Genomic DNA, 56,728 nt, shown 5'->3' with positions numbered 1-56,728 from the left:
TTTCTGGCTACCTGCAATCAGTTCGTCCTGCGCCTTCAACCTGCCCTGCAGATCCTCGACGGTCTTCTGCAACTGCTGGTTCTCCAGCGCGGACTTGGCCAGCTCCTCGGCGTTTTGCAGCGTCTCGGCCGCCAGCGCGGCCGGGTTCTGCGCGACCGCGGCGGGAGTGCCAGTGGCGGCGCCAGGAGCCAGCGCAGACGCCGCCGGCGCAACCACTGCAACGTCCGGCAGCAACAGGCTCTGGCCAACCCGCAAACGGTCGCTTCCCGGATTGAGCGCGCGGATGCCCTGGGACAGTTCATTGACCGAAGCCTGGCTGCCGGCTTCATGCAGTCGTTTGGCGATACTCCAGAGATGATCGCCCTTGACCACGGTGTAGTGCTTGCCCTGCACGGCCGGCGGCGGCGGAATATTCGCCAGCGTAGCCGGTTGCTCCAGGGCGGCGCTGCGGGCCGGCAGGCTATAGCCCGCCGGCAAGTTACCCGGCGGATCGAGCAGCACGGTGTATTCGCGCAGCAAGCGCCCATTGGGTCGGTTGACCTGCACCAGGAAATTCAGGAAAGGTTCGCTGACCGGTTTGCTGGTCTGTACCTGGATAACACTGCTGTTGCCCCGCAACACTGGGGTAAAGCGCAGGTTATTGAGGAAGAACACCCGCTCGACGCCCGCCCGGGAGAATTCCTCCGGGGTCGCCAGGCTCACCGAGAGTTCGCCTTCGGCCAGGTCGCCCGGTTCGATCAAGGCGATTTCCGCATTCAGCGGCTGGTTGAGCGCCGAATGCAGGGTGATATCCCCCAGCCCCATCGCCGGTGCCAGCGCCGAATACAACAACCCGCCGGCCAGCACGGCCAACAGGCGAGCCCGGTTCAAGGTGGATTTTCCAATGGAGCACCGCAACGCGGACTGCAAACTCTCGAGCATGAGCATCCCTTAGCTGGCGTGACGGCCCGCGCGCGGGCCGGACACCGACACAATACACAGAACCTGTAACTCTTATAGTCTGCCGAGTGAAGACTATCCAAATTCGTTGAAAGCTTTCCACACTCGTCGAGGGTTCTCCAGGCTCGTTGAGGATTCTCCAAGCCCGGTAGCCCGGGAATGCCTCAGGATTTTTCCAGATTGGCCAGAATCCGGCTATGGACCCGCATGCAGATCCGCAGCTCTTCATCGTCGACACCGACGAACAGCTCATGACGCAAGGCCGTGGCGATGGTCTCGATCTGTTCGATCAGGGGCCGTGCCGAGTCACTCAGGACGATTTTCTTCGCTCGCCGATCTTCCAGCACCGCCTGGCGCTGGACCAGCCCCTGGGTTTCCAGGCTGTCGAGCAGACGCGCCAGGGTCGGCCCTTCAACGCCGACACTCTGGGCCAGCTCACGCTGGGTCGGGGCCTCGGTAAAACGTGCCAGGTGCAGCAAGACCAGCCAGCGCGCCTGGGACAAGCCCAGGCCGGCCAGGCGGCGATCCAGCTCCGCGCGCCAGCCTCGGGACATGTGCGCCAACTGCATGCCAAAACGGTGTTCATCGGTCAACGGCATAAAACACTCAGGGTCAGACTTAAAATAGACAAAACTAATTATTAGTCAGCTAAGCATAGCCCTTGCCCGGAGGCAAGCCTTGCCCAGCGCTGAAACGTTACTTGTCGTGAATGAAACAATGACCCGGGACAATCCGACCTCACATTTCAAATTCCGCCTGCAGGGCGGCTCGCACGCAGTACAGAACGCCCTCCGGCACACGGCCGGCAAACAACTCGGCAATGGCGGTCACCGCCGGCAATTCGCCTTCACCGTCGAGGAAAGCGTCCTGGATTTCCCCCAGCAGGTCCTCTGGCAGGTCCAGAGCCTGCTCCAGCGACAGTTGCTGGCGACCGATGGCTTCGGCCAGCAAGGTATAGACATTCTTTTCCGAACACTGCAACTGTCCGGCAATCTGCAACGGTGTCATGCCGGCCCGGGCCAGGCTGATCAATTCGTGACGGATATCGGCCACCGTCTTCGGGGTCTCGGCCTCCCCACCCAGCACTTCGAGAAACGCCTCGCCGTAACGCTCCAGCTTGCGTGCGCCGATACCGCTGACCTTGGCCATTTCCGCCAGGGAAGTCGGTTGGCTGCGGAGCATTTCCAGCAAGGTGGAGTCGGGAAAAATGACATACGGCGGCACGCCATGTTCCTGCGCCAGCTTGCGGCGCAGGGCGCGCAGGGCTTCCCACTGTTCGCGCTCCTCGCCACGCACCAGTTGGCTGGCGGGGCTGGCGGAAACGCTTTTGGCCGTGGTCTGCGGCTTGAGATCGCGGCGCAGCTCCAGGCTCACTTCGCCCTTGAGCAGGGGCCGGCAGCTATCGCTCAGGCGCAGGCCGCCGTAGCCCTCCAGGTCGATATCGGCCAGCCCGCGGGCCACCAGTTGGCGGAACAGGGTGCGCCATTCGCCTTCGGCCAGCGCCTTGCCGACGCCGAACACGGTCAGGTGCTGATGACCGAAACTGCGCACCTTGTCGTTTTCCTTGCCCAGCAGCACATCCACCAGGTGCCCGACGCCATAACGCTGGCCGGTGCGGAAGATTGCCGACAGCGCCTGGCGCGCCGGTTCGGTGGCGTCCCAGGTCTGCACGCCATCGACGCAGTTGTCGCAATGTCCGCAGGGTTGCGGCATGTCTTCATCGAAATAGGCCAGCAGGGTCTGGCGCCGGCAGCGGGTTTCTTCGCACAGGGCCAGCATGGCGTCGAGCTTGTGGTGCTCCAGGCGCTTGTGCCGCTCATCGCCCTCGGAGTTCTGCAGCATCTGCTTGAGCATCACCACGTCCTGCAAGCCATAGGCCATCCAGGCATCCGCCGGCAGGCCGTCACGGCCAGCCCGTCCGGTTTCCTGGTAGTAGGCCTCCAGGGACTTGGGCAGGTCGAGGTGGGCGACGAAACGCACGTTGGACTTGTCGATGCCCATGCCGAAGGCGATGGTCGCGACCATGATCAGGCCTTCCTCGTTGAGGAAACGCTTCTGGTTGGCGGCGCGCACATCGCTGGCCAGCCCGGCGTGGTAAGGCAACGCCGGATAGCCCTGCTCGCAAAGCATCGCGGCGACTTCATCGACCTTCTTGCGCGAGAGGCAATAGACAATCCCGGCGTCGCTGCGCCGTTGCGAAAGGAACGCCAGCAACTGCTTGCGCGGCTGCTCCTTGGGCACGATGCGATAGAAGATGTTCGGCCGGTCGAAACTCGAGAGGAAGCGCTCGGCATTCTGCAAGTGCAGGCGATTGACGATTTCTTCGCGGGTCCGCTTGTCGGCGGTTGCGGTCAGGGCGATGCGCGGTACATGCGGGAACAGCTCGGCCAACTGACCGAGTTGCAAGTACTCGGGACGGAAATCGTGACCCCATTGCGACACGCAGTGGGCCTCGTCGATGGCGAACAGGGCGATCTCAAGGTTCTGCAGGAACGACAGCATGCGCGGCTGCACCAGGCGCTCGGGGGCCAGGTAGAGCATCTTGACCTCGCCGCGACGAATCCGCGCGGCCAGCTCGCGTTGCTGCTCGGCGCTCAGGGTCGAGTTCAGCGCGGCGGCGGCAACCCCCAGTTCCTCGAGGGTCGCCACCTGATCGTCCATCAGCGCGATCAGCGGCGAGACCACCACCGTCAGGCCCTCGCGCAGCAGCGCCGGAACCTGGAAGCACAGGGACTTGCCGCCGCCGGTCGGCATCAGCACCAGAGCATCGCCGCCATTGGCCACGCGCTCAATAATGGCACCCTGGCGACCACGGAAGCTGTCGTAACCGAAGATGTCCTTGAGGACGCGTTGAGCCTGTTCGAGCATAACCACTCCAAAAATCACCGAAACGCCCTGCGGAAACTGCCTGAGCGACGATCATGCTGCGTTGAAAACAGGCTCGGATGCTCATTCAGTAAACCGAACTCCGCTTCCTCGCCCGTTTTTGCCTTGCCTGATCGCCGCTCGGCGAGTTCCCATGCAGCCCTTGAAGGGTGGTCGAAGATTGGCCAATTTCACGAAAAAATCCGTAAGTAGGCATTTCCTCAACCGCCATAGGGTCAGCAGCGCATCACAAAACGCGGCAGTATACCCGAGCGTCCGACGGCAATGGGCGATGCCGGTCGGTTAAGGGAATTCAGTGCTTGCTGGCCTGGGGGCGCAAGAACGCCTAGAATTGCCTATCGTTTATTCCCAAGGTAGCCTTCAATGTCCTTCGCTGAGCAACTCACCCGCCTGCAAGCCTTCCTCGACGCCGACGAGCTGCACGAAGAAGCGCTGGACTATGTGGCCGCCCACGGCTACCTGACCGCGTTGTCGATCTGTGCCGAAATCGTCCCCGAGCGTGAATGGATCGACGCCCTGTTCGCCGAGGAGCCGCACTACAGCGACGCCGCCCAGCGCGAAGAGATCGAAGCCACGCTGATCCAGCTCAAGGCCCATATCGCCCGCCAACTGGCGTCCGATGAAGAATTCGAGCTGCCGTGCGACCTGGACCTGGGCGACGACCCGGACGACTCCGAGCTGCGCGGCTGGTGCATCGGCTTCATGGAAGGTGTGTTCCTGCGCGAAGAGGCCTGGTTCGAAACCGCCGAGGACGAAGTCAGCGAGATGCTCCTGCCAATCATGGTCGGTTCCGGCCTGTTCGACGAACAACCCGAGTTCGCCGATATCGCCGCCGATGCCAACCTGATGGACGACATGATCGTGCAGATCCCGGAAGCCCTGACCGCGCTGTACCTGCTGTGCAACGCCCCGGACGAAAAACCGGCGATCCTCAAGCCACGTCATCACTGAGTCGGCTGAGTGGAGTGGGTGCAGGATTTATCCGCGAAGGGGCCCTACCTAAAGGCCGCCAAAAGCTTCGCGGGCAAGCTCCGCTCCCACAAGCTATCTAGTGCCTTCCAGATTTAAGTATCCTGAATTGTCGGGTGGCCTTGTCCGTGGTTACGCAGGAAAGTCTCGTCGCCCATCGCCCGGATCTGCCCCTCGATCAGCGCTTCGAACGGCCGCAGCAACGCCGCGAAGGACTCCGGTGCTTCAAGGGTTTCCAGCGCCTGGACAATCGCCTCGATCGTCGACAACGCGCCCGGCTCCGGCGCCTTGCGCAATCGGTAGCGCGAAACCGCCCCCTCCGCCAGCGTCACCCGTGGCAATGCCGCCAGCAATGGATTGAGGTAGAGCATCTTGCGCGCCTTGCGCCAGGTGCCATCGGGTACCACCAGTAACAGCGGCGAATCGTCCGGGGCATCCGCATAAGCCTGCAGGGGTTGCGCATCTTCCGCCGGGAAGAGCAATTTCGCCTGGTAACCGGGCTGTTGCAGCAGTTGTGGCAGATCCTCGAAAACCTCCCCCACCCGCAACTCGGCATGGGTCAAGCCCAGCGCCGCCAACCGGGCGGTGTTCAAGGCATGATTGACCTCACTGGGGTGCTGCAACAGCAACACCCGGGTGCGGCTGCCCAACTGCGGGATCAGTGCGCACAGGCAGTGGCTTTCGGGACGCAGGCAGCGTTCACAGCGGGATCTGGACATGAAATGACTACCGATCAGGACTGGTTGAGCTGCGCTTTGAGCAGGTCGCGGAAGGTCTGGATCAAGGGTTCGCGGCTGCGGCCCCGGCGCAGGATCATGGAAAACGGCGCCTGGTAGCCGAAGGTCGCCGGCAGCAGCACCCGCAGGTCGCCCTTGTCCGCCCAGGGCTGGGCATAGTGCTCCGGCAGGTAGCCGATATAGGCGCCGGACAGCACCAGGATCAGTTGCGCCTCCATACTTTCCACGGTCGCCGCGCTGTGCTTGAAGCCATGGCGCGCCAGCTCGGCCTGGCTCCAGTAACCGCGCCCGACCATGCGTTGCTGGGTAATCACTTGTTCCGGAATGCGCCGTTCGTTGTACAGCGGATGCCGGTTGCTGCAGTACAACCAGTGCTGCTCGCGGTACAGCGGCTGATAGACCAGCCCGCTCATGCGCGTGGAGAAAGCCCCGATGGCCAGGTCCAGGCGATTGTCCTGTACACCAAGTTGCAGTTCGTAGGGACTCATCACCGACAGGTGCAGGTGCACCGCCGGGTGCTCCTGGCTGTAGGCGCCGATGGCCTCGGCCAGCGGCAATGCCGGCTCGCTGACCGTGGAATCGATCACACCGAGGTTCAAGGTGCCGCGCAATTCGCCCTTGAGGGCTGCGGCGTATTGCTCGAAACCTTCGAGTTCGCCCAGCAGGCGCAGGGTTTCCTGGTGGAACAGCTCGCCCTTGCTGGTCAGGCTGAAACCACCACGCCCGCGATGACATAGCACCAGGCCCAGGGACGCTTCCAGCTGGCTCATGTAGGTGCTGATGGCCGACGTAGAGAGATTGAGCTCCTGCTGGGCATTGGCAAAGCCCTGGTGCCGGACCACGCTGACGAAGATGCGCAATAGTTTCAGGTCGGGTAAAGCGTTGGCCATGGGCACTCCGGCTGTGGGGCGTCAGTTGGGACCTCATCGCGAGCAATCGAACGTCGACCGGCTGCTCCTACAAAAATCAGCGCCAACCACTGTAGGCGCGAGCTTGCTCGCGATAGGTCGCGTGGCGACCGGCAAAAGTCTACCGCCACCTCGGCCATTAGTTTAGAAAAATCTGAACTAACTATTTGCCGTCAGCGATTCTTCCCGGTCGGTGCCTTTCGCAGAATCGCCCCCTGATAACCAAAATAAATGATGAGGCTTACCCGTGGACAAGATTCTTCACCAACCACTGGGCGGTAACGAAATGCCGCGCTTCGGCGGTATCGCCACCATGATGCGCCTCCCGCACCTGCAATCGGCCGCCGGCCTCGATGCCGCGTTCATCGGGATCCCGCTGGACATCGGCACCTCGCTGCGCGCCGGGACCCGTTTCGGCCCGCGGGAAATCCGCGCCGAATCGGTGATGATCCGCCCGTACAACATGGCCACCGGTGCCGCGCCCTTCGACTCGCTGTCGGTCGCCGACATCGGTGATGTGGCGATCAACACCTTCAACCTGCTGGATGCCGTGCGCATCATCGAAGAAGCCTACGACGCCATCCTCGAACACCAGGTCATCCCGCTGACCCTGGGCGGCGACCACACCATCACCCTGCCGATCCTGCGTGCCATCCATAAGAAGCACGGCAAGGTCGGCCTGGTGCACATCGACGCCCACGCCGATGTCAACGATCACATGTTCGGCGAGAAGATCGCCCACGGCACCACCTTCCGCCGTGCTGTCGAAGAAGGCCTGCTGGACTGCGACCGGGTGGTACAGATCGGCCTGCGCGCCCAGGGCTACACCGCCGAAGACTTCAACTGGAGCCGCAAACAGGGCTTCCGCGTGGTCCAGGCCGAAGAGTGCTGGCACAAATCCCTCGCCCCGCTGATGGCCGAAGTCCGCGAAAAAGTCGGCGGCGGCCCGGTCTACCTGAGCTTTGACATCGACGGCATCGACCCGGCCTGGGCCCCCGGTACTGGCACCCCGGAAATCGGCGGCCTGACCACCATCCAGGCGATCGAGATCGTCCGCGGTTGCCAGGGCCTCGACCTGATCGGCTGCGACCTGGTGGAAGTCTCGCCCCCCTACGACACCACCGGCAACACCTCGCTGCTCGGCGCCAACCTGCTGTACGAGATGCTCTGCGTGCTGCCCGGCGTGGCCCACCGCTGAGGAGTCGCCATGAACGAGCATGACCAGGTACTCAAGGCCGCCGCCGAGCTGGTGGCCGCCTTCGCCACCAATGATCGCGAGGCCTACTTCGCGGCCTTCAGCGAAGATGCCAGCTTCGTCTTCTACACCCTCGAACAGCCCCTGTTGTCACGCGATGCCTACCAGGCGTTGTGGGACAGCTGGCGTGCCGAGGATGGTTTCGAAGTGCTTGCGTGCACCTCAAGCAACGCTGTTGTCAGCCTGCGGGGCGACGTGGCGATATTCATTCATGACGTCGCCACCGAGCTGCGCATGCAAGGCGAGCTTCTCTTTAGCCAGGAGCGCGAAACCATTGTGTTTCGCCGACAACAAGAACAAGGCCCATGGCTGGCCTGCCACGAGCACTTATCAGCGACACCCCAAGGACTGCCCTCCTCTTAGCCAACGCTGGTAGCCCTCACAGAAGATGAGGACACCGCAATGATCGGAGTGATCATGAATAAAAACAACAATGAAAAAAGCCTTAGCAACATCGAAACCAATGGGGTCGAACAGATCCCCGACCACGAACGCGATGCTCGACCCAGCGACCTGTTTCGCCTGATCTTCGGCGGCGCGAATACCTTTGCCACCGCCGTGCTCGGCAGTTTCCCGGTGCTCTTCGGCCTGTCCTTCCAGGCCGGCGTCTGGGCGATCGTCCTGGGCGTGCTGCTCGGCGCGCTGATCCTCGCGCCCATGGGGCTGTTCGGGCCGATCAACGGCACCAACAACGCGGTGTCCTCAGGCGCGCACTTCGGCGTGCACGGACGGATCGTCGGCTCGTTCCTGTCGTTGCTCACCGCCATCGCGTTCTTCTCGCTCTCGGTGTGGAGCTCGGGGGATGCGCTGATCGGCGGTGCCAAGCGCCTGGTCGGCATGCCGGAAACCGACCTGACCCTGGGCCTGGCCTACGGCCTGTTCGCGATCCTGGTGCTGACGGTGTGCATCTACGGCTTCCGTTTCATGCTGTGGGTCAACCGCATCGCCGTATGGGCCGCGAGCCTGTTGTTCCTGCTGGGGATCTTCGCCTTTGCGCCGGCCTTCGACAGTCACTTCGCCGGTACCGTGGCGATGGGTCAGGCCGGTTTCTGGGCGGCCTTTATCGGCGCCGCGCTGGTGGCCATGAGCAACCCGATTTCCTTCGGCGCGTTCCTCGGTGACTGGTCGCGCTATATCCCCCGTGAAACCTCGAAAGCGCGGATCATGCTGGCGGTGATCGCGGCGCAACTCGCCACCCTGATTCCGTTCCTGTTCGGCCTTGCCACCGCGACCATCGTCGCGATCAAGGCACCGGACTACATCACCGCGAACAACTACGTCGGTGGCCTGCTGGCCGTCTCGCCGACCTGGTTCTTCCTGCCGGTGTGCCTGATCGCGGTGATCGGCGGCATGTCCACCGGCACCACCTCGCTGTATGGCACCGGGCTGGACATGTCCAGCGTGTTCCCACGACTGCTGTCGCGGGTCAAGGCGACCTTGCTGATCGGCGTGTTGTCGATTGCCTTCATCTTCATCGGACGCTTCGCGGCGAACCTGGTGCAGAGCGTGTCGACCTTCGCCGTGCTGATCATTACCTGCACCACCCCATGGATGGTGATCATGATCATCGGTTTGCTGGTACGTCGCGGCTACTACTGCCCGGATGACCTGCAAGTTTTCACCCGCGGCGAAACCGGCGGGCGCTACTGGTTCAGCCACGGCTGGAACTGGCGCGGCCTGGGCGCCTGGATCCCCAGCGCACTGGTGGGCCTGTGCTTCGTCAACCTGCCGGGACAGTTCGTCGGCCCGCTGGGCAACCTGGCCGACGGCATCGACATCAGTCTGCCGATCACCCTCGGGCTGGCGTCGCTGCTGTACCTGGCGCTGCTCAGCCTGTTCCCGGAAACGGCAGAGGTTTATGGACCGCTGGATGCGCGCAGCCAGGAGGGTAAAACCTTGAAGCCTGGGGTGCGCCAGGCGGCCTGATACACCTGTGGCGAGGGGGCTTGTCGGAATGCCGCATCGCCCCGTTCGGCTGCGAAGCAGTCGCAAACCGGATACTGCAATCGGCCTGATGCAGCGCACTTGCTGACTTCAGGGCCGCTTCGCGCCCCAACGGGGGCAAGCCCCCTCGCCACAAAATGTGCCTTGAACTTTGCTTCACCATAAAAAAGATAATCGGAGACACGCCTTCATGGCTTTGGATTTATTGGTTGTACTCATTTATGCCGCCGGCATGCTCGTGCTCGGTTACTACGGCATGCGCAAGGCCAAGACCCACGAAGACTACCTGGTGGCCGGGCGCAACCTGGGCCCGACGCTGTACATGGGCACCATGGCCGCCACGGTACTCGGCGGCGCGTCCACCGTCGGTACCGTGCGCCTGGGCTATGTCCACGGGATTTCCGGGTTCTGGCTCTGCGCCGCCCTGGGCTTGGGCATCATCGCGCTGAACCTGTTCCTCGCCAAACCGCTGCTGAAGCTGAAAATCTTCACCGTGACCCAGGTCCTGGAAAAACGCTACAACCCCATGGCCCGCCAGGCCAGTGCGGTGATCATGCTGGCCTACGCGCTGATGATCGGCGTGACCTCGATCCTCGCCATCGGTACCGTACTGCAAGTACTGTTCAACCTGCCGTTCTGGCTCTCGGTGTTGCTGGGCGGCGGCGTGGTGGTGGTCTACTCGACCATCGGCGGCATGTGGTCGCTGACCCTGACCGACATCGTCCAGTTCGTGATCAAGACCGTGGGCCTGATGTTCATCCTGTTGCCGATCTGCCTCTACCGCGTCGGCGGCTGGGAGCAATTGGTGAGCAAGCTGCCAGCAAGCAGCTTCAGCTTTACCACCATCGGCTGGGACACCATCATCACCTACTTCCTGATCTACTTCTTCGGCATCCTGATCGGCCAGGACATCTGGCAACGGGTGTTCACCGCCAAGGATGAGAAAGTCGCGAAATATGCCGGCAGCGTCGCCGGGGTCTACTGCATCGCCTACGGCCTGGCCTGCGCCCTGATCGGCATGGCCGCCCATGTGCTGATTCCGGACCTGGCCAATGTCAACAACGCCTTTGCCGCCATCGTCAAGCAGTCGCTACCCGATGGCATCCGTGGCCTGGTGATCGCCGCAGCCCTGGCAGCCATGATGTCCACCGCCAGCGCCGGCCTGCTGGCCGCCTCCACCGTGCTGACCGAAGACCTGCTGCCGAAACTGCGTGGCGGCAAGCAGTCGAGCCTGGGGATCAACCGGCTGTTCACCTGCCTGACCGGGATCGTCGTGCTGGGTATCGCCCTGGTGGTCAGCGACGTGATCAGCGCCCTGACCCTGGCCTACAACCTGCTGGTGGGTGGCATGCTGATTCCACTGATCGGTGCGATCTTCTGGAAACGCGCGACCACCAGCGGCGCCATTACCAGCATGACCCTGGGCTTCGTCACCGCCCTGGCGTTCATGCTCAAGGACGGCCTGGATGCCAACACCCCGATCTACTACAGCCTGGCCATCGGCCTGATCAGCTTCGTCATGGTCAGCCTGCTGTCTCCACGCCCGGCCAGCGTAGCCGCCAGCGCCATCTGATAGTGCAGTTACTTCAGCGGGAGCGACGTCGGTTGTCGCTCCCGTTTTTTTGCCTGTTCTCCCGCACTGAGCGGCCCTGCTCCCGCCCAGGGGGATAAACGGTCAAATCCCTCGCGGAACTTGTGCTGTACTGGCCTATAGCGACTGCCTTCTTGGTTAACAAGAAAGTACAAGGATCGCTAGCGTCATACCTGACAGCTATCACCCGGCCCCAGGAAAGGGTCAAACAATAAGAAAACTTTCCCCGAGGCGTTTGTTTATGAACAGGCTCGAGATTCATCAGCAAATCTGTCATCCCATCGAAGAGCGGTTGTCGTTGAAATGGCCGCAGAATCCCTCCCAGGCCGCTGACAACGCCTACTCCCTCGATCTCGTTGAGTTGTTCCAGCACCTTGAATGCCTGTTCAACGTGCGGCTGGATCTGGACCGCGCCCTGATAGGCATCACCACCCCGGGTGATCTCGGTCGGTTTATCCATGAGAAAACCCGGCCCGGCGAATCCGTCGGATTCAGCCTGCTCGGCGCTCTCCCGCCGCCCCAGTCGGCAAGGCCGCAGGGGAGACCGCAAGCATGAAAAGAACCACTATTCGCGAGAGCGTGCATGAATTCGTCAGCCTGCGGCTGGACGCCCCGCAAGCGTTCGCCGACGACCAGACCTTGCAGGCATTGGGATTGGACAAACAGGACATCGAAGACCTGATGTTCCGTCTTGAAGATGAGTTTGATCTGACGGCGTTTACCGAAGAGGAGGACCGCCTGCTCAAGGCAGCGGTCACAGTCAACGACTTGAGTCGTTTCCTGCAGAAAATCGCCCGGCACTGAGCGGCGCAAACACCACGGGACCGGGTTGCCCGCGCAGCCATGGGCGATCTGGAGGCCCTTTCACGGCGGTGCGGCGATCCGAGCAACGGTGCACCCACACCGACCGCGTTATCCAGTCAGAAGGCTGTATCCCGCCCGCAGGTACTCAGCGACGCGGCTGGCGACGACGGCGATCATCGTCGGTACGAATAGGCACCGGCTGCAGCGGCGGTTCGATCAGGCCAAGGGCAACACCGAGGTCATGGAGCCAGGTTTGCAGTTTGTCTTTCATATAGCCCCCTTCAGGGTAATGCGAGCGACGGAGTTCTGTAGCCGCTTCACACAGATCATAGCCCTAAGTCCTACGCAATGCTGTCCCTTGCACAACGATCTTTGATTTAAATCATGGCAAAACGCTTCAAGCCGACGCACGGAGCTGTTCGGCGTTACTCGACAGCGAGGGCAAGGCGCTCTTCTGCAGCTCGATCCAGGCCGCCAGATTGGCACCGACCATACCTTTGCGCCACATCAGCCAGGTGGTGGTGCTGGCAAAAGGCTCGACCAACCGATGCACCGACACGCTTTCACGCCCGGGCAGGCTGGCCAGCATCGACTCGGACATCATCGCCACACCGGAGCCGGCGGTGACACAGGCGAGCATCCCGGGATAGGACTCGATCTCGATGGCCCGGCCCATGGTCGCATGATAGTGGCCGAACCAGGCCTCCAGGCGCAGGCGGTAGGCACAGCCCCGGCGAAAGGTGAAGACCGGTTGCCCCTGTACCTCCAGGGCACTGCGCACGGGAGGATGGTCGGCCGGGCAGATCAGCACCAGGGTTTCATCGCAGAACGCAATGCCGTCGAGCCCGGCCAGTTGCAGTGGACCATCCACCAGGGCGGCATCCAGGCGCCCGGAGACCAGCCCTTCGAGCAATTCCCCGCTCGGCGCGGACTGTACCTGCAGGTTCACTTCGGGATAAGTGCGGTGGTAACGCGCCAGCATCGGCGGCAGGTAAATCGCCGCGGTGCTGTACATGGTGCCCAGCACGAAGTCTCCCGCCGGTTGCCCGCCGCGCGTGGCGGCCTGGGCCTCGTCATGCAGCGCGAACAGCCGGTTCGAGTAATCGAGCAGGACCTTGCCGGCCGGAGACAATTGCAAGCGCTGGCGCTCACGCAGGAACAGTTCGACGCCCAGCTGCTCCTCAAGCTGCTTGATTCGCGTGGACAGGTTCGACGGCACCCGGTGCAGGCGCTCGGCGGCGCGGGTGATGGAGCCCTCCTCGGCCACGGCCTGGAAGATCCGCAATTGGCTGAACTCCATGATCCTTTCCAAAAGTGAACAAGTTACTCACTATTATTCATTTTTAAAGAAAGTCAATCAATCCTAGCCTAACGGTCATAGTCCCCTGCCAGGAAATGCCCCTATGTCACCTCTGATTCGCCTGAGCGCCTGCTTCATCGCCCTGATGATGGCCATGGGCGTCGGCCGCTTCGCCCTGACCCCGCAACTGCCGCATCTGATCAGCGAAGGCCAGATCGACCTGACTGCCGGCGGCCTGATCGCCGCCGCCAATTACCTGGGTTACCTGCTGGGCGCGCTGGATGCCATGTTCGCCCGGCGCGCGCACCATGTTCGCCGGCGCCTGCTCGCCGGTCTGTGGTTATGCGTGTTGCTGACCCTGGCCTCGTACTGGGCCCACGGGTTCTGGTCGCACTGGCTGCTGCGCTTCGGCACCGGGGTGGCGAGTGCCTGGGTGGTGGTCATGATCACCAGCCTGAGCCAGCCGCTGGCCCACGCCGCCGGCCGTCCACGCCTGGGCGCCTGGGTGTTTGCCGGCCCCGGCCTGGGCATCATGCTCACCGGCCTGCTGGCGCTGGGCTCGAACCTGCTGGGGCAGAACTCGTCGACCCTGTGGCTGGTGTACGCCGGTGTCGGCCTGCTGATGTTGCTGCTGCTCCTGCCGTTCCTGCCGCTGCCGAGTGCCACGCCCGTGGCCGCCGCCACAGCCGCTCCGGTGGCCACGGACAGCGTTCAGCAGCCCATCGGTCACCTCGGCCTGATCTATGCTCTGTATGGCTTGGGCTACATCATTCCGGCGACCTTTCTCTCGCAGATGGCCAATGCCCGCTTCCACGGTCAATGGCAGGCCGATCTGTTCTGGCCCAGCTTCGGCCTGGTCGCGGCCCTTGGCGTGGTGCTGGTGAGCCTGCGTCGCGCCAAACCCGACAGCACCCGGCGCTGGTTGATGGCAACCCTCTGGCTACAGGCCGCCGGGGTCTTCGCCTGCCTGTTGTCGAGCGGCCTGGGGCTGGTGCTGGGGGTGCTTCTCTGCGGCACGCCGTTCCTGGCCTGCATGCAACTGGTCATGCAGCGTTCGCGGGAACTGGCGCCTCACGCCACCCACCGCAATGCCGGGCTGCTGACCGCCTGCTTCGCCATCGGGCAACTCTGCGGGCCGCTGCTCGCGGCCTTGAGCAGCCACTTCAGCGGTGGCCTGCAGGCGGCCTTGATCGTGGCGGGCAGTGGCCTGGTGCTGGCGGGGATGGTGTTGTTGCGGCCAGGAATGGCCTCGGCACCGAGGGCGGCCCAGCTGCAACGCTGATCGTCGCAGGGCCGCAACTCCGGGTTGCGGCAGACAGGACAACGGCGCTGTCCATCGCCGGCAAGCCGGCGCCCACAGGGCCGGGCTTGGCCTTATCTCACATTGAAACGCGATATTGTGGGAGCCGGCTCGCCGGCGATAGCGTCAGCCGAGACAACCAAGACTCAGCTCAACTCGATGCGATCGGCATGAATCACAATCTGCCCTTGCTTGTAGAGCGCACCGATCGCCTTCTTGAAGTTGCCCTTGCTGACCCCGAACAAACCACTGATCACGCTCGGATCACTCTTGTCGCTGACCGCCAGCACACCGTTGTTTTCACGCAACTTGGCGAGGATCTTGCTGTTCAGGCTGCCGGAGGCCTCCTCGCCCACGGGTTGCAGGCTCAGGCTGATCTTGCCGTCGGCGCGAATCTCCTTGATAAAGCCTTTTTCCTCTTTGCCGGCGCGCAGGAACTTGAACACTTCGTTCTTGTGAATCAAGCCCCAATGCTTGTTGTTGATGATCGCCTTGAAGCCCATGTCGGTCGCTTCGGCCACCAGCAGGTCGACTTCCTGGCCGAGGGTGTAGCTCGCCGGGGTCTTGTCCAGGTAGCGATCCAGGCGGGCCGTGGCGGTGATGCGGCGGGTATGCTTGTCGAGGTAGACATGCACCACGCAATAATCGCCGGCGCTCAACTGGCGCTTCTCTTCGGAATACGGCAACAACAGATCCTTGGGCAATCCCCAGTCGAGGAAAACACCAATACTGTTAACTTCCTTGACTTTGAGACTGGCGAATTCACCCACCTGAACTTTGGGTTTTTCCGTGGTGGCAATCAACTTGTCAGCACTGTCCAGATAAATGAAAACATTCAGCCAGTCTTCATCTTCACTGGGAATATCCTTGGGGATATAACGGTTGGGCAGAAGAATCTCGCCGTCCGCGCCACCGTCCAGATACAATCCGAAATTAGTGTGTTTAACCACTTGCAAGCTGTTATAACGCCCGACTAAAGCCATTTCCAATACCCTCATTGCGTGGCTGGCATTCTACCCGAGTTTCAGCGCGCTGTTTCACAGCGCTTGCCAGGCGCTGGAAAGCCCTCTGCAAGGCTTGATTTTCAAGGACTTGCCGAGAAAAGCATGGCCGTTCGTCAGGCCATCGGCCGTGCCCGCGGGTGAAATCCGCCCCTTGCACGGCAAGTATCGCGGCCTGGTTGCGAGTCAAAACAGTAGCTTAGCCAATAATAACAAGCCGCCCACGAAACCTTTGCGAATACCCCACTCCCTTTGCGCCGGATATTTATCAAGCAATTGTCAAGCCTTTCAGGTAGAATGATCGATCCAGTTAATATCTACACAGGTTAATGGCCGCCATGCGCGTAAAAGCATCCAACAGCAAAGCAAAGCCCGCTCCAGCCGTTGAAACCAGCGATTCGATCAACGAGCAAATTGCAGCTTTCCTGAAATCCGGCGGCGAGATCCAGCAAATTGCCAAAGGCGTCAGCGGCCAGACTTTCGGCCCCTCGAAACAAATCACCCTCGGCAAGAAGTAATTCCCCCGCGCAACACCCAAGCCACTCTGCGCTTTGAACCCCAAGGCGCAGGGCTGAAGCGAAACCCCTCCCCGCCGTAGCCAATGCACCGATCCATCCGCGCGCGCCACCGTGGCGCCGGCATCCGCCTGTCGTCATCGCTGGTAACCATTACGCGGTTGAACCACTGCCCGCATAAGCGTTCCATGGAGAAATGTCCTCAGCAGGATTCATCCATGTCGCACCGGCTGACCACTCTCTTCTGGCTGCTGCTCCTGAGCCTGGCACTCGGCGCCTGCTCGCGGGTAGGCCTGGCGTACCGCAACCTCGATGTGATCATCCCCTGGACCCTCGGCGACTACGTGGACATGAACCGCGGACAGAAGGACTGGTTCCGCGAACGTCTCAAGGAGCACCTGCACTGGCATTGCACCACGCAATTACCGGACTACCTGGACTGGCTCGGTCGTGTCCGGCAGATGGTCGAAACCCGCCAGGTCACCGATGCCAGCGTACAGGCGCGCACCGCCGAGGCGCGCCATGCCATTGCCCAGGTGGTGCGCGTCGTCACGCCCTCGGCGGTCGAGCTGCTGCGGGGCCTGAGCGATCGGCAAGTGGCCGAGATGAGCCAGGCCTTTGCCAAGGATCAGCGTGAGCATCGGGCCAAATACCTGGTGCCCCCCCTCGACGAACAGATCCGTGATCGCGCCGAGCGCATGAGCAAACGTCTCAAGGGCTGGCTGGGGCCATTGAGCCTGGGCCAGCAACAACGCATCACGGCCTGGTCCACCAGCCTCGGGGAACAGAACCGCCTATGGGTGGCCAACCGAATGAACTGGCAGACGCAATTGAGTGAAGCCGTCGAACAGCGCCAGCGCGCGGACTTCCCGCAACGGATCGAACAGTTGCTGCAAGACCAGGACAGTCTGTGGACCGCCGAATACCGTCAGGCTCACGAGCGCACGGAGCAGGCCACCCGTAGCCTGTTGGTGGCGCTGATCGCCGAGAGCAGCGCCGACCAGCAGGCACGACTGCTCAAGAAGATTGACGACATGCGCCGGGACTTCGCAGAGCTCAAGTGCCTGAAAACGGCCCAGGCCAATTAACGCCCGGGTAATCAGGCAATTTGCGCCCTGGCGGCCAACTGATCGAAGGTGCCGGGATCCAGCGCATCGGCCTGCTCGTCGAGTACCTGCAAAGGGTGATCATTGCCGGGAATGCTGCTGTCGAGCAGGCTCAACAGGCTGGAGCCGCGTGGCGTGAGGATAAAGTTCTCGCCATTGCCGCCCTCCTCCTCGGGCCGACTCTCGATATAGCCGTACCTGAACAGCAGCCGCTCGTAGTCGGCCGCTTGCGCCTTCAGGTCATCGAGATTGCCCGTCGCCTGGCCCAGCGCGGCCTGGGCCGTGGCGTGTTCCTCGGCGTAGGCCCGTGGGGCGAAGCTGTGGCCGGCACTGTTCTGCACTTCATGGAGCAGACGTTCGATCAGTTCCCAGTTGTAAGTCGTCATCCTGATTAACCCTTCACATGCGAGAGTGAGAAGCCCTGCATAAGGATAGAGTAGTGCCGGCCATGGCGGTTCAGCCGGATCGCGCACACGGATGACCATTGGGCGAAAATCGCCCGATGCCTTGTCGATAGCCGGGGCGAAACGACACGGGGCAGCCTGCGCTGCCCCGTCCTTGTTCCGCCAGACCTCGCGATCTAGAGGCTGTCGCTGGTGGAGAAACCGCCGCCACTCCCGGAGCTGGACGAATCCGACGAGCTAGCGGAACTGGAGCCGCCCGAAGAACCGCTCCCGAAGAAGCCGCCCGAGCTACTGCTCGAGCTGCGGCCGCGACTGCTGCTCGGACGGGCACTGCGACTCGGGCTGGGGGCTACCCTGATGAACTCGCGGTTGTTATCCACTTCACTCACCACCTGGGAGAGCGACAGCGCCCCCTGCATGAACCCGACGAGCACCCCATCAAGATCCACGTTCCGATAGTCGTAGCTGGAACTGATGAGTCCTCCTGACTGCAACGCACGCTCCAGTTGCCTGGCCAGCTCATAGTTGGCCTCGGTGTCCCGGCACTGCTGCTCCAGCGACGGCACGCGCAACCGCAATACCTCCAGCTCGGCGCGCAAATCACGCACCCTGCGCACCAGTTCGTCATCCTGCGAACCCTGGGTCTGTCCGGCCAGGTGCTCCAGGCGCAGGTCAGTCATCCCGGCCAGTTGTTGGGATAACAGCTCGGATGCCTTGACGAAATCTTCGTCGCGCTTGTTGACGTAGGGCACCAGGCGCTGATGAATCGCATTGGCTTGCGCCTTACCCGCTTCCAGCGCCTGCTGTGCTTGCCGCTGACGCTCTTGCAACAGCGGTATATCGCTGGCGGACAGGGCACTTTGATGCAATCGTGCGCGCTCTACCTCCCGGGCGGCCCGATTCGCCTGATGTTCCTTGCCAACCGCTTCATTAGCCCGCTGCATGGCCAGCAACGTGCGTTCGGCGGCACTGTTCTGGGTGAAATTGCACAGTCGCGCAATCCAACGGTCCAGCCCACGCCAGGGCACTTTGTCAGCATAACCGTCGGTACCGAATCCACGATCGCGCAGGTAGACATACAGCGGATCGGCCTGGAATGCCCGGAGCTTGAGCCGACACTCGTCCCGCAGCTCCTTGTAGGAGCGCTCATCGGCCTCGCCAAGCAAACTGGCCTGCTGCAGGTCCAGAAGGTCTTGCTCGACTTGTTGATCGAGGCCCCTGGTCAGGTTCTCCAGCTCTGCGGCCAAGCTTGCAAGCACCTGCAACTGCCCGGCAATCCCCTCTTCCACCTGCGCCAGATCCTGGCGCTGCGCGGTCTCGGCCTGTCCGCGCTGGTCGAGCAGGCGCTGGACCTCGGCGGAAAGCGGCGCAGCGCCGGACAACTGGTAGTTGGCAATATGCGCAAAGGCGTTGCCGAGCCCCAACTGCAAGCGCAACTCCTGATCGTGCGCGGCGGACAACTCGAGCTGCAGTTGGCGCAGCCGGGCCTCATGGTTCCGGGAGTTGTCACGTAGGGAAGCTTCTATACGGCTCGCGTTCATCACCACTCCAGGATGTAATCAGGTTTGGTCTTGACCGGTCCTTTGCCGAACGCAAAGGACAGCGAGTTGGCCGCCTTTTTCCCTATCAGGCGATCATCGACCAGGCCATCCGCCAGCTTGTCGTTCTTGGCCGCCTGATAGGTGGCCTGATTGACCCGCACGCCAAACATCGAGGCATACCGCCGCTCCCCGGTCTCGACACTGGTAATCGGCAATGGGACCACATTGCCCGAGGCGTCGAGCGCTTCGGCCAACAGGTACCAGGACTTGCCCCCAGTCGGATCAAAATTGCGTTCAACCATCGATTTCTCGCCGGCACGGCTGACCACTTCCAGGGTCAGGGGCGCCGCCGCCACCGCCCGCAGTTGTTCGACCTCCTGCAAACCCTGCTCGGCCGCCGTTGCATTCATATCCTTGACGGCCTGCTCGGCCTTGGCAAACAAAGGCTGGAACTGCTCGGCATCCGCCTTGCTCAAGCCCATCTTGCGCACCTTGTCCCGGCTATCCTGCAGTTGCGTGAACCAGGGCCTGATCGTAGTCGCTTGCGCGCTCAGCGCATCCAGCTGCGTCGCCAGCGCGTTCAAGCCGATACTGTCCTTCTTCAGACTGTCAGTGGCCGAGTTGATCAGCTTGGAGTCCTCTGTACGGCTCTGTTCGGTGACCTGCAACGGCAACCTGACCTGCTCTACCGTACGCGCCTTCTCCAGCAGCGGCCCGGCCTCTTCGAGTAAGCGCCGTGTCGTCGGCATATTCGCTACAAGCGCGTCGGTGTACAGGGCAGAAACGCGTTTTTCCAGTTGCTCCCGCTGCGCGACATGACCCGCCAGCAGTTCCCGGGCCCCATCCACTTGGGCCTGCGCGCCGGCCACCATCGATCGAGCAAAAAAACCCGAGACCGACGGCGCAACCAGCACCAGCCATAGACCCACCCCCAGGATCCCCACCGTCGGCATCAGCCAGCGACGGCGCGTGATATAGGCCCGCGCCAGCAGCCTGGCCAATCGGCCGATCCGCACCGGAGCCTGGTAGGTCAGGCGGTTGGCAAAGAAGTTGCGGACGCCCTCCTCGACCAGGGCATCTTCCACCTCGATGCCCTTGGCCCGGTAAAACTCACGGATCTGCTCGGCCACCCGCAAGCGATGCTTGGGAAGGTCCAGCTGTTTCTGCAATTCGGCCTGGCTGAAACGCAGCTCGTCGATCAGCGCCATGGCCCCCATCTGCTCGCTGAGGGAGACAAGGTTGCTCACTTCAGATCCCCTTTTGCAGGAGCGCGCTGAAACGACGCTTGCTGTCCTCGGTGATCGACTCGATTTCCGCCGCCGCCGCCGAGGACTCCTTGCGCAGCTCCTGGATCAGGCTCAGGCTGCTGGCCTGGAAGTCCACCACGGCCTCGGCCAGGGCCTTGACCGAACCGGCCTTCAGGGTCGAGCCGTAACCGGCCTTGAGCGCCGCATTCAACTGCTCGCCGCCGACTTTGGCCTGGATCTCGAGGCTGGAGTTGATCCCCTCGTTCATCGCGTTCAGGGTGTTGGTCACCTCGGCCAGCCCGCCGGACGAAGTAAAGCCCGCCGCCAGGCCCGTCAGGACGATCTCGTTGGTGGCGAAAAAGCTCACGGCACGCTGGTACAACCGCTCTTTAACGCTGTGGTACTGGCTCAGGCGCGCGAACACCAGCTCGGCGGCGTTGTAGGCAGTCTTCAACTGATCGGCGATATCGGTAATGATCTGGTAGCGCTTGTCCTCGTCCTGCAGCTCGCGCAAGGCGACATCCCGTGCCAACTCGAGCCTGGCCCGCTCACTCGCTTCCAGCTCGGCGCCCTCCAGGGCCGCACCGGCCGCGGTCAGGCCCTGGCGGCCGCTGTCCATCTTCGCCTGGGCGATTTTCTGCACCTCGCAGGCATCCACCTCGGCCGCCTTCATCGCCAGGCGATAATCCTGATAAGCCTCGAGAATCAGGGTTTCCAGCTGGATCTGCTCATTCGCCGACTTCGCCACATCCAGGTAGTTCTTGCGAATGCTCTCGAAGCGATCCGGGATCGAGCCGCGGCGCATATTCATCCAGCCCAGCCGGACGCGTTCGGAGAACTGCAGCTTGCCGTCGGCCATCCACTCCATCATCTGCCGGGCATCGGCCTGGATCGAATCGAAGCTGGTGGCGATATCGGCGTAACGGGTGCTGACATCCATGCTCTGCAACTTGTCGCGGACCACGGCGTTGAATACCGTGGACTGTTGCAGCGTAGCGGCGATGGCGGTGACGCGGGTGGTGTCATACACCGAGACCTTGTCCAACAGCGCCAGCACCGGGGCATTCTGATCGGGGAAGGTGATACCGATGGAGCGCAAGGCAGACATGGAGCGTTCGAGGTAGTTCATGAGCATATTTCCCTATGTGAAGCCTTCCAGGGCTCCATCATCCTGCCGACGTGAGCGCGAAATAATAACAGAGCGCCGTTGTTCAAGTTCCAATCCGACTGCCGTTTTTTAGCAAAGTGCCACTACCCTCCCTGCTGTTTGAAGAAAACAGCGCAAGTGCTGCTTGCGTGACAAAAGCACCGGTGTGGGAGCGGTGCTTGCCCGCGAAGGGAGCACCCCGTTTTTTCAAGTACACCGCGTTATCGTTCTTCGCGGGCAAGCTCCGCTCCCACAGATATCGCGCCCACAAAAACGCCAATGCCCCGACAAGTCGGGGCATTGGTGGGAGAGCAAGCGCTTGAGCCGATAGCCGGTTATTCGGCAGCCGGGGCTTGCGGCTTGCGGCGCTTGAGCGGCGCCATGCCGTCCTTGCTGACCAACGACAGGGCATCGGTCTTCGGTCGGTTGGCGATCTTGCGCTTGGTCGGTGCCTTGGCGGCCGACTTCTTCTTGTCGCCCTTGGCGTCGGTCTTTTTCTTCTTCACGCCGACAGCCTTGCCCGAAGCCTTGACCTTCTTCGGTCCGCCGTAGGTGCCTTTGACTTCCTTGATGGTGCGGCGCTCGAAGCTCTGCTTGAGGTAGCGCTCGATGCTCGACATCAGGTTCCAGTCGCCGTGGCAGATCAGCGAGATCGCCAGGCCGTCGTTACCGGCACGCCCGGTCCGACCGATACGGTGCACGTATTCGTCGCCGCTGCGCGGCATATCGAAGTTGATCACCATGTCCAGGCCGTCCACGTCCAGACCGCGAGCGGCGACGTCGGTGGCCACGAGGATCTTCACCCCGCCCTGCTTCAGGCGGTCGATGGCCAGCTTGCGGTCCTTCTGGTCCTTCTCGCCGTGCAGGACGAAAGCCTTGTATTCCTGGGCGACCAGGCGACCGTAGATACGGTCGGCCATGGCCCGGGTGTTGGTGAAGACAATGGCTTTCTGGTAGGTCTCGTTGGCCAGCAACCAGTTGAGGATCTGCTCTTTATGCTGGTTGTGGTCGGCGGTGATGATCTGCTGGCGCGTGGTGTCGTTCAGCTGGCTGACCGCATTGAGCTGCAGGTGCTCGGGGTTGTTCAGGACCTTGGCGATCATCTCGCGCAGGCCGGAACCGCCGGTGGTGGCGGAGAACAGCATGGTCTGCTGGCGGTTGGTGCATTCGTCCACCAGGCGCTGGACGTCTTCGGCAAAGCCCATGTCGAGCATGCGGTCGGCTTCGTCGAGCACCAGCACTTCGACTTCTTTCAAGTCCAGGTTGCCGGCGTTCAGTTGCTCGATCATCCGCCCCGGGGTGCCGATCAGGATATCCGGCACCTTGCGCAGCATGGCGGCCTGGACCTTGAAGTCTTCACCGCCGGTGATCAGGCCGGACTTGATAAAGGTGAACTGGGAGAAACGCTCGACTTCCTTGAGGGTCTGCTGGGCCAGCTCGCGGGTCGGCAGCAGGATCAGGGTCTTGATGCTCACGCGAACCTTGGCCGGGCCGATCAGGCGATTGAGGATCGGCAGGACGAACGCGGCGGTCTTGCCGCTGCCGGTCTGCGCCGTCACCCGCAGGTCACGCCCCTGCAACGCCAATGGAATGGCCGCCGCCTGCACTGGCGTAGGCTCGACAAATTTAAGCTCGGCCACGGCTTTGAGCAGGCGTTCGTGCAGGGCGAATTCGGAAAACACGGGTGCTACCTCGAAGAAATACAAAATATCAGCGGCATAGGGTAACGGTTTCGAGCGCCGAGGCCGAGTTTCTTTGTGAAAAGCGCGACAAAGAGTGCTGTTTTTGTGAGCGGATTTGTCTGCAACGGTCATCTTTGAAGTGTTAAATGCTCTAATCCCCCGGTCATTTCCTTCAGAAGATTCGTCGTCCCCCATGGATATCAAACAGCTCTGGCTGCGCACCCAGGACTTTTTCAGCGCACTCGATCAACATCCCCTGCTGCAAACCGGGCTCGGCCTGGCATTGTTGCTGATCGTGGCGCTGGTGCTCGGCCGGGTGGCGCGTTATGTGATCCTGCATACCGCGCGATTGCTCGGGCGCCAGCCCGCGCTGCACTGGGTCAACGACCTGCTGCAGAACAAGGTGTTCCATCGCCTGGCGCAAACCACGCCCTCGCTGGTGATCCAGTTCGGCCTGCACCTGGTGCCGGAACTGAGCAAGAACGGCCTGATCTTCTTCGGCAATGTCGCGCTGGCCTTTACCTTCCTGTTCCAGGTGCTGGCCATGAGCGCCCTGCTCAACGCCCTGCTGGATATCTACGCACGCACCGAACACGCGCGCACGCGCTCGATCAAGGGCTATGTGCAGTTGGCGAAGATGGTGCTGTACGTGTTCGGCGCCATCGTCATCGTCGCCACCCTGATCGACCGTTCGCCGCTGTTGCTGCTCTCGGGCCTGGGTGCCATGTCGGCGGTGATCCTGTTGGTCTACAAGGACACCCTGCTGTCCTTCGTCGCCAGCGTGCAACTGACCAGCAATGACATGCTGCGGGTCGGCGACTGGATCGAGATGCCCCAGGTCGGCGCCGACGGCGATGTGGTGGACATCACCCTGCACACGGTCAAGGTGCAGAACTTCGACAAGACCATCGTCTCGATCCCGACCTGGCGGCTGATGTCAGAGTCGTTCCGCAACTGGCGCGGCATGCAGCAATCCGGTGGCCGGCGGATCAAGCGCAGCCTGTTCATCGACGCCGGTGCCGTGCGTTTCCTGCACGATGACGAAGAACAGCGGCTGAGCCGGGTGCGCCTGCTCACCGACTACATCGGTCGCAAGCAGGCCGAACTCAAGGCCTGGAACGAGGCCCAGGGCAATGTCGCGGCGATGGCGGCGAACCGTCGGCGCATGACCAACCTGGGGACCTTTCGCGCCTACGCCCTGGCGTATCTGAAGAGTCATCCGGAAGTACAGCCGGACATGACCTGCATGGTCCGCCAGATGCAGACCACGGCCCAGGGCGTGCCGCTGGAGATCTACTGTTTCACCTCCACCACCGCCTGGGCCGACTACGAACGTATCCAGGGGGATATTTTCGATTACCTGCTGGCGGTGCTGCCAGAGTTCGGCCTGAGCCTGTACCAGCAGCCCAGCGGCAACGACCTGCGGGCCGGGATGTTGCCGGCGCTATTGGGTGCCAGCCATATTCCCGAGCCGCGGGAGCACGCGCTCTAGACCCTGAGCGGCCGCGCGCCCAGGCGACTGACCCACACCGCCGCGAGAATCACCAGGCCACCGAAGAACAAGCGCCCCAAGGGTTCCTGCTGGTTCCAGATCAACAGGTTGATCAGCAGCCCCACCGGCACATGCAGGTTGTTCATCACCGCCAGTGTGGCGCCATTGACCAGGCACGCGCCCTTGTTCCACCAGTACATCCCCAGCGCCGTGCTGACCAGCCCGAGAAACAGCAGCACGACCCATTGCAACGGCCCCTCGGGCAGGTAGTTGGCCTTGCCGAACAACAGGAACGCCGGCAACGCCACCGCCAACGCGCCCAGGTAGAAATAGCCGAAACGCCGGTAATGCGGCAGGTCGCTGGGGTGACGCGCCACCAGGTGCTTGTAGAGCACTTGCCCGGCGGCATAGGTAAAGTTGGCCAGTTGCAGCAGCAGGAAGCCCATGAAGAAATCCGGATTGATCCGGTCGTAGCGGATCACCGCCGCGCCGGCCACCGCCACCAGGGCCGCGAGCAAGGCCCAAGGGTTGAAGCGCCGGTTCAGGGCATCTTCGATCAGGGTCACGTGCACGGGCGTGATAATGGTGAACAGCAGCACCTCCGGCACCGTCAGGACCCGGAAGCTCAGGTACAGGCAGACATAGGTGACGCCGAACTGCAAGGCACCGATCAGCAGCATGCCGCGCACGAACGCCGGTTCCACCTGGCGCCAGCGGGTCAACGGAATGAACACCAGCCCGGCCAGCAGCACCCGCACCAGCACGGCGAAGTAACTGTCGACATGGCCGGCCAGGTATTCACCGATCAGGCTGAAGGAAAACGCCTGGAGCAGCGTGACAAAAAGTAGATAACCCATGAGTACCTCGTACATGTGGCGAGCGGGCTTGCCCGCGCTCGACTGCGAAGCAGTCGTAAAACCTATGATCCCGATCTACCTGGCACACCGGGGCCAACGTTTTTTGGGGGCGCATCCCCCAGCGCGGGCAAGCCCGCTCACCACAAAAAAGTAATACCGCTCGCCGAATGGCCGCGACCTTAGCGACTTTCTGCCGCACAAGGAATCCAGGGCAAAAAAAAACCCGATCGGGCTGGGCGGCCGGATCGGGTTGCATGCACTCAGGGAGCAACCAGTGCAAAGGGAGGTTCTGCGCGTACAACTTGAAGGAGCCACTTGAAAAACTTTTGCTGGCGACACTAGAACAATCGGCGATTAGCTGAACATTAAGCCTTCAAGCCACCTGGGCAATCCGCGCCTTGGCCTGGTTCAGGCCTTTTTCCTGGAAGTCGCCGCCCATGTTCAGGCCTTCGGCGTGAATGAAGGTGACGTCGTGGATGCCGATAAACGCCAGCACCTGGCGCAGGTAGGGTTCCTGATGATCGTTGGTGCCACCGGCATACAACCCACCGCGCGCGGTCAGGACATAGGCTCGCTTGCCAACCAGCAGACCTTGCGGGCCGGTGTCGGTGTATTTGAAGGTCAGGCCGGCCCGCAGCACATGGTCGAGCCAGGCCTTGAGGGTGCTCGGGATCGCGAAGTTGTACATCGGCGCGGCCAGCACCAGCACGTCCGCCGCCAGCAGTTCGTCGGTCAGCTGGTTGGAGCGCTCCAGCGCCGCCTTCTCAACGGCCGTGCGCTGCTCGGCGGGCTTCATCCAGCCGCCCAGCAGATGGCTGTCCAGATGCGGCACCGGGTCGCTCGCCAGGTCACGGACAGTGATCGGATCGCCTGGATGGGCGGCTTGCCATTGACCGATGAATTGCTCGGTCAACTGACGGGAAACCGAGTCTTGCTGGCGGGCGCTGCTTTCGATGATCAGTACGCGGGACATGGGATGTAGGCTCCATCGCTGAGGGCTGTAAGTCGATGGCGTGGAGATTAAACAGCGATTAACCGATAAAAAAGCCGAAAAAATGACTGCAACCTATCTATAAATTTGTTGATAGGCGGAGCATGCTTGGCAGAATGCTCCTCGGGCTTCATTTCGCCGTACAGGTCAGTTCCAGGCGCAGGCGGATAATGCTGCGGGTGAATTTGACGCTGGCGTTCTTGCTCTGCCCGGCCGCCAGCTCGAGCTTGCGGGTCCGCGGGGCCTCGGGCCCATTGCGGAACACCACGCTGCACAGCGCGTCGGTTTTCCCGTAGTTGTTCACCTGGATGGAGCCGATATCCGTATCGGTATCGAAGGTCGTGTAGTCGATACCGAGGCCGTTGAGTTGTTTTTCGACTTCGATGGGATAAGCCCATGCCGTCAAGGGCAGCATGGCCAGTAACACACAACAGATTTTTCTCATTCGGCAGTCTCCAATAAGGACCGCCAGCTTAGGACAAGAGGAGCCCAACTTGAAAGCGCCCCGCGTGACCCTTGATCAATGGCGAACGCTGCAGGCCGTGGTCGATCACGGTGGCTTCGCCCAGGCCGCCGAAGCCCTGCATCGCTCGCAGTCGTCTGTCAGCTACACCGTGGCCCGCATGCAGGATCAGCTCGGCGTGCCGCTGCTACGCATCGACGGGCGCAAGGCCGTGCTCACCGAAGCCGGCGGCGTGTTGCTGCGGCGGTCGCGGCAACTGGTGAAACAGGCCAGCCAGCTGGAAGACCTGGCCCACCATATGGAACAGGGCTGGGAAGCCGAAGTACGCCTGGTGGTGGACGCCGCCTACCCCAATGCCCGCCTGGTCCGCGCGTTGACCGCGTTCATGCCGCAGAGCCGCGGCTGCCGCGTGCGCCTGCGCGAAGAAGTGCTGTCGGGGGTGGAGGAGGTCCTGCTCGAAGGTGTCGCCGACCTGGCCATCAGCAGCTTCAATATCCCCGGCTACCTGGGCACCGAGATGAGCGCGGTGGAATTCGTCGCCGTCGCCCATCCGGAACACGCCCTCCATCGCCTGCAACGCACCTTGACCTTCCAGGACCTGGAAAGCCAGTTGCAGGTGGTGATCCGTGACTCCGGGCGCCAGCAACCACGCGATGTCGGCTGGCTCGGCGCCGAGCAGCGCTGGACCGTCGGCAGCCTGGCCACCGCCGCCACTTTTATCGGCAACGGCCTGGGCTTTGCCTGGTTGCCGCGACACATGATCGAACGGGAAATCCGGGAAGGTCTGCTCAAGGTGCTACCGTTGGATCAGGGCGGCAGCCGCCACCCGACGTTCTATCTGTACTCGAACAAGGACAAACCCCTGGGGCCGGCCACGCAGATTCTCGTCGAACTGCTGCGCACCTTCGACACCGCGCCGCTGGACGCCCCCTTCGCCGCTCCCCGGCAAGCCTGACAGGATGTTGACCCATGGCCTACTTCGAACATGAAGGTTGTACGCTGCATTATGAGGAGTACGGCCAGGGCACGCCGGTGCTGCTGATCCATGGTCTCGGCTCCAGCACCGAGGACTGGGAAATGCAGGTGCCGGCACTGGCCACGCGGCACCGGGTGATCGTCATGGACATGCGTGGCCATGGACGCTCCGACAAGCCCCGGCAGCGCTACAGCATCGCCGGGTTCAGCGCGGATGTAATGGCCCTGATCGAACACCTGAAGCTGGACCATCCGCACTTGGTCGGCCTGTCCATGGGCGGGATGATCAGTTTCCAGCTGGCGGTGGATCAGCCGCACATGTTCAGGAGCTTGTGCGTGGTTAACAGCGCGCCCGAGGTCAAGGTCCGCAAGCCCGGCGACTACCTGCAGTGGGCCAGGCGCTGGAGCCTGGCCCGGCTGCTGGGCCCGAAGCGCATCGGCAAGGCCTTGAGCGTGATGCTGTTTCCCAAGCCCGAGCAGGCGCAATTGCGGCGCAAGATGACCGAGCGCTGGGCAAGAAACGACAAACGTGCTTATCTCGCCAGCTTCGATGCCATCGTCGGTTGGGGGGTCCAGGAACGACTGTCACGGATTACCTGTCCAATCCTGATCGTCAGTGCAGACCATGACTACACACCGGTCGCGCTGAAGGAAAGCTATGTCAAACTGATGCCCGATGCGCGTCTGGTGGTGATCGCCGATTCACGCCACGCCACGCCACTGGATCAACCCCAGGTCTTCAACCAAACCCTGCTTGAGTTTCTAACCGCAGTCGAAACCACCACCCAGGATCACTGAACCATGCTGAAAAAAATCGCCCTGTTCACCGGCTCCGTGCTGTTCGCCGCCAACCTGATGGCCGCCACCGATACCGCCAAGGCGCCCCATGTAGAACTGGTGACCACCAACGGCACCATTGAAATCGAGCTGGACCCGGTGCACGCGCCGATCAGCACCAAGAACTTCCTCGCCTACGTGGACAGTGGCTTCTACAACAACACGATCTTCCACCGGGTGATTCCGGGTTTCATGGTCCAGGGCGGCGGTTTCACCGCACAGATGGCGCAGAAGCCGACCCAGGCGCCGATCAAGAACGAAGCCAGCAACGGCCTGCACAACGTGCGCGGCAGCTTGTCGATGGCGCGGACCTCGGATCCGAACTCGGCCACCAGCCAATTCTTCATCAACGTGAAGGACAATGACTTCCTCGACCCGGGCCGCGATGCCGGTTATGCGGTATTCGCCAAGGTGGTCAAGGGCATGGATGTGGTCGATATCATCGTCAACTCGCCGACCACCACCAAGCAAGGCATGTCGGACGTGCCGTCGGACCCGGTGTATATCAAGTCGGCCAAGCGGATCGACTAATGGCAGGCGCAAGCTGCAGGCCGGGTGCCTGTGGCTTGCGCCGCTTCATCTTCAAGGAGAGCCCGCCTGACGGGCGTCAGAACCCATGCTCTATCGTCGTTTTGAACAACTGATCGATATTTTTCGCGACGCCCCCACTGCCGCTCCGCCGAACACCGTCCTGCCCTTCTACCTGTATTACCTGCGCCAGGTCTGGCCGAGCTTCGCCGCGCTGTTGATCGTCGGTTTGTTCGCCGCGCTGATCGAAGTGGCGCTGTTCAGCTACCTGAGCCGGATCATCGACCTGGCCCAGGGTACGCCCAATACCGAATTCTTCCAGGTGCATGGCCGCGAGCTGCTGTGGATGGCCGTGGTTGCCCTGGTGCTGCGGCCGATCTTTTTCGGTCTGCACGACCTGCTGGTGCACCAGACCATCAGCCCGGGCATGACCAGCATGATTCGCTGGCAAAACCACAGCTATGTACTCAGGCAAAGCCTGAATTTCTTCCAGAACGACTTCGCCGGGCGCATTGCCCAGCGCATCATGCAGACCGGCAACTCGCTGCGCGACTCGGCGGTCCAGGCCGTCGATGCGCTCTGGCATGTGCTGATCTACGTCATCAGCTCCCTGGTGCTGTTCGTCGAGGCGGACTGGCGCCTGATGATCCCGCTGCTGGTGTGGATCGCCGGCTACATCGGCGCGCTGTACTACTTCGTGCCGCGGGTGAAGGCACGCTCGGTGATTTCCTCCGAGGCCCGCTCGAAACTCATGGGCCGGATCGTCGACGGCTATACCAATATCACCACCCTGAAGCTGTTTGCCCACACCCGTTTCGAGCAGCAATATGCCCGTGAAGCACTGGTGGAGCAGACCGAGAAAACCCAGTTGGCCTCACGGGTGGTGACCAGCATGGACGTGACCATCACCAGCCTCAACGGCTTGCTGATCGTCACCACCACGGGACTGGCGCTGTGGCTCTGGACCCAGTCGCTGATCTCGGTCGGCGCCATCGCCCTGGCCACCGGCCTGGTGATCCGCATCGTCAACATGTCCGGCTGGATCATGTGGGTGGTCAACGGCATTTTCGAAAACATCGGCATGGTCCAGGACGGCCTGCAGACCATCGCCCAACCGGTCAGCGTCACCGACCGCGAGCAGGCTCCACGCCTGCGGGTCAGCCAGGGCGAAGTGCGCTTCGAGCATGTGGACTTCCACTACGGCAAACGCAGCGGGGTGATCAGCGACCTCAACCTGACGATTCGTCCGGGGGAGAAAATCGGCCTGATCGGCCCTTCCGGCGCCGGCAAGTCGACCCTGGTCAACCTGCTGCTGCGGCTCTATGACTTGCAAGGCGGACGGATCCTGGTCGATGGCCAGAACATCGCCGAGGTGGCCCAGGAAAGCCTGCGCGAACATATCGGCATGATCACCCAGGACACCTCGCTGCTGCACCGCTCGATCCGCGACAACCTGTTGTACGGCAAGCCCGATGCCAGCGATGAAGAACTCTGGGAAGCAGCACGCAAGGCCCGGGCCGACGAATTCATCCCACTACTGTCGGACGCCCAGGGGCGTACTGGCCTTGATGCCCATGTCGGTGAGCGCGGGGTGAAATTGTCCGGCGGCCAGCGCCAGCGTATCGCCATTGCTCGGGTGCTGCTCAAGAACGCGCCGATCCTGATCATGGACGAAGCGACCTCGGCCCTGGATTCGGAAGTGGAGGCGGCGATCCAGGAGAGCCTGGAGACACTGATGGAAGGCAAGACCGTAATCGCCATTGCCCACCGCCTGTCGACCATTGCCCGCATGGACCGCCTGGTGGTCCTGGAAAATGGCCGGATCGCCGAAACCGGCAACCATGCCGAGCTACTGGCCCATGGCGGCCTGTATGCACGCCTCTGGCAACATCAGACCGGCGGGTTCGTCGGCATCGATTGAATGCCACCAGCGCCCCCGGAAGGGGGCGGTCGAGCACTCAGGCTTGCCGGTAAGGCAGCGCCGCCTTCGCCTCTTCGGCATAGGCGAGGATCCCCACCCGCTCCTGCGCGAGGAAATCCTTCACTGCCGCGCGCAGCCCCGGATGACGCAGGTAGTGCCAGGAATGGGTGATCACCGGTTCAAAACCGCGAATCAGCTTGTGCTCGCCCTGGGCTCCGGCATCGAAACGTTGCAGGCCCCGGGCGATGGCGTAGTCCATGCCCTGGTAGAAACAGGTTTCGAAATGCAGCCGGTCGAACTCCGCCAGGCAGCCCCAGTAACGACCGTAGAAACTGTCGCCGCCGATCAGGCTGAACGCCATGGCCACCGGCCGGCCGCCCTGCTTGGCCAGGACCACGCGGATCGACCCGGGCATGCGCTCGGCCAGCAGACTGAAGAACTCCCGGGTCAGGTAGGGCGCCTGACGGCGCACGGCGTAGGTATTGGCATAACAGGCGTAGACGAAATCCCACTGCGCCTCGCTCAACTCACGGCCTTCCAGCCATTGGAAATCGAAGCCTTGCCCGGCGACCTGCTCGCGCTCCTTGCGCATCTGCTTGCGCTTGCGCGAACTCAGGGTATCGAGGAAGTCCTGGAAATCCCGGTAGCCGCGGTTCTGCCAGTGAAACTGGCAACCGTAACGCAGCAACCAGCCGGGCTGCTCGCCAAGGGCGGCATCGGCCAGGGCATCGGTGAAGTTGATATGGGCGCTGGAGAGCTCTTCGATCTCCAGGTAGCCCGGCAAGGCGGCCAGCAGTTCAAAACCGTCCTCGGCCCTGGCCGCCAGCAATCGCGCGCCGCTGACCGGGCTGAATGGCACGGCGGTCAGGAGCTTGGGGTAATACGCGATGCCCGCGCGCTCACAGGCCTCGGCCCAACCGTGGTCGAACACATACTCGCCATAGGAATGCCATTTGCGATAACTCGGCAAGGCCGCCAGCAGCCGACCATTTTCCACATGCAGCAGATGCTCCGGCTGCCACCCCGAGTGCGGTCCGAGACTGCCGCTGTCTTCCAGGGCACTCAGGAAGCCATGGCTGAGGAATGGCTGGCCGTCGGGCACCAGCGCATCCCATTGCTCGGCAGCGACCTCGGAGAGGCTTTGCAGACGTTGTAACGGCATCGATATCCCCAGGCAGGTGCAACACGCAGAGCGAGTATCGCGCAAGTGAGGCAGGAAGGGCGACAGGTAGAACGGAAAACCGATATCGGCCGCGGAGGCTGTCGGGAAAGGAATATTAAAATCTATTTCATTGGACTTGAAAGTCGCCTGGGAACACCATTCCAGAAGGTTCCAGGACAGCGGCCGGGCTGTATTGCCGGGGCCTGGAGCCATACCAGTCAGTCAAGGTCGAGCACGGTTTCCGTAGGAGCTGGCGTTTTCAACAGGTGCAGTTTCTTATCCTGGCTATCGTTGAAAAATCGGAGGACGCAGAACCGCTGGGCGTGTCCAAAAGCCAGACAAAAAAACGCCCCGCGCGACTTTACGTCGAGCGGGGCGCCAAAAGAGCGGAGCTTACAACAGTGGAATCGTGTAGCTGACGATCAGACGGTTTTCGTCCTGGTCGGTGGAAGCAACGGCGGTGCTGGTACGCCACATGGCGTTTTTCCAGGCGAAGCCGAGGTTCTTGAAGGTACCTTCAGGAATCACGTAGGCCAGGCTGATATCGCGTTCCCATTCGCTCTGGCTGCCAGAGACGTTCTGAATATTAATATTGTCGCCGCGCAGGTAGATGATGCCGGCGGTCAGGCCAGGTACGCCGACCTTGGCGAAGTCATAGGCGTAGCGAGCTTGCCAGGTACGCTCGCCGGCACGGGCGAACTTCTGGATCTGCATGTCAGTGATGGTGCTGTTCGACGAGCCGTCACCCTGGTTCAACCATGGGAAGTCGCTGTCGCCCTTGGTGTACTGGTAACCAGCACCGAAGGTATGACCGGCAACCGAGTACAGCGCCAGGTAGCTGTACAGATCATTGTCGACTTTACCCTTGGCAGGAGTCGCAGTGTTCGGGTAGTAGCCGGAGGTGTAGTAGGCCGAGTTATTACCGTTGGCACCGTTGTCGCGGCTACGGTAGTAGCGCAGGTCGCTTTTCAGCACGCCAGGACCGATGGACCAGTTGTGCACCAGGCCGAGGAAGTTCTGCGAGTAGAAATCCTTCAGCTCGCCGTAGTAGTAGGAAGCGACCAGATCCTTGGTGATCTTGTAGTCGGCGCCGCCGTACAGGAACTTGTTGCTGAACTTGCCCTTGCTGAAATCGGAAGAGCTGTTGGCGCCAGCGATCGACAAATCTTCGTCGTTGCTGGAGTTACGCGCCTTGGACTTCTCGACCTGACCGAGAGTCAGGGTCAGGTCCTTGATTTCGTTCGAAGTGATCTGGCCACCGGTGAAGGTTTGTGGCAGCAGACGACCGTCGTTGTACTTGATCACCGGGTTGTTCGGCAACAGGGTACCGACTTTCAGCTCGGTCTGCGAAACGCGGACTTTGCCGGTCAGGCCAACGCTACCGAAGTCATTGACGGACTTGGCATTGTTGCCGCCGGTGGCCTCGCTTGGGAAAACGGTACTGCTGTAGTTGGTTTTGGTTGCGCCGTTGGAACCGCCACCGGTGTCCAGGCGAATACCTTCCAGAGCAATCACATCAAGACCGAAACCCACGGTACCCTGGGTGTAACCGGAGTTGATCCGCAGATCGAAGCCTTGACCCCATTCCGAGGCCAGGCTCTGAGCGGGTTTATTGCTACGGTTATCAGTGTTGATGTAGAAGTTACGCAGACCCAGGGTCGACGTTGCACCTTCGATAAAACCTTTCGCGTCAGCTTGCCCGTCGGCATACGCCTGTTGGGACAAAACCCCTACGGCCACTGCCAGGGCCAAGGTGCACTTGTTCATTGTTTCGCTCCTCTTGGATTCAAACTCTTCGGGTCTTTCGTGGCGTCCGTTGCCATCACGCGGGTGCGCAGCCATTGCCGGGGCTTGACCTGCTTTGTTGGGAGGGAATCTTGGCGTGGGGTTATTTCAGCGCAGTTGCCAGGAGATTAAGGTTTTGTGACAGTGGAACTTTTTCCGACCGGCACGACCTCGCGCAAAGCCCCGGTCTACAGGGCTTCGGCAAAAAAATAGTGGCTTTTTGGTATTATGACTTTCCAGCATCCCGACGCTGTGCGGCCAGCTGTGCGGACAAGGCTTCGAGATTTTCGACCGGCGGTTCGGGCATCTGCTTCAGGGTGGCCTGCATCAAGCGCATCTGGCGGATAAAGCGCCGGCAATTGGGGCAGAACATCAAGTGATGGCGCACCATCAGGCGCTCACGAAAGCTCAGTTGACCATCGAGATAGTCGCTGGAGCGCGCCACTTGTTCCTTGCAGGTCAGCATTCGCCGGTCTCCTCAAAATGCTCCACGGTCGCGAAAACTTTCAAGCGTGCCCGGTGCAGCAGCACCCTGACATTGGAGAGCGAGATCCCCAGAAGATTACAGATATCCTCCAACTCCAGCCCCTGGCGTTCACGCAACAACAAGACACTGCTCTGCAACTCGGACAAGCTCAACAGCGTATGTTCCAGGCACTGGCGCAGCTCATCCTCGCTGAGCAGGGCCTCGGGGGTGTCCTCGTGCCAGGCGTGAGGCGCCAGGGCCCAGTGGCCATCCGCGGCGAAGCGTTCGTCGCCGATGGTGCCGTGGGGCGACGGCAGGTCATCCAGCAGCACTTCGCGACGGTTCTGCTTGTAGCGATTTTTCGCCGCATTGGCGGTGATGGTCAACAACCAGGTCTTGAGACTGGAGCGTCCCTGGAAGCCCGCCAGGTTACGCACCACCGCCAGCCAGGCATCCTGGACCGCTTCATCGGCCTGGCGGCTGCCGACAATGGCATAGGCAACTGCCCGCATCGCACTCTGGTAGGTACTGACCAACTCCTTGTAGGCCCGTTGTTCGCCTGCCAGCAAACGCTCAAGCAGTTGAGTATCGTCCATCGCCGCCATTCACAACCTCGTTTTCAAGATCGACGTCAACTCAGTCATGCAGCAACGCACTCCTGCAGGAGCAGAGCCTGCCGGGGCGCCGGACCGTCGCGAAGGGGCCATTGAAACCGCTAAAAGCTTCGCGGGCAAGCACCGCTCCCACAGTTAGGCGGCGTTCTCAATATTCCACGTCCAATTGGCCGGCATGGGCAAGCCCAGATCCTGCAATCAGCGCTTGCGCAGGATCACGCTACCGATCGAATAACCGGCACCGAACGAACTGAGCACCGCCAGCGAACCCGCCGCCAGATCGTCCTGGTTCTTGTGCAAGGCAATTACCGAACCGGCCGAGCTGGTGTTGGCGTAGGTATCGAGAATCACCGGCGCTTCTTCCTCCGTGGCCTCGCGTCCCAGCAGTTTCTTGACGATCAGGTGGTTCATGCTGAGATTGGCCTGGTGCAGCCAGAAGCGTTTCACATCAGCGATGTTCAGCTGGTTTTCCTGCAGGTGCGCGGCGATAAGCTCCGCCACCATCGGGCAGACGTCGCGGAACACCTTGCGGCCTTCCTGGACAAACAGCTTGTCCGGGGCGCCGATGCCCTCTTCCGCCGCGCGGTTGAGGAAACCGAAGTTGTTGCGGATGTTATTGGAGAACTTGGTCAGCAGCTTGGTGCCGACAATGTCGAATTGATAGGCCGAAGTCGCCAGCTCAGCCCGTTCCAGGATCACCGCCGTCGCCGCATCACCGAAAATGAAATGGCTGTCGCGGTCGCGGAAATTCAAGTGACCGGTGCAGACTTCCGGGTTGACCATCAGGATCGCCCGGGCCTGGCCCAGTTGAATGCTGTTGCTGGCGGCCTGGATGCCGAAGGTCGCCGAGGAACAGGCGACGTTCATGTCGAAGCCGAAACCCTGGATACCCAGGGCTTCCTGGACCTCGATGGCCACCGCCGGATAGGCCCGTTGCAGGTTCGAGCAGGCAACGATGACGCCGTCGATATCGGCGGCGGTCTTGCCCGCGCGTTGCAGGGCCTGTTCGGCGGCCCCGATGGCCATCTGGCAGAGGATCGACCACTCGTCGTTGGAGCGCTCGGGCAGGCGCGGGCGCATGCGCTGCGGATCAAGAATGCCGTCCTTGTCCATGACGAAACGGCTCTTGATACCGGACGCCTTCTCGATGAATGCGGCGCTCGATTCGGTCAGTGCCTGAACTTCACCGCGCTCGATGGCCGCGGCGTTTTCGAGGTTGAACTGCTGCACATAGCTGTTGAAAGACTGCACCAGCTCCTCGTTGGAAATGCTGTTGGCCGGGGTGTACAGGCCGGTGCCGCTGATGACGACGTTATGCACGCTCGTTCCTCTATTCTGTTCAGGCAGAAGTCATTGGCACATTCGTACCAACACATAAAAGGGCCAATCCCGTCAAAACGGCAAAGGGCCTGGAGTCGTTTTCTTCCGACCCGGTCGGGCAAGCAGCGCTCGAACCATGGAATCGGCATTTATAGCCGCCAAGTGTGCCATAAACATTGGGATTTGGCCCTAGGGCCAAGATCAATGGAATACAACCGGGCTCCCGGGAGCCCGGCTAAAAACCTTATATCAGGCTTCGACCTGGCTCCATTGCTTGCCCAGGCGCTTGTCCGAAATCGGCACCTTGGTCCCCAACTGCTGGGCAAACAGCGAGACCCGATACTCTTCCAGCCACCAGCGATACAGCTCCAGTTGCGGGTCGCGCTTGCCTTCCTGGGCATGCTTGGCCGCGCGGGCCTGGTACTGGGCCCAAAGCCCTGCCAGTTCAGTGCTCCAGACCCGGTCCTTCTGCACCTGGGACGGCAGTTTTTCCAGGCGTAGTTCAATGGCCTTGAGGTAACGCGGCAACTCCTTGAGCCAGGCGCCTGGCGTCTGCCGGACAAAGCCGGGATAGACCAACTGACTCAACTGCTGCTTGATGTCATTGAGGGCCACGGCCTGGGCCAGATCGATCTTGCCCTTGAAGCGTTTTTGCAGAGCATGCCAGAGCTTGAGCGTCTCCAGGGTCAGGCGCGCCAGGCGCTCGGCATGCTCGGTCCAGGCGCCGCGCTTGCGTTCGGCCAGGGACGCCAGGCCGACGCCATCGCGTGGCAGGCTGTCCTCGCCGTCCAGCACACAGCTGTCGAGGCTCGCCAGCAGGATATCTTCAACCAGCGCCTCGACCCGACCCAGTTCGCGATACAGCAAAGCCAGTTCGGTCAGGCCCGGCAATTTGCCGCGGAGGAACTTCGCCGGCTCGGCCAACTGCTGCAGCAACAGGCGCTGCAGGGCCCGGCGATGCTGGAACTCGGCTTCGGCCGGGGTCGAGAAACGCCCTTCCTTGACCGTACCGCTCTCCTCCACCAGCGCCGGATACACCGTCATCGACAACCCGGCGATCTTCTGCTGGGTGCTCTGGGCCACCGCGGCAAACTCCCGGGCCTGAACCGGCTGCTGGCTTTTCGCGGTCTGTGGCACGGCCAGGGCCGCCTGACTGGCTTCGGCAAAGCGCGCCGTCAGCTCGGCCAGGTCACGCCCTTCGCCGAGGAACTTGCCCTGGGCATCGACGATTTCCAGGTTCATACGCAGATGGCTTTCCACCTGCTGCGCCGCTTCGGCCCAGGCTTCATCGCTGACCCGCGCGCCGGTCATGCGCAACAGCTCACGGCCCAGCGCCAGGGGTAACGAGCCTTCGGCAAACTCGATCCGTTGCAGCGCCGCCTTGACGAAATCCGGCACCGGCACGAAGTTCTTGCGCAAGGCCTTGGGCAGGTTGCGAACCAGGGCAATGCACTTGGCTTCGATCACCCCCGGAACCAACCACTCCAGGCGCTCGCCGGGCAGCGCCGGCAGCAGCGGCGCCGGCACCCGCAGGGTCACGCCGTCACGCGGGTGGTTGGGTTCGAAGTGATAACTCAAGGCCAGGGCCAGGTCGCCCAGGTGCAGGGTGTCCGGATAGTGCGCGGCGGTGACTTCGCTGGCGTCGCGGGCGAGCACATCCTCTTCGCGCATGATCAACAGTTGCGGGTCTTTCTGGCTGTTGACCCGGTACCAGCTGTCGAAGGTCGCGGTCTGGTGGATCTCTGCCGGCAGGCGCGCGTCGTAGAAGGCGAACAGGGTTTCCTCGTCGGCCAGGATATCGCGCCGGCGGGCCTTGGCTTCCAGCTCGTCGAGTTGTTCGAGCAATTGTTGGTTGGCGCTCAGGCACTTGGCTTTCGACTGAATCTCGCCGCGCACCAAGCCCTCGCGGATAAACAGCTCGCGGGAGGCGACCGGCTCGATGGGCCCGAAGTGCACCGGCCGGCGGCCGACCACGATCAGGCCGAACAGGGTGATCTGCTCGAAGGCCACGACCTGGCCGCGCTTCTTCTCCCAATGCGGCTCGAAGTGGTTCTTCTTGATCAGGTGCCCGGCCAGGGGTTCGATCCAGTCCGGCTCGATCTTGGCGACCATCCGCGCATAGAGCTTGGTGGTTTCCACCAGTTCGGCGGCCATCAGCCATTGCGGACGCTTGCGGCCCAGGCCCGAGGACGGGTGGACCCAGAAACGCCGCTGGCGGGCGCCGAGGTAGTCGCCGTCCTCGGTCTTCTGGCCGATCTGGCTGAGCAGCCCGGACAACACCGCCTTGTGCAGCTTGGGATAGTCGGCCGGCTCCTTGTTGACGCTCAACTGCAGGTCGCGGCAGATCAGGCCCAATTGCCGGTGCGAATCACGCCACTCGCGCATCCGCAGGTAATTGAGGAAATTCTTCCGGCACCAGTTGCGCAATGCGCTGGCGCCCAGGGCCAGGCGCTGCTCCTCGAAACCACGCCAGACATTGATCAGGCCGGCGAAATCCGAATCCACGTCCTTCCACTGCGCATGGGCCTGGTCGGCGGCTTGCTGGCGCTCCGGCGGACGCTCGCGCGGGTCCTGCACCGACATGGCGCTGGCGACGATCAGCACTTCCTGCAGGCTGCCGAGGGTGGCCGCCTCCAGCAACATGCGACCCATCCGCGGGTCCACCGGCAGGCGCGCCAACTGGCGGCCCAGCGGGGTCAGCTGGTTCTCGCGATTGACTGCCGAGAGCTCCTGCAGCAGGTTGAAACCGTCGCTGATGGCCTTGCCGTCCGGCGGTTCGATAAACGGAAACGCGGTGATCTCGCCGAGCCGCAGGTGCAGCATCTGCAGGATCACCGCCGCGAGGTTGGTGCGCAGGATCTCCGGGTCGGTAAATTCCGCACGGCCGTTGAAGTCGTCCTCGCTGTACAGGCGGATGCAGATGCCCGGCTCGACCCGGCCGCAACGGCCCTTGCGCTGGTTGGCGCTGGCCTGGGACACGGCCTCGATCGGCAGGCGCTGGACCTTGGCGCGGTAGCTGTAGCGGCTGATGCGCGCCGTACCGCTGTCGATCACATAACGGATCCCCGGCACGGTCAGCGAGGTTTCCGCGACGTTGGTCGCCAGCACCACGCGCCGCCCCGGATGGGACTGGAAAATCCGCTGCTGTTCGGCCGGCGACAGCCGTGCATATAAAGGAAGGATTTCGGTGTGCTTGAGCTGGGCCTTGCGCAGCATGTCCGCGGCGTCGCGAATCTCCCGCTCGCCAGGCAGGAACACCAGCACATCGCCCGGGCTCTTGCGCTCGCTGCGCTCGAAGGCGGCGATCTCGTCGAGGGTGGCGATAATCGCCTGGTCCACGCTCAGGTCTTCCTCGACGCTGTTGCCCTCTTCATCCTGTTGCGAAGTCAGCGGGCGATACCAGGTGTCCACCGGAAAGGTCCGCCCCGACACTTCGACAATCGGCGCATCGTTGAAGTGTTTGGAAAAGCGCTCCAGGTCGATGGTCGCCGAGGTGATGATGACCTTCAGGTCCGGACGCCGAGGCAGCAGGGTTTTCAGGTAGCCCAGCAGGAAATCGATGTTCAGGCTGCGCTCGTGGGCTTCGTCGACGATGATCGTGTCGTAGCGTTCCAGGTAGCGATCGTTCTGGGTTTCCGCCAGGAGGATACCGTCGGTCATCAACTTGACCAGGGTGTTGGCCTCGCTCTGGTCTTCGAAACGCACCTGATAGCCCACCAGCGCGCCCAGGGGCGTGGCCAACTCGTCGGCGACCCGGCTCGCGACACTGCGCGCGGCAATCCGCCGCGGCTGGGTGTGGCCGATCAGGCCATGCTGGCCACGGCCGATTTCCAGGCAGATCTTCGGTAACTGGGTGGTTTTGCCTGAACCGGTCTCACCGGCGATGATCAGCACCTGGTGCTTGAGCAACGCCGCCTTGATCTCGTCGCGCTTGGCGGCAATCGGCAGGCTGTCATCATAACGAATCAGCGGCACGCTCTTGGCGCGGGCCGTGACCTGGGCACAGGATGCCTGCATCCGCTCGACCCACTGGGCCAACTTGCTTTCGTCGGGTTTCTTGCGCAACTCGAGCAACTGCCGCCGCAACCGGTGGCGGTCGGCAATCATGGCCTGGTCGAGGTTTTTCAGCAGTTGGTCGATAGCGGGCGATTCGTCAGTCATCAGGTACGCAAAGGTCGTCTATTTTAGGCAGGCGCGGATTGTCGCAGATTTGCGCCGGAAAATGATGCCAACTGCATTGCCGAAGCGCCGCGACGGATTATTCGTTATCCCGCTCCTTGCGCCGATACGGAAACACGTCGATCACCTTGCCCGCGCGAATCGCCTCTTGCAGGCCTTTCCAGTAGTCGGCGTTGTACAACTCGCCATGCAACTGCTCGAACAATCGGCGCTGCGCCATGTCGGCGAACAGGAACGGCGGGAACTCCTCCGGGAACACATCCAGCGGCCCGATGGAATACCAGGGCTCCGAGGCCATTTCATCCTCGGGCGTACGGGGCGCGGGAATGTGCCGGAAGTTGGCTTCGGTGAGGAAGCAGATCTCGTCGTAGTCATAGAACACCACGCGGCCATGGCGGGTCACGCCGAAGTTCTTCAGTAGCATGTCGCCAGGAAAGATATTCGCCGCGGCCAGTTGCTTGATCGCCAGGCCATAATCCTCCAGCGCCTCGCGAACCTGGGCGTCATTGGCGTTTTCCAGGTACAGGTTCAGCGGGGTCATGCGCCGCTCGGTCCAGCAGTGGCGGATCAGCACCGTATCGCCGTCGACCTGTACCGTCGACGGCGCCACTTCCAACAACTCCTCCAGGCACGCCGGCTCGAACTTGCTCAGGGGAAAGCGGAAGTCGGCGAATTCCTGGGTATCGGCCATGCGCCCGACCCGATCGACACTTTTCACCAGGCGATACTTCTCGATCACCGTGGCGCGGTCGACGTTCTTCGACGGCGAAAAGCGGTCCTTGATGATCTTGAACACCGTGTTGAAGCCCGGCAGGGTGAATACGCTCATGACCATGCCGCGCACCCCCGGGGCCATGATGAAACGGTCGTCGGTGTTGGCCAGGTGATTGATCAGCGCCCGGTAGAATTCGGACTTGCCGTGCTTGTAGAAACCGATGGAGGTGTACAGCTCGGCGATATGCTTGCCCGGCAGAATACGCTTGAGAAAGCCGACGAACTCCGCCGGTACTGGCACATCCACCATGAAATAGGAACGGGTGAAGGAAAAGATGATCGACACATCGGCTTCGTCGGTGATCAGCGCGTCGATCTGGATCCCACGTCCTTCGCGGTGCAACAACGGAATCACCAGCGGCCATTGTTCATCATGGGTGTAGATCCGCCCCACCAGGTAGGCGCCCTTGTTGCGATAAAGCACCGAGGAAAACAGTTCGACGCTCAGCTCGGGATCCTTGCACACCCAGTCCGGCAGGTTTTCCCGCAACTGGGCCTCCAGGCGCCGCAGGTCAGCCGGTAAATCGGCGTAGGCCTCGCTGAAGCGGTAGTCGGCGAAAATCTGCTCGAGCATGCCCGACAATTCGCCACGGGGGTGGTAGGTTCGGGTCTGCGCCGCCCGCGCCCGGCGCAGTGACGGCCGGGTGGTGTGGATAAACATGCAGCCGTCGCTGATCAGATCGTGGCTGAACAGTCCGCAGAAAGTCGAGTTGTACCAGGTCTCGGCCAGTTCATCGTCGAAACGCAGGTCGATCAGGCTGATATAAGCGCTTTTCACCAGGGGCCAGAGCGTGACATCGAGCAAGGTACTCTCATCGAAGCTGGCGCGTAGCCGGGCATTGACCTCGCCGACCTTCTCTTCGTACAGGTTGATCCGTGCCGCCGAAGCCAGCTGCGCTTCCTGCCAGCGGGCGCCTTCGAAACGGCTGCGGGCGCCATCGGTGATCTGGCGGAAGTGCTCGCGGTAATCGTCGAAGCCATCGAGGATCATGCGGGCGATATCAGCGGCCGGCCATGGCTGCGGCATAGTGGAACCCCTGCGCTGTGGTTCGAAATTGTTCTCTGGCGACGCGCTTGAGCTTAGAGGCCAACCCTCAGGCAACGCAACCATTGCCTTGCCAGTTACATGCGGCGACACTTGCTCGCCCTAGCCTGCCAAGGAAGCCACCGTGAGACCCGTCGATATTCTGCGCATGTTCATGCTGGCCGCTGTCTGGGGTGCCAGTTTCCTGTTCATGCGGATCATTGCCCCGGTGCTCGGCGCCTTTCCCACCGCCTTTTTCCGTGTCTCGATTGCCGCGATCGGACTGCTGGTGATCCTCACGCTGATGCGGGTCGGCTGGGACTTCAAAGGTAAGTTCAAGGTCTGCCTGATGCTCGGTGTGATCAACTCCGGGTTGCCGGCGACGCTGTATTCGGTGGCGGCGCAAGTGTTGCCGGCCGGCTATTCCTCGATCTTCAACGCCACCACACCGCTGATGGGCGTGCTGATCGGCGGGGTGTTCTTCCATGAGAAACTGAGCCTGAACAAACTGCTCGGGATCTTCCTCGGATTGTTCGGGGTGGCCGTGCTGACCCGCGCGGGACCTGTGACCTTCAACCTGGACTTGCTGATGGGAGCCACGGCATGCCTGCTGGCCACCACCAGTTACGGCTTCGCCGGGTTCCTTACCCGCCGCTGGCTCGACCATCAGGGGGGCCTCGATCCTCGGCTTTCGGCCATGGGCAGCATGTTCGGCGCGACCCTGGTGATCCTGCCATTCTTCGGTTACAACGCCATCGCCCACCCGCCGGTCAGTTGGGGCGGGATGAGTGTCTGGCTGTCGCTGTTGGGCCTGGGGCTGGTGTGTACGGCGTTTGCCTACATCATGTATTTCAAGTTGATCAGCGATATCGGCCCGGTCAAGTCGATGACCGTTACCTTCATGATTCCGGCGTTCGGGGTATTGTGGGGGGCGCTGTTGCTCGACGAGCCGCTGTCGATGGCCCATGTGTATGGCGGAGTGTTGATTGCGCTGGCCCTTTGGCTGGTGTTGAAACCAGGGGCGGTGTTGAAGGCGGTCAGTGTGGCTGACCGTTAATTATCTGGCGGTCTCCAGGCCCCCTTCGCGGGCAAGCTCCGCTCCCACAAGTTCTCTGTTGTACACACATCATGCGTACGACTCGGACACTGTGGGAGCGGAGCTTGCCCGCGAAGAGGCCGGAACCGGCGCAGCAGCACTCTGCTACTGCAGCAACTCTCGCCGTTTAGCCAGCCTTGCGAAACACAAACACCAACCCGACGATAATCAGCGCCATCCCCAGCACGCTCAGCGCCGCCAGCCGATTACCAAAGATCAGGTAATCCATCACAGCGGTCACCGCCGGCACCAGATAGAACAGACTGGTGACATTGACCAGGTTACCCCGGGCAATCAGCCGATACAGCAACAAGGTCGCCAGCACCGACACCACCAGCCCCATCCACAGCACCGGCACGATAAAGCCGCTGCCGGTTTCGAAGTGGAACGGCTGGAACGGCACGAACACCCCGCACAGCAACAACCCGGCCAGATACTGCAGCGGCAGCGTGCCCAACGGATTATCGGTGATGCGCTTCTGCATGATCGAGCCCAAGGTCATGCTGGCCAGGGCCAGTAAACCGAACAGCATCCCCGCCAGGGACATACCGGCCAACCCGATCCCCTGGTAAACCACCAGGATCAGCCCCGCCAACCCCAGTCCCAGGCCGAACATCCGGCTCCAGGAACGCCTGCGCTCCATCAGCACCGCTGTCAGGATCGGCTGTACCCCCATGATCGTCGCCATGACCCCGGGGGTGACCTTCAGGTCCAGGGCCAGCAGATAGAAAATCTGATAGGCCCCGAGCAAAACCAGGCCGGTCGCCGCCGCATAAAGCATCGGCTTGCCCCTGCGCGGCAACTTGAGCTTGAGCAACGGTACCAACACCACCAACCCCAACAGGGCGATGGAAAAACGGATCAACAGGAACGCGAACGGCGAGGCATGCGCCAGCCCCCATTTGGAGAAGATCGCCCCGCTACTCCAGAGCAGGACAAACAGACTCGTCGAGGCCGCCGCGGTTGCGGATTGTTTGGAAAAAGCCAACATGGATACCACCCGTGATTCAGGCAAAAGCCGATTCAGCGCAAGGCTGAACATTCAGTAGTTTTTTTCAGGCGGGCACAGGGCAACAGCGAACGCTGCTGATCAGCCCGAAAAGCCAACACCCGGCGGTGATACGACTGCGTACACCGGCGTGCTACTGACAGGTGGGGGGTAATGACTGATCTGCGCAGGCTGCAGGTTCCCGCACGGCACGAGCACAGCGTTGAGCGCTGAATCGACTACCGCATTGAGAAAGGAAACCGGCATGGGCTGATCTTTTGCTGAGGAAGGTGAATCGGTTGAAACACCGAGCGCTGACTATAACCAGCGCCCGGTCGCAATTGCAACAGGTCAGCCGAACAGCCAATAGCCGAGGGCGGCGAACACCACCACCGCCAGCACTGGGCGCATGGCACGATAAGCCTTCGGATTGGCACGCTTGAAGCGCTTGACCACGCCACTGATGCTGTCGCTGAAGCGCTTGCTCCAGGCATAAGCCTGGTTGATCCCGCCGACCCGCTCATCATCGAGGTTCTGCGGCGCGGTGGCGCGGCCGAGGAAGGCGCTGACCCGGCGGTTGACCGCGGTCATGAAGCGGCTGCTCAGAGGGCGCTCGATATCGCAGAACAGAATAACCCGGGTCTGCTCGGTTTCATTCTTGACCCAGTGCACGTAGGTCTCGTCGAACATCACGTCTTCACCGTCGCGCCAGGCATAGACCTGGCCGTCGACGAAAATCCGGCAATCGTCGGAGTTCGGCGTGGACAAACCCAAGTGATAACGCAGGGAACCGGCAAACGGGTCACGGTGCGGGTTGAGGTGACTGCCACCGGGCAACAGGGCGAACATCGCGCCCTTGACGTTGGGAATCGAGTTCACCAGCGCCACGGTTTTCGGGCAGAGCAGTTCGGCCGACGGCAGGGCCTTGTCGTACCACTTGAGGTAGAAACGCTTCCAGCCCTTCTTGAAGAACGAGCCGAAACCGGCGTCGTTGTTCTTCTCGGCGGCGCGGATATAGCCTTCGTCGAACAGGTGCATGGCCTCTTCGCGGATCACCTGCCAGTTGTCCTTGAGCACATCCAGCTCGGGAAATTTGCTGCGATCCAGGTAAGGCTTGGACGGTACGCTGGAAAACAGGTACATCAAGGCGTTGTATGGCGCAAATGCGGCGGAATGGTTGACGAACTGGCGCAGTAGCGGCAAACGCGCCTTGCCGCGCAGATGCACGTAAAGCGTACTGCCGAGGAACAGCAGCAGGACTGCGGCCTTGGCGGCAAAGGAAAAGGTCATTCAACACTCCTCGAAAATGGGCAACGCGCAGGCGGGCTGTATCGCTCGCCCCACCTGAGGTGGCAGCCGGGCATGATAAACATTACCGGCGCCGGGAAAAACCCATGGCGTCACAGATTCAGCGTTGCCGATGCGGCAATAAAGCTCCTATTTAACCGCAAACGGCTGAACGGCAGCTGACCCAGGTCAGTGGATACCGCCCAGCCCTGCTCGCCTGGCGTGCCAGCATCCCTCGCGGGGTTACTGCTGAATCTCCTGCTCGCTGAACAGATCGCTGAACAACATGCTCGACAGATAACGCTCGCCGGAGTCCGGCAACACCACCACGATGGTCTTGCCCTGCATTTCCGCAGTCTGCGCCAGTCGCACGGCAACCGCCATGGCCGCACCACAGGAAATCCCGCAGAGAATCCCTTCTTCGCGCATCAGGCGCAGGGCCATGGCCTTGGACTCTTCGTCGGTCACCAGTTCGACCCGGTCGACCATCGCCAGATCGAGGTTTTTCGGCACGAAACCGGCACCGATGCCCTGGATCTTGTGCGGGCTGGGCTTGACCTCGGCCCCGGCCAGGGTCTGGCTGATGACCGGTGAGGTGGCCGGCTCCACCGCCACCGAAAGGATCGGCTTGTGCTTGGTCAGCTTGATATAGCGCGAGACCCCGGTAATGGTCCCGCCCGTGCCGACGCCCGCCACCAGCACATCCACCGCGCCGTCGGTATCGTTCCAGATTTCCGGTCCGGTGGTCTTTTCATGAATCGCCGGGTTGGCCGGATTGTCGAACTGCGCCGGCATGAAGCAGTTGGCCGGATCGCTCTCGACAATCTCGGTAGCCTTTTCAATCGCGCCTTTCATGCCCTTGGCCGGCTCGGTCAGGACCAGCTCCGCGCCCAGGGCCTTGAGCACCTTGCGCCGTTCCAGGCTCATGGACGACGGCATGGTCAGCAGCAGCTTGTAGCCCCGGGCAGCCGCCACGAAAGCCAGGCCGATACCGGTATTGCCGGACGTCGGCTCGACGATGGTCATGCCCGGCTTGAGCTTGCCGCTGCTTTCGGCGTCCCAGATCATGTTGGCGCCAATCCGGCATTTCACCGAGTACCCAGGGTTACGCCCTTCGATCTTGGCCAGAATCGTTACGCCACGGGGCGCGATACGGTTGATCTGGACCAGCGGCGTGTTACCGATGGAGTGCGCGTTGTCTGCAAAAATATGGCTCATGACGGGGTCCTTTCATGCAGCATTGACGGGAACCTTCAAGGTTATGCCTCAGGGTTGCGGGCGTCCAGTCATGACAAATGAGCAGCCGCCGGCCCGCGACGGACCGAGTCAGGATCTGACGCCCCATTCAGAGACTGAATAAGCCGTCTGCGTTCACACTCGACCGGGCGCCGCGTTATAGTCAGGCATGATCTTTTTCCGCCCGCCCTCAAACCGGCCGGCGTTATCGTCCGAGGAATTGCAGATGAAGTTCGAAGGCACCCAGGCCTACGTTGCCACCGATGACCTGAAGCTGGCCGTGAATGCCGCCATCACCCTGGAGCGTCCGCTGCTGGTCAAGGGCGAACCCGGCACCGGCAAGACCATGCTGGCCGAGCAACTGGCCGAATCCTTCGGGGCCAAGCTGATCACCTGGCACATCAAGTCCACCACCAAGGCCCACCAGGGCCTCTACGAGTACGACGCGGTCAGCCGCCTGCGCGACTCGCAGCTGGGCAACGAGAAGGTCCACGACGTTCGCAACTACCTGAAAAAGGGCAAGCTGTGGGAAGCCTTCGAATCCGAGGAGCGGGTGATCCTGCTGATCGACGAAATCGACAAGGCCGACATCGAGTTCCCCAACGACCTGCTGCAAGAACTCGACAAGATGGAGTTCTATGTCTACGAGATCGATGAAACCATCAAGGCAAAGAAACGCCCGATCATCATCATTACCTCCAACAACGAGAAAGAGCTGCCGGATGCCTTCCTGCGCCGCTGCTTCTTCCACTACATCGCCTTCCCGGACCGCATCACCCTGCAAAAGATCGTCGACGTGCACTACCCGAACATCAAGAAAGACCTGGTCAGCGAAGCCCTCGACGTGTTCTTCGACGTGCGCAAGGTCCCGGGCCTGAAGAAAAAGCCCTCGACCTCGGAGCTGGTGGACTGGCTGAAGCTGTTGATGGCCGACAATATCGGCGAAGCAGTGCTGCGCGAGCGTGATCCGACCAAGGCCATTCCGCCCCTGGCCGGCGCCCTGGTGAAGAACGAACAGGATGTCCAACTGCTTGAACGCCTGGCGTTCATGAGCCGTCGCGGCAGCCGTTAAGTTCGCTTTTTTCAACAAAAGCGGGGGCGATCGCCATGCTGCTCAACCTGTTCAATGAAATGCGCGCCGCCAAGGTTCCGGTGTCGGTGCGCGAACTGCTCGACCTGATCAACGCTCTGAAACAACGCGTGACCTTCGCCGACATGGACGAGTTCTACTACCTCGCCCGGGCGATCCTGGTGAAGGACGAACGGCATTTCGACAAATTCGACCGGGCTTTCGGCGCCTACTTCAATGGCCTGGAAAAGCTCGACGAGCATCTCCAGGCCTTGATTCCCGAGGATTGGTTGCGCAAGGAGTTCGAGCGTTCGCTGAGTGACGAGGAGCGCGCACAGATCCAGTCCCTCGGCGGCCTGGACAAGCTGATCGAGGAGTTCAAGAAGCGCCTGGAAGAACAGAAGGAACGTCACGCCGGCGGCAACAAGTGGATCGGTACCGGCGGCACCAGCCCGTTCGGCTCCGGCGGCTTCAACCCCGAAGGCATTCGCGTCGGCGATGCCGGCAAGCGCCAGGGCAAGGCGGTCAAGGTCTGGGACCAGCGCGAGTACAAGAACCTCGACGACCAGGTCGAACTGGGCACGCGCAATATCAAGGTGGCTTTGCGTCGCCTGCGCAAGTTCGCGCGCCAGGGTGCGGCGGAAGAGCTGGATATCGACGGCACCATCGACCACACCGCCCGCGATGCCGGCCTGCTGAATATCCAGATGCGCCCGGAGCGGCGCAACACCATCAAGTTGCTGCTGCTGTTCGACATCGGCGGCTCGATGGACGCCCACGTGAAGATCTGCGAGGAGTTGTTCTCGGCCTGCAAGACCGAGTTCAAGCACCTGGAGTATTTCTACTTCCACAACTTCGTCTATGAATCGATGTGGAAGAACAACCTGCGCCGGGGTTCGGAACGCACCTCGACCCAGGATCTGTTGCACAAGTATGGGGCTGACTACAAAGTGATTTTCGTCGGCGATGCGGCCATGGCCCCGTATGAAATCACCCAGGCTGGCGGCAGTGTCGAGCACTGGAACGAAGAAGCCGGTTATGTGTGGATGCAGCGCTTCATGGCCAAGTACAAGAAGCTGATCTGGATCAACCCGTATCCGAAGGACACCTGGAACTACACCGCTTCGACTGGGATCGTTCGTGATCTGGTGGAGGACCAGATGTATCCGCTGACGTTGCGTGGGTTGGAAGAAGGGATGCGGTTTTTGTCCAAGTAAACCGGGTCCTGTGGCAAGGGGATCCCGTGGCGAGCGGGCTTGCCCGCGTTCGGCTGCGCAGCAGCCGTAAAACCCTAATCCCGGTTATTTCTGATACACCGCGATTGCAGGTTTTGGGGGTGCTTCGCACCCCAGCGCGGGCAAGCCCGCTCGCCACAATGAGATCGCTGTCAGGCGAACCGGCGCATGAACTCGACCTGCTGCCGATGCGCCGCCTCCTGCGCTACCGGCGCCAGCCTGACCCGGGCCCCCGGCAGACATTGCGCCAGGCGCGCCAGCGACAAGGGCGTCAGCGCGCCCAACCGTGGATAACCACCAATGGTCTGCCGGTCGTTGAGCAAGACGATCGGCTGTCCATCCGGCGGCACCTGGATCGCCCCCAGGGGAATGCCCTCGGAGATCATCGGCTCGCCCTGATACTTCAACTCCGGCCCCAACAACCGGATCCCCATGCGATCGGCACGACTGTCCAGGGTCCAGACACTGTTGAACGCATCGAACAGGCTTTGCCCGCTGAACTCGCCGATCTGCGCCCCGAGCACCACCTGCAACGGTGCACTGGAACTGAAATCCGGTACCTGCGCGCCTGACAATCCCCTGGGCGTCGATGCCGCCCCGCGATATTCCAGGCGCCCGCCCTTGGCCAAAGGCCGTCCCATGCCATCCAGCCCACCGAGTTCCTCACGGACCACACAGGCAGCACTGCCAAGGACCTTGGGCGCAATAAAACCGCCCGGCGCCGCCAGATAAGCCCGCGCCCCAGACAGCGGCTGCGTCAATTGCAGGCGCTGGCCTTTCCTCAAGACAAAGCTGCACCAGGGCGCCAGCGCCTGGCCATCCACCCGCGCGCCGAGATCGGCACCGGCCAGGGCCAGACAACAATCCTCCTCAGCCAGCAGCGTCAGCCCACCGAGGGTCACTTCGACCACCGCGGCATCCGGCGCATTGCCCAGCAGATGGTTGGCCCAGAACATCGATACCCAATCCAGCGCCCCGCCCTGGGTCACACCCAGATGACGCACGCCAAACCGCCCCGCATCCTGCAACAGGCACAGAGGCGTACTCGCCTCGATCGACAGATAGCTCATGCCAAGCCCTCCAGTGGCGTGTCATCACCGCCCAACGTAATGAATTCAGCATGATCGATCGCGGCAAACCGTACCGTATCGCCTGGCTGCATCAGGCTATAACCGTCGAGCTCACGGTCGAACAGCTTGCTCGGGGTACGCCCGATCAGGTTCCAGCCTCCCGGGGAAACCACCGGGTACGCCGCGGTCTGGCGCTCGGCAATGCCCACGCTGCCCGCCGCGACCCGTTTGCGCGGGGTACTGATACGCGGTGCCGCCAACCGTTCGTCGACCAATCCCATAAAGGCAAACCCCGGGGCGAAGCCCAAGGCGAACACCTGGTACTCACGCTCGCTGTGGCAGCGAATCACCTCGCTCACCGACCAGCCGCCGCGCTCGGCCAACAACCCCAGCTCCGGACCGACACTCGGGTCGTACCACACCGGCAACACATGGCATTGGCCTCCGGCACCGGTGCCCGGGGCCAGGTCGGTCAATGCCTCGGCAATCAGCTCCCGGGCCTGGGACGGGCTCAACGCCAGCAGGTCGTAATGCACCATCAAGGTGGTGTAGGACGGCACCAGGTCGATCAGGTGTCCGCCAAACCCGGCGCGCAAACGCTCGCCGGCGGCGAGCATCCACGGCATGTTTTCCTCGGCGATCACCTCGAACAAGCGCACCATCAGACAGTCGATCCCGACCACTTCGATCCGTGGTTTCATACGGCGGACTGCCGGTCCAGGGCCTCGCGGATACGCTGCACGGCCGCCACCGAACTGGCGTTGTCACCGTGCACGCACAAGGTGTGGGCCTGCAGGCGCAACGCACTGCCATCGCTGGCGGTCAGGCTGTCACCGCGGGCAATGCTCAGTGCCTGCTCGACAATCAGCGCAGACTCGTGATGCACGGCACCGGGCAACTGTCGCGACACCAGGCGCCCGGCGCTGTCATAAGCACGGTCGGCAAAAGCCTCGAACCACAACTCGACACCGTATTCATCACCCAGGGCCTGGGCCACGCTGTTGTCACGCATCGCCAGCAGCATCAACGGCAGCTCCCGGTCATAGGCAGCGATTGCCTGGATCACCGAGCGCAGTTGCTCGGGATTGGCCATCATGTCGTTGTACATCGCGCCGTGCGGCTTGACGTAGCTCACCCGGGCACCTTGCGCCCGGCAGATACCGTCCAGCGCACCGATCTGGTAATGCAGCAGGTCCTGGATTTCCTGCGGTGTGCAGGCCATCGAGCGGCGGCCGAAGCCCACCAGATCGGGATAGGCCGGGTGGGCACCGATCCGGACATCATTGGCCAGGGCCAGGGTCACCGTCTTGCGCATGATGCTCGGATCGCCCGCGTGATAACCGCAGGCCACATTGGCGCAATCGATAAACGGCATGACCTGCGCATCCAGACCCATGGTCCAGTTGCCATAGCTTTCGCCGATATCGCAATTCAATAACAAGCGGCTCACGGTGGTTGCTCCTGTGGGCTTTTAACTTTTCTTAATGTGGGACTTTTCGCAAATACCCACAGATTACTGCGCTTCGAGTTCCTTGCCACGGGTTTCCGGCAGGCTCAGGGCCGCGAGGATCACCACGCCGTAGGACACCGCGGCAAAGGCGCCGATCCCCAGGCTCAAGGACACTTTCTGGCTGAGCAGGCCGATCAGCAACGGAAAAAACGCCGCCAATGCCCGCCCGATGTTGTAGCAAAAGCCCTGGCCCGAACCGCGAATCCGCGTCGGAAACAGTTCGGTGAGAAACGCCCCCATGCCGCTGAAAATCCCCGAGGCGAAAAAGCCCAGGGGCAAGCCCAGCCAGAGCATGACGTCGTTGCTGACCTGCAATTGGGTGTACAACAGCACGATGATGAAAGAGCCGACGGCGAACAGGATGAAGTTCTTCTTGCGCCCCAGCAGATCGGTCAGGTACGCGCTGATCACATAACCGATATAGGAGCCGGCGATCACCATGGCCAGATAACCACCCGTGCCAAGCACACTCAAGCCGCGCTCGGTTTTCAGATAGGTCGGCAACCAGGCGGTAATGGCGTAGTAACCGCCCAGCGCACCGGTGGTCAGCAGGGAGGCGCGCAGAGTGGTACTGAGCATGCCCGGGGCAAAGATCTCGTAGAAGTGCGTCGGGTTGCTCGGGGCTTCCTGGATCTTCGCCTGGCGATAGACCTCCGGGTCCTTGACCAGCCGGCGGACGAAAATCACAAAGATCGCCGGCACGATGCCCAATACGAACAGCGCCCGCCAGGCGTCCTCCGCGGGCAACAGCGAAAACAGCAGCGCATAGAGGATTGCGGTCAAGCCCCAGCCCAGGGCCCAGCCCGATTGCACCATGCCGACCGCCTTGCCACGGTCCTTGGCGCGGATCACCTCGCCCATCAGCACCGCGCCGGCGGTCCACTCGCCACCGAAACCGAAGCCCATCAAGGTGCGGGCCACCAGCAACTGATGGTAATCCTGGGCAAAACCGCAGAGGAAGGTGAATACGGCGAACCAGAGCACCGTCAGTTGCAGGGTGCGCACCCGGCCGATGCGGTCGGAGAGAATCCCGGCGATCCAGCCGCCGAGGGCCGAGGCAATCAGGGTACTGGTGGAAATCAGCCCGGCCTGGCCGGTGGTCAGGCCCCAGAGGGCAATCAGCGTCGGAATGACGAAACTGAGCATCTGGGTGTCCATGCCGTCCAGGCCATAACCGATCTTGCAACTCCAGAACGTGCGACGCTCCTGCTGATTGAGATTGCGATACCAGGTGAACGGACCGGGCGGGCCCTCGGCGTGGGTGACATCCAGCGAGCCGGGCGTAGTCATGGGGGAAATCTCCGCGTAAAACTTATTGGTATTGTTCTGGCGACCGCCCAGGCTTAGGCTTATCGTGCCTGACCGGTCGAGGGCCATTTTTCGTTGGCCGTGCCCTCTGCGTCCAACTAATAAAAGTCCTGCCCAGGCATAAGAAAAAGTTGATTGCATGAACCTCAAATTTCTCGAAACCTTCGTCTGGGTCGCCCGCTTGAAGAGTTTTCGCCTGACGGCGGACAAGCTTTTCACCACCCAGGCGTCCATTTCCAGCCGTATCGCGGTGCTCGAAGGCGAGCTCGGGGTGAAGCTGTTCCTGCGTGATTCCCGCGGCGTCAGCCTGACCCCCGAAGGGCTCAAGGTGCTCGACTATGCCGAACAGATGATGGACACCATGCAGGCCCTCAAGCATGCCATCGAAATCAGTTCGACCAAGGTCGGGCGCCTGCGCATCGGCGTGATGGACACGGTCATCCACACCTGGCTCAGCCCCTTGGTGGCGCAGATGTCGGATCGTTTCCCGCTGGTGGAAATCGAGCTGGTGGCCGATACCGCGCTGAACCTCTGCGATCAGCTGCAAAAAGGCTTTCTCGACCTGGTACTGCAAACCGACCTGTTGCGCCAGGAATCGATTCGCAGCCTGAAACTGATCAGCCACCCGATGGGCTGGGTGGTGGCCAGCAACTCGATCTATAACCGTGAATACGCGAGCCTGGCCGAGATCGCCCGCGAGCGCATCGTGACCTTCTCGAAAAACTCGCGGCCACACCAGGAAATTCTTGGCCTGATGCAGGTCCATGGCGTACCGGCGCCGCGGCTGAACTGTGTGAATTCGGTATCGGCGATTACCCGCTTACTGCGCGACGGCTTCGGTATCGGCGCCCTGCCATCGGTGCTGGTCAGGGAAGAACTGATGCGCGGCGAACTGACCTTGCTGGCCCTCGACATCCGCCCACCGAACCTGGAAGTGGTGGTGTCCTGGCGGGTCGGAGTGGAGCTGGTGGAGGAGATTGTCGCGCTGTGCCAAGAGGTCTTGCACAGCTATGCGGACAAGCTGGGCGAGCAATACGTGATCCTGAGCAAGCCCGCCCTCCCCGGCCAGTAATCGATTACCAACCGCGCTCGCGCCGCGCCAGGCGCTCGCGCTGGCGCTTGCCGCCGAGCACCACCCAGTCCACCAGGCGGAAGAAGCCTTCGATCACGAACGAGAACAGCAGCGCCGCGCCCATCGCCCAGCCGATCGCCTCGGGCGACAGCAGGACCTGGTAGGTGTAACCCTGCAAGGTTTCCTGGCGAATCGCCGGATCGGCCGCATACGCCACCTGCAACGCTCGCTTGTACCAGGGTCCCTGCATCGCCTGGAACTGGTCATCGAGCAGGCGTTGGCGGGTGAGCAAGGTGCCGAGGCTGTCGGCATCGCTACGGAACACCGGATCATCACTGGCGCGGTAGTGAGCCACCAGCGCTTGCAGATCGCCGTTGAAGAACTGCTCGGCAGTCTTCTGGAACCCCTGGAGGCTGGTCTGCGCTTCTATCAGATGCGCCTCGACCCGCTTGGCGTAGTCATTGATGAAGCCCGGTACCTGGACACCGATCAACAGCCCCAGGGTAAACAGAATCAGCCGCAGGTAACTCAACCACATAACGGACTTCCTTATTCGGTGTGGCCCTGGCTAACGCATTCGCCGCGCCGCCACAGGCTCCATTGGCCCGGTTCGTAGCGGGTCCAGGTTTCGTTTTCGGTCAAAGGTTCGGTGGCGATCACCGTCACCACGTCATTGGGCGTGGTTTCGGCCTGGAAGTCGACGATCACATCGACATCCTTCAAGCGCGCCGGACCGAACGGCGCGCGCCGGGTGATCTGCGCCAACTTGGTCGAGCAATAGCAGAACAGCCAGTCGCCATCGCTGAGCAGGCAATTGAACACCCCTTTGCCGCGGTATTCGGCACAGGCCTGGAGCAGGGACGGCAACAGCACCTCGATGTCCACCGGCTCGGGAAAAGCCTGGCGCACGCGGTTGAGCAGGTCGCAGAACGCCGCTTCGCTGTCGGTATCGCCCACCGGCCGGTAAAAGCCGGTCGGCGGCTGGAAATCCGCCAACTGGCCGTTATGCGCGAAACACCAGTTGCGCCCCCACAGTTCGCGGACAAAGGGATGGGTATTGGACAGGCAGACCTTGCCGACATTGGCCTGGCGGATATGCCCGATCACCACTTCGCTCTTGATCGGGTAACGCTGCACCAGGTTCGCGACCTCGGACTCGCAGCTCGCCGCCGGGTCCTGGAACAGCCGCAAGCCACGACCTTCATAGAAGGCGATGCCCCAGCCGTCGCGATGGGGGCCGGTACGTCCCCCCCGCTGCATCAAGCCGGTAAAGCTGAAAACGATATCGGTCGGTACATTGGCGCTCATGCCCAACAATTCACACATGCTCGGACTCTCGCTTCAATGCAGTGACGCGCTTACAGACGCGGTTCGACCCGCGGGCGACCATTGCCACCGGTCGGCGGCTGACGGCCAAAACGCTCGTTGCGCTCGGCCGCGGTGAACGGTTGATCGTCCTCCTCGGGCTCGTCTGCCGGGGCTGTGCCAGCCGGCACGGGCTGCGGGCGACGGGCCTTGATGGAGCGTTCGATGGGCCAGCGGATCAGCGCGAAGAGCAGATAGACGCCCACGGCGATCATCAGGTACATGAACAGATCGGAAACCGCGCGCCAGGCGTTGTTGCCGACCTTGAACATCAGGTCCAGGGCCGTAATGGCCACCGCCGGGGCGAATTTTTCCTTCACCGGGTCAATAATGGTCGGACTGAACAGCAGCACCGCCATCACCACGCGCAGCGGCTCGCGCAGCCAGCGCCAGATCCAGCGGGTCAGGCGAAACCACACCAACAAGCAGCCCAGGGCGGCGAAGGCGTAGCAGCCCCAGGCGATCAGATAGTCGTTCTCGGTCATGGTGTCCATGGCAAGGCTGGCAAGTCGGGTAGAGACAGGCCATTTCTGGCCTGCCTCCCCCAAAGAACCGGGCGTGCGCCTTTCAGCGCACCCGGCTCAAGTCTCTAGTAAAGCTTCTTTCGAAGCCGGCTTTTTCACATTAACTCCACGTGTGTGAAGCTGATGGTGACAAACTGGATGTAATAGTACCCGGTTATCCAGGGCGTCTCTACCGCCTTGCGAGCGGTGGATGATGTGATGGTCATGCCATCCCGTTTCCTTGGTAATCGGTTGCTGGCACACTGAACGAGCCCCATGAAAGACAGGACACCGTTCCCCCCTTAAGATAAGGGATAGGCAAACT

53 protein-coding genes (1 of these 53 cut by a window edge) are annotated in these 56,728 nt (G+C 61.9%); 19 read left to right on the top strand and 34 right to left on the bottom strand.

The window, feature by feature from the left end:
* From M5B96_RS29730 to recQ, 3 genes are all read right to left on the bottom strand, one after another.
* Positions 1–870, bottom strand: the beginning of a protein-coding gene (locus M5B96_RS29730) for a FimV/HubP family polar landmark protein (RefSeq protein ID WP_412548665.1). The gene continues 1,308 nt to the left of window position 1, outside the view; the window shows 870 of its 2,178 coding nt (coding positions 1–870); it begins with the start codon at positions 868–870; its stop codon lies beyond the left edge, outside the window.
* A 233-nt stretch (positions 871–1,103) separates the two neighbouring features.
* The gene (locus M5B96_RS29725) at positions 1,104–1,538 is read right to left on the bottom strand and encodes a MarR family transcriptional regulator (RefSeq protein WP_248800496.1); all 435 of its coding nucleotides are present in this window, start codon (positions 1,536–1,538) and stop codon (positions 1,104–1,106) included.
* A 139-nt stretch (positions 1,539–1,677) separates the two neighbouring features.
* Positions 1,678–3,807 (bottom strand): DNA helicase RecQ, encoded by a 2,130-nt coding sequence (gene recQ / locus M5B96_RS29720; protein WP_248800495.1) that lies wholly within the window; start codon positions 3,805–3,807, stop codon positions 1,678–1,680.
* A gap of 381 nt (positions 3,808–4,188) precedes the next feature.
* On the opposite strand from recQ, the gene M5B96_RS29715 reads away from it, so the two are divergent.
* A complete protein-coding gene (locus tag M5B96_RS29715) occupies positions 4,189–4,776 on the top strand; it encodes a YecA family protein (protein ID WP_248800494.1) in 588 nt (195 codons plus the stop codon).
* A gap of 113 nt (positions 4,777–4,889) precedes the next feature.
* On the opposite strand, the gene M5B96_RS29710 is transcribed toward M5B96_RS29715, so the two are convergent.
* Both M5B96_RS29710 and M5B96_RS29705 read right to left on the bottom strand, forming a co-directional pair.
* A complete protein-coding gene (locus M5B96_RS29710; protein WP_248800493.1) occupies positions 4,890–5,513 on the bottom strand; it encodes a tRNA-uridine aminocarboxypropyltransferase in 624 nt (207 codons plus the stop codon).
* Between the two features lie 14 nt (positions 5,514–5,527).
* Entirely contained in the window at positions 5,528–6,421 is an 894-nt protein-coding gene (locus M5B96_RS29705; protein WP_191488580.1) for a LysR family transcriptional regulator, read from the bottom strand.
* Between the two features lie 265 nt (positions 6,422–6,686).
* Here M5B96_RS29705 and speB point away from each other — a divergent pair, with 265 nt between their 5' ends.
* From speB to M5B96_RS29675, 6 genes are all read left to right on the top strand, one after another.
* Positions 6,687–7,637 carry an agmatinase gene (gene speB / locus M5B96_RS29700; RefSeq protein WP_248800492.1) on the top strand — a complete coding sequence of 317 codons (951 nt, stop codon included), beginning with the start codon at positions 6,687–6,689 and terminating at the stop codon, positions 7,635–7,637.
* Between the two features lie 9 nt (positions 7,638–7,646).
* Positions 7,647–8,057, top strand: coding sequence for a YybH family protein (locus M5B96_RS29695; RefSeq protein WP_248800491.1), 411 nt, complete (start codon positions 7,647–7,649; stop codon positions 8,055–8,057).
* Positions 8,058–8,111: 54 nt separating this feature from the next.
* Positions 8,112–9,620, top strand: a complete 1,509-nt coding sequence (locus tag M5B96_RS29690; RefSeq protein WP_248800490.1) for a purine-cytosine permease family protein — start codon at positions 8,112–8,114, stop codon at positions 9,618–9,620.
* A 208-nt stretch (positions 9,621–9,828) separates the two neighbouring features.
* Entirely contained in the window at positions 9,829–11,211 is a 1,383-nt protein-coding gene (locus tag M5B96_RS29685; protein WP_248800489.1) for a sodium:solute symporter, read from the top strand.
* Positions 11,212–11,470: 259 nt separating this feature from the next.
* Complete coding sequence (locus M5B96_RS29680; RefSeq protein WP_248800488.1) at positions 11,471–11,785, top strand: acyl carrier protein; 315 nt, start codon at positions 11,471–11,473, stop codon at positions 11,783–11,785.
* Positions 11,782–12,033 (top strand): acyl carrier protein, encoded by a 252-nt coding sequence (locus tag M5B96_RS29675; RefSeq protein ID WP_248800487.1) that lies wholly within the window; start codon positions 11,782–11,784, stop codon positions 12,031–12,033. The genes M5B96_RS29680 and M5B96_RS29675 overlap by 4 nt, the downstream gene beginning before the upstream one ends.
* A 145-nt stretch (positions 12,034–12,178) precedes the next feature.
* Here M5B96_RS29675 and M5B96_RS32575 read toward each other — a convergent pair whose 3' ends face one another.
* Positions 12,179–12,304 (bottom strand): PA1414 family protein, encoded by a 126-nt coding sequence (locus tag M5B96_RS32575; protein WP_017903325.1) that lies wholly within the window; start codon positions 12,302–12,304, stop codon positions 12,179–12,181.
* A gap of 126 nt (positions 12,305–12,430) precedes the next feature.
* On the bottom strand, positions 12,431–13,333 hold the full coding sequence (gene ptrR, locus M5B96_RS29670) for a putrescine utilization regulator PtrR (protein ID WP_248800485.1): 903 nt from the start codon (positions 13,331–13,333) through the stop codon (positions 12,431–12,433).
* Positions 13,334–13,436: 103 nt separating this feature from the next.
* Between ptrR and M5B96_RS29665 the strand changes: the two genes are divergently transcribed.
* The gene (locus tag M5B96_RS29665; protein ID WP_248800484.1) at positions 13,437–14,615 is read left to right on the top strand and encodes a YbfB/YjiJ family MFS transporter; all 1,179 of its coding nucleotides are present in this window, start codon (positions 13,437–13,439) and stop codon (positions 14,613–14,615) included.
* Positions 14,616–14,779: 164 nt separating this feature from the next.
* Here M5B96_RS29665 and M5B96_RS29660 read toward each other — a convergent pair whose 3' ends face one another.
* Positions 14,780–15,616, bottom strand: a complete 837-nt coding sequence (locus M5B96_RS29660) for a S1 RNA-binding domain-containing protein (RefSeq protein WP_248800483.1) — start codon at positions 15,614–15,616, stop codon at positions 14,780–14,782.
* Between the two features lie 347 nt (positions 15,617–15,963).
* Between M5B96_RS29660 and M5B96_RS29655 the strand changes: the two genes are divergently transcribed.
* Positions 15,964–16,152: a hypothetical protein gene (locus M5B96_RS29655; protein WP_176987101.1), complete on the top strand. Its 189-nt coding sequence runs from the start codon at positions 15,964–15,966 to the stop codon at positions 16,150–16,152.
* 215 nt (positions 16,153–16,367) lie between these two features.
* Positions 16,368–17,237, top strand: coding sequence for a DUF6279 family lipoprotein (locus M5B96_RS29650; RefSeq protein ID WP_248800482.1), 870 nt, complete (start codon positions 16,368–16,370; stop codon positions 17,235–17,237).
* An 11-nt stretch (positions 17,238–17,248) separates the two neighbouring features.
* On the opposite strand, the gene M5B96_RS29645 is transcribed toward M5B96_RS29650, so the two are convergent.
* The 5 genes from M5B96_RS29645 to M5B96_RS29625 form a co-directional block, all read right to left on the bottom strand.
* Complete coding sequence (locus M5B96_RS29645; RefSeq protein ID WP_248800481.1) at positions 17,249–17,641, bottom strand: transcriptional regulator; 393 nt, start codon at positions 17,639–17,641, stop codon at positions 17,249–17,251.
* A gap of 194 nt (positions 17,642–17,835) precedes the next feature.
* On the bottom strand, positions 17,836–19,200 hold the full coding sequence (locus tag M5B96_RS29640; RefSeq protein ID WP_248800480.1) for a hypothetical protein: 1,365 nt from the start codon (positions 19,198–19,200) through the stop codon (positions 17,836–17,838).
* Positions 19,200–20,447 carry a DUF6384 family protein gene (locus M5B96_RS32620; protein ID WP_248800479.1) on the bottom strand — a complete coding sequence of 416 codons (1,248 nt, stop codon included), beginning with the start codon at positions 20,445–20,447 and terminating at the stop codon, positions 19,200–19,202. Before M5B96_RS32620 ends, M5B96_RS29640 begins: the two co-directional genes overlap by 1 nt.
* A gap of 1 nt (position 20,448) precedes the next feature.
* The gene (locus M5B96_RS29630) at positions 20,449–21,576 is read right to left on the bottom strand and encodes a merozoite surface protein 3b (RefSeq protein WP_248800478.1); all 1,128 of its coding nucleotides are present in this window, start codon (positions 21,574–21,576) and stop codon (positions 20,449–20,451) included.
* A 353-nt stretch (positions 21,577–21,929) separates the two neighbouring features.
* Positions 21,930–23,276, bottom strand: coding sequence for a DEAD/DEAH box helicase (locus M5B96_RS29625; RefSeq protein WP_191488568.1), 1,347 nt, complete (start codon positions 23,274–23,276; stop codon positions 21,930–21,932).
* A gap of 193 nt (positions 23,277–23,469) precedes the next feature.
* Here M5B96_RS29625 and M5B96_RS29620 point away from each other — a divergent pair, with 193 nt between their 5' ends.
* Complete coding sequence (locus tag M5B96_RS29620; RefSeq protein ID WP_248800477.1) at positions 23,470–24,768, top strand: mechanosensitive ion channel family protein; 1,299 nt, start codon at positions 23,470–23,472, stop codon at positions 24,766–24,768.
* Here M5B96_RS29620 and M5B96_RS29615 read toward each other — a convergent pair.
* The 3 genes from M5B96_RS29615 to M5B96_RS29605 all read right to left on the bottom strand — a co-directional run bounded on the left by M5B96_RS29615 (position 24,765) and on the right by M5B96_RS29605 (position 27,061).
* Positions 24,765–25,625 carry a carboxylate/amino acid/amine transporter gene (locus tag M5B96_RS29615; protein ID WP_248800476.1) on the bottom strand — a complete coding sequence of 287 codons (861 nt, stop codon included), beginning with the start codon at positions 25,623–25,625 and terminating at the stop codon, positions 24,765–24,767. The genes M5B96_RS29620 and M5B96_RS29615 overlap by 4 nt on opposite strands.
* Positions 25,626–25,998: 373 nt before the next feature.
* Positions 25,999–26,598 carry an FMN-dependent NADH-azoreductase gene (locus M5B96_RS29610; RefSeq protein WP_248800475.1) on the bottom strand — a complete coding sequence of 200 codons (600 nt, stop codon included), beginning with the start codon at positions 26,596–26,598 and terminating at the stop codon, positions 25,999–26,001.
* Between the two features lie 148 nt (positions 26,599–26,746).
* Positions 26,747–27,061: a 3-phosphoglycerate kinase gene (locus M5B96_RS29605; protein WP_248800474.1), complete on the bottom strand. Its 315-nt coding sequence runs from the start codon at positions 27,059–27,061 to the stop codon at positions 26,747–26,749.
* 49 nt (positions 27,062–27,110) lie between these two features.
* Here M5B96_RS29605 and M5B96_RS29600 point away from each other — a divergent pair, with 49 nt between their 5' ends.
* From M5B96_RS29600 to M5B96_RS29585, 4 genes are all read left to right on the top strand, one after another.
* Positions 27,111–28,034 (top strand): LysR family transcriptional regulator, encoded by a 924-nt coding sequence (locus tag M5B96_RS29600; protein ID WP_248800473.1) that lies wholly within the window; start codon positions 27,111–27,113, stop codon positions 28,032–28,034.
* A 14-nt stretch (positions 28,035–28,048) separates the two neighbouring features.
* The gene (locus M5B96_RS29595) at positions 28,049–28,852 is read left to right on the top strand and encodes an alpha/beta fold hydrolase (protein ID WP_248800472.1); all 804 of its coding nucleotides are present in this window, start codon (positions 28,049–28,051) and stop codon (positions 28,850–28,852) included.
* 3 nt (positions 28,853–28,855) lie between these two features.
* Positions 28,856–29,422, top strand: a complete 567-nt coding sequence (locus M5B96_RS29590; RefSeq protein WP_248800471.1) for a peptidylprolyl isomerase — start codon at positions 28,856–28,858, stop codon at positions 29,420–29,422.
* Positions 29,423–29,507: 85 nt separating this feature from the next.
* Positions 29,508–31,340 carry an ABC transporter ATP-binding protein gene (locus M5B96_RS29585; protein ID WP_248800470.1) on the top strand — a complete coding sequence of 611 codons (1,833 nt, stop codon included), beginning with the start codon at positions 29,508–29,510 and terminating at the stop codon, positions 31,338–31,340.
* Positions 31,341–31,377: 37 nt separating this feature from the next.
* Here the strand turns inward: M5B96_RS29585 and M5B96_RS29580 are convergent, their stop codons facing one another.
* The 7 genes from M5B96_RS29580 to aceK form a co-directional block, all read right to left on the bottom strand.
* Positions 31,378–32,502, bottom strand: a complete 1,125-nt coding sequence (locus M5B96_RS29580) for a GNAT family N-acetyltransferase (RefSeq protein ID WP_248800469.1) — start codon at positions 32,500–32,502, stop codon at positions 31,378–31,380.
* 393 nt (positions 32,503–32,895) lie between these two features.
* Complete coding sequence (locus M5B96_RS29575) at positions 32,896–34,269, bottom strand: OprD family porin (protein ID WP_248800468.1); 1,374 nt, start codon at positions 34,267–34,269, stop codon at positions 32,896–32,898.
* A gap of 244 nt (positions 34,270–34,513) precedes the next feature.
* Positions 34,514–34,753 (bottom strand): anti-sigma factor family protein, encoded by a 240-nt coding sequence (locus M5B96_RS29570; RefSeq protein WP_248800467.1) that lies wholly within the window; start codon positions 34,751–34,753, stop codon positions 34,514–34,516.
* Positions 34,747–35,358 (bottom strand): RNA polymerase sigma factor, encoded by a 612-nt coding sequence (locus tag M5B96_RS29565; RefSeq protein WP_248800466.1) that lies wholly within the window; start codon positions 35,356–35,358, stop codon positions 34,747–34,749. Before M5B96_RS29565 ends, M5B96_RS29570 begins: the two co-directional genes overlap by 7 nt.
* 207 nt (positions 35,359–35,565) lie before the next feature.
* Positions 35,566–36,687 (bottom strand): beta-ketoacyl-ACP synthase III, encoded by a 1,122-nt coding sequence (locus M5B96_RS29560; RefSeq protein WP_248800465.1) that lies wholly within the window; start codon positions 36,685–36,687, stop codon positions 35,566–35,568.
* Positions 36,688–36,936: 249 nt separating this feature from the next.
* On the bottom strand, positions 36,937–40,848 hold the full coding sequence (gene hrpA / locus M5B96_RS29555) for an ATP-dependent RNA helicase HrpA (RefSeq protein WP_248800464.1): 3,912 nt from the start codon (positions 40,846–40,848) through the stop codon (positions 36,937–36,939).
* 97 nt (positions 40,849–40,945) lie between these two features.
* On the bottom strand, positions 40,946–42,667 hold the full coding sequence (gene aceK / locus M5B96_RS29550; RefSeq protein WP_248800463.1) for a bifunctional isocitrate dehydrogenase kinase/phosphatase: 1,722 nt from the start codon (positions 42,665–42,667) through the stop codon (positions 40,946–40,948).
* Positions 42,668–42,809: 142 nt separating this feature from the next.
* Between aceK and M5B96_RS29545 the strand changes: the two genes are divergently transcribed.
* Positions 42,810–43,721 carry a DMT family transporter gene (locus tag M5B96_RS29545; RefSeq protein WP_248800462.1) on the top strand — a complete coding sequence of 304 codons (912 nt, stop codon included), beginning with the start codon at positions 42,810–42,812 and terminating at the stop codon, positions 43,719–43,721.
* Positions 43,722–43,887: 166 nt separating this feature from the next.
* Here the strand turns inward: M5B96_RS29545 and M5B96_RS29540 are convergent, their stop codons facing one another.
* The 3 genes from M5B96_RS29540 to cysK form a co-directional block, all read right to left on the bottom strand.
* Positions 43,888–44,751, bottom strand: a complete 864-nt coding sequence (locus M5B96_RS29540; protein WP_248800461.1) for a DMT family transporter — start codon at positions 44,749–44,751, stop codon at positions 43,888–43,890.
* Between the two features lie 348 nt (positions 44,752–45,099).
* Positions 45,100–46,038, bottom strand: coding sequence for an aspartyl/asparaginyl beta-hydroxylase domain-containing protein (locus M5B96_RS29535; protein WP_248800460.1), 939 nt, complete (start codon positions 46,036–46,038; stop codon positions 45,100–45,102).
* A 240-nt stretch (positions 46,039–46,278) separates the two neighbouring features.
* Entirely contained in the window at positions 46,279–47,253 is a 975-nt protein-coding gene (gene cysK / locus M5B96_RS29530; protein ID WP_248800459.1) for a cysteine synthase A, read from the bottom strand.
* Between the two features lie 244 nt (positions 47,254–47,497).
* Here cysK and M5B96_RS29525 point away from each other — a divergent pair, with 244 nt between their 5' ends.
* Entirely contained in the window at positions 47,498–48,343 is an 846-nt protein-coding gene (locus M5B96_RS29525) for an AAA family ATPase (protein WP_248800458.1), read from the top strand.
* Between the two features lie 35 nt (positions 48,344–48,378).
* Positions 48,379–49,557 (top strand): vWA domain-containing protein, encoded by a 1,179-nt coding sequence (locus M5B96_RS29520; RefSeq protein WP_248800457.1) that lies wholly within the window; start codon positions 48,379–48,381, stop codon positions 49,555–49,557.
* Positions 49,558–49,727: 170 nt separating this feature from the next.
* Here M5B96_RS29520 and M5B96_RS29515 read toward each other — a convergent pair whose 3' ends face one another.
* From M5B96_RS29515 to M5B96_RS29500, 4 genes are all read right to left on the bottom strand, one after another.
* Positions 49,728–50,645 (bottom strand): biotin-dependent carboxyltransferase family protein, encoded by a 918-nt coding sequence (locus M5B96_RS29515; protein WP_248800455.1) that lies wholly within the window; start codon positions 50,643–50,645, stop codon positions 49,728–49,730.
* Complete coding sequence (locus tag M5B96_RS29510) at positions 50,642–51,346, bottom strand: 5-oxoprolinase subunit B family protein (protein WP_248800454.1); 705 nt, start codon at positions 51,344–51,346, stop codon at positions 50,642–50,644. The genes M5B96_RS29515 and M5B96_RS29510 overlap by 4 nt, the downstream gene beginning before the upstream one ends.
* Positions 51,343–52,095 carry a 5-oxoprolinase subunit PxpA gene (locus M5B96_RS29505; protein ID WP_248800453.1) on the bottom strand — a complete coding sequence of 251 codons (753 nt, stop codon included), beginning with the start codon at positions 52,093–52,095 and terminating at the stop codon, positions 51,343–51,345. The genes M5B96_RS29510 and M5B96_RS29505 overlap by 4 nt, the downstream gene beginning before the upstream one ends.
* Positions 52,096–52,158: 63 nt before the next feature.
* Positions 52,159–53,445 carry an MFS transporter gene (locus tag M5B96_RS29500; RefSeq protein ID WP_248800452.1) on the bottom strand — a complete coding sequence of 429 codons (1,287 nt, stop codon included), beginning with the start codon at positions 53,443–53,445 and terminating at the stop codon, positions 52,159–52,161.
* A 157-nt stretch (positions 53,446–53,602) separates the two neighbouring features.
* Between M5B96_RS29500 and M5B96_RS29495 the strand changes: the two genes are divergently transcribed.
* The gene (locus M5B96_RS29495) at positions 53,603–54,535 is read left to right on the top strand and encodes a LysR family transcriptional regulator (RefSeq protein ID WP_248800451.1); all 933 of its coding nucleotides are present in this window, start codon (positions 53,603–53,605) and stop codon (positions 54,533–54,535) included.
* Positions 54,536–54,539: 4 nt separating this feature from the next.
* On the opposite strand, the gene M5B96_RS29490 is transcribed toward M5B96_RS29495, so the two are convergent.
* From M5B96_RS29490 to M5B96_RS29475, 4 genes are all read right to left on the bottom strand, one after another.
* A complete protein-coding gene (locus tag M5B96_RS29490; protein WP_248800450.1) occupies positions 54,540–55,073 on the bottom strand; it encodes a DUF2937 family protein in 534 nt (177 codons plus the stop codon).
* An 11-nt stretch (positions 55,074–55,084) separates the two neighbouring features.
* The gene (locus M5B96_RS29485; protein ID WP_248800449.1) at positions 55,085–55,861 is read right to left on the bottom strand and encodes a class II glutamine amidotransferase; all 777 of its coding nucleotides are present in this window, start codon (positions 55,859–55,861) and stop codon (positions 55,085–55,087) included.
* A 32-nt stretch (positions 55,862–55,893) separates the two neighbouring features.
* Positions 55,894–56,394: an MFS transporter gene (locus M5B96_RS29480; protein ID WP_248800448.1), complete on the bottom strand. Its 501-nt coding sequence runs from the start codon at positions 56,392–56,394 to the stop codon at positions 55,894–55,896.
* A gap of 87 nt (positions 56,395–56,481) precedes the next feature.
* Positions 56,482–56,667 carry an HNH endonuclease signature motif containing protein gene (locus tag M5B96_RS29475; RefSeq protein ID WP_412548666.1) on the bottom strand — a complete coding sequence of 62 codons (186 nt, stop codon included), beginning with the start codon at positions 56,665–56,667 and terminating at the stop codon, positions 56,482–56,484.
* Positions 56,668–56,728 lie beyond the last annotated feature (61 nt).

This window comes from Pseudomonas sp. MWU13-2105, from assembly GCF_023242315.1.
Taxonomy (GTDB): domain Bacteria; phylum Pseudomonadota; class Gammaproteobacteria; order Pseudomonadales; family Pseudomonadaceae; genus Aquipseudomonas.
This window is presented reverse-complemented; position numbering and strand designations above follow the sequence as displayed.

Excerpts from the sequence above, each read along its gene's own strand:
- M5B96_RS29725 (WP_248800496.1), bottom strand. The coding sequence starts at position 1,538 with ATGCCGTTGACCGATGAACACCGTTTTGGCATGCAGTTGGCGCACATG.
- recQ (WP_248800495.1), bottom strand. The coding sequence starts at position 3,807 with ATGCTCGAACAGGCTCAACGCGTCCTCAAGGACATCTTCGGTTACGAC.
- M5B96_RS29715 (WP_248800494.1), top strand. The coding sequence starts at position 4,189 with ATGTCCTTCGCTGAGCAACTCACCCGCCTGCAAGCCTTCCTCGACGCC.
- M5B96_RS29710 (WP_248800493.1), bottom strand. The coding sequence starts at position 5,513 with ATGTCCAGATCCCGCTGTGAACGCTGCCTGCGTCCCGAAAGCCACTGC.
- M5B96_RS29705 (WP_191488580.1), bottom strand. The coding sequence starts at position 6,421 with ATGGCCAACGCTTTACCCGACCTGAAACTATTGCGCATCTTCGTCAGC.
- M5B96_RS29695 (WP_248800491.1), top strand. The coding sequence starts at position 7,647 with ATGAACGAGCATGACCAGGTACTCAAGGCCGCCGCCGAGCTGGTGGCC.
- M5B96_RS29690 (WP_248800490.1), top strand. The coding sequence starts at position 8,112 with ATGAATAAAAACAACAATGAAAAAAGCCTTAGCAACATCGAAACCAAT.
- M5B96_RS29685 (WP_248800489.1), top strand. The coding sequence starts at position 9,829 with ATGGCTTTGGATTTATTGGTTGTACTCATTTATGCCGCCGGCATGCTC.
- M5B96_RS29680 (WP_248800488.1), top strand. The coding sequence starts at position 11,471 with ATGAACAGGCTCGAGATTCATCAGCAAATCTGTCATCCCATCGAAGAG.
- M5B96_RS29675 (WP_248800487.1), top strand. The coding sequence starts at position 11,782 with ATGAAAAGAACCACTATTCGCGAGAGCGTGCATGAATTCGTCAGCCTG.
- M5B96_RS32575 (WP_017903325.1), bottom strand. The coding sequence starts at position 12,304 with ATGAAAGACAAACTGCAAACCTGGCTCCATGACCTCGGTGTTGCCCTT.
- ptrR (WP_248800485.1), bottom strand. The coding sequence starts at position 13,333 with ATGGAGTTCAGCCAATTGCGGATCTTCCAGGCCGTGGCCGAGGAGGGC.
- M5B96_RS29665 (WP_248800484.1), top strand. The coding sequence starts at position 13,437 with ATGTCACCTCTGATTCGCCTGAGCGCCTGCTTCATCGCCCTGATGATG.
- M5B96_RS29660 (WP_248800483.1), bottom strand. The coding sequence starts at position 15,616 with ATGGCTTTAGTCGGGCGTTATAACAGCTTGCAAGTGGTTAAACACACT.
- M5B96_RS29655 (WP_176987101.1), top strand. The coding sequence starts at position 15,964 with ATGGCCGCCATGCGCGTAAAAGCATCCAACAGCAAAGCAAAGCCCGCT.
- M5B96_RS29650 (WP_248800482.1), top strand. The coding sequence starts at position 16,368 with ATGTCGCACCGGCTGACCACTCTCTTCTGGCTGCTGCTCCTGAGCCTG.
- M5B96_RS29645 (WP_248800481.1), bottom strand. The coding sequence starts at position 17,641 with ATGACGACTTACAACTGGGAACTGATCGAACGTCTGCTCCATGAAGTG.
- M5B96_RS29640 (WP_248800480.1), bottom strand. The coding sequence starts at position 19,200 with ATGAACGCGAGCCGTATAGAAGCTTCCCTACGTGACAACTCCCGGAAC.
- M5B96_RS29630 (WP_248800478.1), bottom strand. The coding sequence starts at position 21,576 with ATGAACTACCTCGAACGCTCCATGTCTGCCTTGCGCTCCATCGGTATC.
- M5B96_RS29620 (WP_248800477.1), top strand. The coding sequence starts at position 23,470 with ATGGATATCAAACAGCTCTGGCTGCGCACCCAGGACTTTTTCAGCGCA.
- M5B96_RS29615 (WP_248800476.1), bottom strand. The coding sequence starts at position 25,625 with ATGGGTTATCTACTTTTTGTCACGCTGCTCCAGGCGTTTTCCTTCAGC.
- M5B96_RS29610 (WP_248800475.1), bottom strand. The coding sequence starts at position 26,598 with ATGTCCCGCGTACTGATCATCGAAAGCAGCGCCCGCCAGCAAGACTCG.
- M5B96_RS29605 (WP_248800474.1), bottom strand. The coding sequence starts at position 27,061 with ATGAGAAAAATCTGTTGTGTGTTACTGGCCATGCTGCCCTTGACGGCA.
- M5B96_RS29595 (WP_248800472.1), top strand. The coding sequence starts at position 28,049 with ATGGCCTACTTCGAACATGAAGGTTGTACGCTGCATTATGAGGAGTAC.
- M5B96_RS29590 (WP_248800471.1), top strand. The coding sequence starts at position 28,856 with ATGCTGAAAAAAATCGCCCTGTTCACCGGCTCCGTGCTGTTCGCCGCC.
- M5B96_RS29585 (WP_248800470.1), top strand. The coding sequence starts at position 29,508 with ATGCTCTATCGTCGTTTTGAACAACTGATCGATATTTTTCGCGACGCC.
- M5B96_RS29580 (WP_248800469.1), bottom strand. The coding sequence starts at position 32,502 with ATGCCGTTACAACGTCTGCAAAGCCTCTCCGAGGTCGCTGCCGAGCAA.
- M5B96_RS29575 (WP_248800468.1), bottom strand. The coding sequence starts at position 34,269 with ATGAACAAGTGCACCTTGGCCCTGGCAGTGGCCGTAGGGGTTTTGTCC.
- M5B96_RS29570 (WP_248800467.1), bottom strand. The coding sequence starts at position 34,753 with ATGCTGACCTGCAAGGAACAAGTGGCGCGCTCCAGCGACTATCTCGAT.
- M5B96_RS29565 (WP_248800466.1), bottom strand. The coding sequence starts at position 35,358 with ATGGCGGCGATGGACGATACTCAACTGCTTGAGCGTTTGCTGGCAGGC.
- hrpA (WP_248800464.1), bottom strand. The coding sequence starts at position 40,848 with ATGACTGACGAATCGCCCGCTATCGACCAACTGCTGAAAAACCTCGAC.
- aceK (WP_248800463.1), bottom strand. The coding sequence starts at position 42,667 with ATGCCGCAGCCATGGCCGGCCGCTGATATCGCCCGCATGATCCTCGAT.
- M5B96_RS29540 (WP_248800461.1), bottom strand. The coding sequence starts at position 44,751 with ATGTTGGCTTTTTCCAAACAATCCGCAACCGCGGCGGCCTCGACGAGT.
- M5B96_RS29535 (WP_248800460.1), bottom strand. The coding sequence starts at position 46,038 with ATGACCTTTTCCTTTGCCGCCAAGGCCGCAGTCCTGCTGCTGTTCCTC.
- cysK (WP_248800459.1), bottom strand. The coding sequence starts at position 47,253 with ATGAGCCATATTTTTGCAGACAACGCGCACTCCATCGGTAACACGCCG.
- M5B96_RS29525 (WP_248800458.1), top strand. The coding sequence starts at position 47,498 with ATGAAGTTCGAAGGCACCCAGGCCTACGTTGCCACCGATGACCTGAAG.
- M5B96_RS29520 (WP_248800457.1), top strand. The coding sequence starts at position 48,379 with ATGCTGCTCAACCTGTTCAATGAAATGCGCGCCGCCAAGGTTCCGGTG.
- M5B96_RS29515 (WP_248800455.1), bottom strand. The coding sequence starts at position 50,645 with ATGAGCTATCTGTCGATCGAGGCGAGTACGCCTCTGTGCCTGTTGCAG.
- M5B96_RS29510 (WP_248800454.1), bottom strand. The coding sequence starts at position 51,346 with ATGAAACCACGGATCGAAGTGGTCGGGATCGACTGTCTGATGGTGCGC.
- M5B96_RS29500 (WP_248800452.1), bottom strand. The coding sequence starts at position 53,445 with ATGACTACGCCCGGCTCGCTGGATGTCACCCACGCCGAGGGCCCGCCC.
- M5B96_RS29495 (WP_248800451.1), top strand. The coding sequence starts at position 53,603 with ATGAACCTCAAATTTCTCGAAACCTTCGTCTGGGTCGCCCGCTTGAAG.
- M5B96_RS29490 (WP_248800450.1), bottom strand. The coding sequence starts at position 55,073 with ATGTGGTTGAGTTACCTGCGGCTGATTCTGTTTACCCTGGGGCTGTTG.
- M5B96_RS29485 (WP_248800449.1), bottom strand. The coding sequence starts at position 55,861 with ATGTGTGAATTGTTGGGCATGAGCGCCAATGTACCGACCGATATCGTT.
- M5B96_RS29480 (WP_248800448.1), bottom strand. The coding sequence starts at position 56,394 with ATGGACACCATGACCGAGAACGACTATCTGATCGCCTGGGGCTGCTAC.